At 35.2% G+C, this 57,671-nt stretch carries 44 protein-coding genes, 4 tRNA genes and 1 pseudogene (1 of these 49 running past the window's edge); 25 read left to right on the forward strand and 24 right to left on the reverse strand.

The window, feature by feature from the left end; all coding sequences use genetic code 11:
• The first annotated feature begins 175 nt into the window (after nt 1–175).
• The 3 genes from WCP78_RS04515 (at nt 176) to WCP78_RS04525 (ending at nt 1,861) form a co-directional block, all read left to right on the forward strand.
• Nucleotides 176–251: transfer RNA gene (locus WCP78_RS04515), tRNA-Val, on the forward strand.
• A gap of 898 nt (nt 252–1,149) precedes the next feature.
• Nucleotides 1,150–1,239, forward strand: a tRNA-Ser gene (locus tag WCP78_RS04520).
• 430 nt (nt 1,240–1,669) lie between these two features.
• Complete coding sequence (locus tag WCP78_RS04525; RefSeq protein WP_336279318.1) at nt 1,670–1,861, forward strand: hypothetical protein; 192 nt, start codon at nt 1,670–1,672, stop codon at nt 1,859–1,861.
• Nucleotides 1,862–2,442: 581 nt separating this feature from the next.
• Here the strand turns inward: WCP78_RS04525 and WCP78_RS04530 are convergent.
• The 4 genes from WCP78_RS04530 to WCP78_RS04545 all read right to left on the reverse strand — a co-directional run bounded on the left by WCP78_RS04530 (nt 2,443) and on the right by WCP78_RS04545 (nt 5,194).
• Nucleotides 2,443–3,237 (reverse strand): Eco47II family restriction endonuclease, encoded by a 795-nt coding sequence (locus tag WCP78_RS04530; protein WP_336279319.1) that lies wholly within the window; start codon nt 3,235–3,237, stop codon nt 2,443–2,445.
• Nucleotides 3,238–3,242: 5 nt separating this feature from the next.
• Entirely contained in the window at nt 3,243–4,331 is a 1,089-nt protein-coding gene (locus WCP78_RS04535) for a DNA cytosine methyltransferase (RefSeq protein ID WP_336279320.1), read from the reverse strand.
• A 430-nt stretch (nt 4,332–4,761) separates the two neighbouring features.
• Nucleotides 4,762–5,025 carry a hypothetical protein gene (locus WCP78_RS04540; protein WP_336279321.1) on the reverse strand — a complete coding sequence of 88 codons (264 nt, stop codon included), beginning with the start codon at nt 5,023–5,025 and terminating at the stop codon, nt 4,762–4,764.
• A gap of 40 nt (nt 5,026–5,065) precedes the next feature.
• Nucleotides 5,066–5,194 (reverse strand): hypothetical protein, encoded by a 129-nt coding sequence (locus tag WCP78_RS04545; protein ID WP_336279322.1) that lies wholly within the window; start codon nt 5,192–5,194, stop codon nt 5,066–5,068.
• Nucleotides 5,195–7,429: 2,235 nt separating this feature from the next.
• Between WCP78_RS04545 and WCP78_RS04550 the strand changes: the two genes are divergently transcribed.
• The gene (locus WCP78_RS04550; RefSeq protein ID WP_336279323.1) at nt 7,430–7,798 is read left to right on the forward strand and encodes an ERF family protein; all 369 of its coding nucleotides are present in this window, start codon (nt 7,430–7,432) and stop codon (nt 7,796–7,798) included.
• Between the two features lie 247 nt (nt 7,799–8,045).
• A pseudogene (locus WCP78_RS04555) lies at nt 8,046–8,111 on the forward strand (lambda exonuclease family protein); the annotation flags it as partial.
• 202 nt (nt 8,112–8,313) lie between these two features.
• On the opposite strand, the gene WCP78_RS04560 reads toward WCP78_RS04555, so the two are convergent.
• The 5 genes from WCP78_RS04560 to WCP78_RS04580 form a co-directional block, all read right to left on the reverse strand.
• Nucleotides 8,314–8,390, reverse strand: a tRNA-Arg gene (locus WCP78_RS04560).
• A 38-nt stretch (nt 8,391–8,428) separates the two neighbouring features.
• Nucleotides 8,429–8,734 carry an ETC complex I subunit gene (locus tag WCP78_RS04565; RefSeq protein WP_336279324.1) on the reverse strand — a complete coding sequence of 102 codons (306 nt, stop codon included), beginning with the start codon at nt 8,732–8,734 and terminating at the stop codon, nt 8,429–8,431.
• A 102-nt stretch (nt 8,735–8,836) separates the two neighbouring features.
• Nucleotides 8,837–8,913 (reverse strand) — tRNA-Pro (locus WCP78_RS04570).
• Between the two features lie 774 nt (nt 8,914–9,687).
• Nucleotides 9,688–10,368: a DnaA regulatory inactivator HdaA gene (gene hdaA / locus WCP78_RS04575; RefSeq protein WP_336279325.1), complete on the reverse strand. Its 681-nt coding sequence runs from the start codon at nt 10,366–10,368 to the stop codon at nt 9,688–9,690.
• Nucleotides 10,365–11,567, reverse strand: a complete 1,203-nt coding sequence (locus WCP78_RS04580) for an AI-2E family transporter (protein WP_336279326.1) — start codon at nt 11,565–11,567, stop codon at nt 10,365–10,367. Before WCP78_RS04580 ends, hdaA begins: the two co-directional genes overlap by 4 nt.
• A 151-nt stretch (nt 11,568–11,718) precedes the next feature.
• Between WCP78_RS04580 and purM the strand changes: the two genes are divergently transcribed.
• Nucleotides 11,719–12,804 (forward strand): phosphoribosylformylglycinamidine cyclo-ligase, encoded by a 1,086-nt coding sequence (purM, locus tag WCP78_RS04585; RefSeq protein WP_336279327.1) that lies wholly within the window; start codon nt 11,719–11,721, stop codon nt 12,802–12,804.
• Nucleotides 12,801–13,412 (forward strand): phosphoribosylglycinamide formyltransferase, encoded by a 612-nt coding sequence (gene purN / locus WCP78_RS04590; protein ID WP_336279328.1) that lies wholly within the window; start codon nt 12,801–12,803, stop codon nt 13,410–13,412. The genes purM and purN overlap by 4 nt, the downstream gene beginning before the upstream one ends.
• 249 nt (nt 13,413–13,661) lie before the next feature.
• On the opposite strand, the gene WCP78_RS04595 is transcribed toward purN, so the two are convergent.
• Nucleotides 13,662–16,208: an ATP-binding protein gene (locus WCP78_RS04595; RefSeq protein ID WP_336279329.1), complete on the reverse strand. Its 2,547-nt coding sequence runs from the start codon at nt 16,206–16,208 to the stop codon at nt 13,662–13,664.
• A 210-nt stretch (nt 16,209–16,418) separates the two neighbouring features.
• Between WCP78_RS04595 and WCP78_RS04600 the strand changes: the two genes are divergently transcribed.
• A complete protein-coding gene (locus WCP78_RS04600; protein WP_336279330.1) occupies nt 16,419–16,958 on the forward strand; it encodes a hypothetical protein in 540 nt (179 codons plus the stop codon).
• Nucleotides 16,959–17,008: 50 nt separating this feature from the next.
• Here WCP78_RS04600 and dksA read toward each other — a convergent pair whose 3' ends face one another.
• Together dksA and WCP78_RS04610 are read right to left on the reverse strand one after the other, a co-directional pair.
• A complete protein-coding gene (gene dksA, locus WCP78_RS04605) occupies nt 17,009–17,425 on the reverse strand; it encodes an RNA polymerase-binding protein DksA (RefSeq protein ID WP_336279331.1) in 417 nt (138 codons plus the stop codon).
• Nucleotides 17,426–17,737: 312 nt separating this feature from the next.
• On the reverse strand, nt 17,738–18,271 hold the full coding sequence (locus tag WCP78_RS04610; RefSeq protein WP_336279332.1) for a flavin reductase: 534 nt from the start codon (nt 18,269–18,271) through the stop codon (nt 17,738–17,740).
• 156 nt (nt 18,272–18,427) lie between these two features.
• Here WCP78_RS04610 and rpe point away from each other — a divergent pair, with 156 nt between their 5' ends.
• The 10 genes from rpe (at nt 18,428) to WCP78_RS04660 (ending at nt 27,544) form a co-directional block, all read left to right on the forward strand.
• Nucleotides 18,428–19,105 (forward strand): ribulose-phosphate 3-epimerase, encoded by a 678-nt coding sequence (rpe, locus tag WCP78_RS04615; RefSeq protein ID WP_336279333.1) that lies wholly within the window; start codon nt 18,428–18,430, stop codon nt 19,103–19,105.
• A gap of 10 nt (nt 19,106–19,115) precedes the next feature.
• A complete protein-coding gene (gene purB, locus WCP78_RS04620; RefSeq protein WP_336279334.1) occupies nt 19,116–20,420 on the forward strand; it encodes an adenylosuccinate lyase in 1,305 nt (434 codons plus the stop codon).
• A gap of 70 nt (nt 20,421–20,490) precedes the next feature.
• Nucleotides 20,491–21,039 (forward strand): RBBP9/YdeN family alpha/beta hydrolase, encoded by a 549-nt coding sequence (locus WCP78_RS04625; RefSeq protein ID WP_336279335.1) that lies wholly within the window; start codon nt 20,491–20,493, stop codon nt 21,037–21,039.
• Nucleotides 21,040–21,211: 172 nt separating this feature from the next.
• Nucleotides 21,212–21,976: a phosphoribosylaminoimidazolesuccinocarboxamide synthase gene (purC, locus tag WCP78_RS04630; protein ID WP_336279336.1), complete on the forward strand. Its 765-nt coding sequence runs from the start codon at nt 21,212–21,214 to the stop codon at nt 21,974–21,976.
• Between the two features lie 88 nt (nt 21,977–22,064).
• Entirely contained in the window at nt 22,065–22,304 is a 240-nt protein-coding gene (purS, locus tag WCP78_RS04635; RefSeq protein WP_336279337.1) for a phosphoribosylformylglycinamidine synthase subunit PurS, read from the forward strand.
• Between the two features lie 13 nt (nt 22,305–22,317).
• Complete coding sequence (purQ, locus tag WCP78_RS04640) at nt 22,318–22,989, forward strand: phosphoribosylformylglycinamidine synthase subunit PurQ (RefSeq protein WP_336279338.1); 672 nt, start codon at nt 22,318–22,320, stop codon at nt 22,987–22,989.
• A 295-nt stretch (nt 22,990–23,284) separates the two neighbouring features.
• Complete coding sequence (purL, locus tag WCP78_RS04645) at nt 23,285–25,498, forward strand: phosphoribosylformylglycinamidine synthase subunit PurL (RefSeq protein ID WP_336279339.1); 2,214 nt, start codon at nt 23,285–23,287, stop codon at nt 25,496–25,498.
• Nucleotides 25,499–25,562: 64 nt separating this feature from the next.
• Entirely contained in the window at nt 25,563–25,802 is a 240-nt protein-coding gene (locus WCP78_RS04650) for a BolA/IbaG family iron-sulfur metabolism protein (RefSeq protein WP_336279340.1), read from the forward strand.
• 90 nt (nt 25,803–25,892) lie between these two features.
• Nucleotides 25,893–26,225, forward strand: coding sequence for a Grx4 family monothiol glutaredoxin (gene grxD / locus WCP78_RS04655; protein WP_336279341.1), 333 nt, complete (start codon nt 25,893–25,895; stop codon nt 26,223–26,225).
• A gap of 71 nt (nt 26,226–26,296) precedes the next feature.
• Nucleotides 26,297–27,544, forward strand: a complete 1,248-nt coding sequence (locus WCP78_RS04660) for a multidrug effflux MFS transporter (protein ID WP_336279342.1) — start codon at nt 26,297–26,299, stop codon at nt 27,542–27,544.
• An 85-nt stretch (nt 27,545–27,629) separates the two neighbouring features.
• Here the strand turns inward: WCP78_RS04660 and parC are convergent, their stop codons facing one another.
• Both parC and aspS read right to left on the reverse strand, forming a co-directional pair.
• Nucleotides 27,630–29,879 carry a DNA topoisomerase IV subunit A gene (gene parC / locus WCP78_RS04665; protein WP_336279343.1) on the reverse strand — a complete coding sequence of 750 codons (2,250 nt, stop codon included), beginning with the start codon at nt 29,877–29,879 and terminating at the stop codon, nt 27,630–27,632.
• Between the two features lie 608 nt (nt 29,880–30,487).
• Nucleotides 30,488–32,278, reverse strand: a complete 1,791-nt coding sequence (aspS, locus tag WCP78_RS04670) for an aspartate--tRNA ligase (RefSeq protein ID WP_336279344.1) — start codon at nt 32,276–32,278, stop codon at nt 30,488–30,490.
• Between the two features lie 217 nt (nt 32,279–32,495).
• Here aspS and rnd point away from each other — a divergent pair, with 217 nt between their 5' ends.
• Nucleotides 32,496–33,650, forward strand: a complete 1,155-nt coding sequence (gene rnd / locus WCP78_RS04675) for a ribonuclease D (RefSeq protein ID WP_336279345.1) — start codon at nt 32,496–32,498, stop codon at nt 33,648–33,650.
• Nucleotides 33,651–33,958: 308 nt separating this feature from the next.
• Here rnd and ppx read toward each other — a convergent pair whose 3' ends face one another.
• Nucleotides 33,959–35,470, reverse strand: a complete 1,512-nt coding sequence (gene ppx, locus WCP78_RS04680) for an exopolyphosphatase (RefSeq protein ID WP_336279346.1) — start codon at nt 35,468–35,470, stop codon at nt 33,959–33,961.
• Nucleotides 35,471–35,483: 13 nt separating this feature from the next.
• Nucleotides 35,484–37,661, reverse strand: coding sequence for an RNA degradosome polyphosphate kinase (locus WCP78_RS04685; RefSeq protein ID WP_336279347.1), 2,178 nt, complete (start codon nt 37,659–37,661; stop codon nt 35,484–35,486).
• Nucleotides 37,662–37,929: 268 nt separating this feature from the next.
• Between WCP78_RS04685 and WCP78_RS04690 the strand changes: the two genes are divergently transcribed.
• The gene (locus WCP78_RS04690; RefSeq protein WP_336279348.1) at nt 37,930–38,178 is read left to right on the forward strand and encodes a zinc-finger domain-containing protein; all 249 of its coding nucleotides are present in this window, start codon (nt 37,930–37,932) and stop codon (nt 38,176–38,178) included.
• Between the two features lie 33 nt (nt 38,179–38,211).
• Complete coding sequence (locus WCP78_RS04695; protein ID WP_336279416.1) at nt 38,212–39,435, forward strand: FAD-binding protein; 1,224 nt, start codon at nt 38,212–38,214, stop codon at nt 39,433–39,435.
• A gap of 269 nt (nt 39,436–39,704) precedes the next feature.
• On the opposite strand, the gene dnaE is transcribed toward WCP78_RS04695, so the two are convergent.
• Nucleotides 39,705–43,193, reverse strand: a complete 3,489-nt coding sequence (gene dnaE, locus WCP78_RS04700; protein ID WP_336279349.1) for a DNA polymerase III subunit alpha — start codon at nt 43,191–43,193, stop codon at nt 39,705–39,707.
• A 208-nt stretch (nt 43,194–43,401) separates the two neighbouring features.
• Between dnaE and recG the strand changes: the two genes are divergently transcribed.
• Nucleotides 43,402–45,510, forward strand: coding sequence for an ATP-dependent DNA helicase RecG (gene recG, locus WCP78_RS04705; RefSeq protein WP_336279350.1), 2,109 nt, complete (start codon nt 43,402–43,404; stop codon nt 45,508–45,510).
• A 389-nt stretch (nt 45,511–45,899) separates the two neighbouring features.
• Here recG and WCP78_RS04710 read toward each other — a convergent pair whose 3' ends face one another.
• The 7 genes from WCP78_RS04710 to WCP78_RS04740 form a co-directional block, all read right to left on the reverse strand.
• Nucleotides 45,900–46,490 carry a nitroreductase family protein gene (locus WCP78_RS04710; RefSeq protein WP_336279351.1) on the reverse strand — a complete coding sequence of 197 codons (591 nt, stop codon included), beginning with the start codon at nt 46,488–46,490 and terminating at the stop codon, nt 45,900–45,902.
• Nucleotides 46,491–46,547: 57 nt separating this feature from the next.
• Nucleotides 46,548–46,961: a DoxX family protein gene (locus WCP78_RS04715; RefSeq protein ID WP_336279352.1), complete on the reverse strand. Its 414-nt coding sequence runs from the start codon at nt 46,959–46,961 to the stop codon at nt 46,548–46,550.
• A gap of 938 nt (nt 46,962–47,899) precedes the next feature.
• The gene (gene glmS / locus WCP78_RS04720) at nt 47,900–49,723 is read right to left on the reverse strand and encodes a glutamine--fructose-6-phosphate transaminase (isomerizing) (RefSeq protein WP_336279353.1); all 1,824 of its coding nucleotides are present in this window, start codon (nt 49,721–49,723) and stop codon (nt 47,900–47,902) included.
• 156 nt (nt 49,724–49,879) lie between these two features.
• Complete coding sequence (gene glmU, locus WCP78_RS04725) at nt 49,880–51,229, reverse strand: bifunctional UDP-N-acetylglucosamine diphosphorylase/glucosamine-1-phosphate N-acetyltransferase GlmU (protein WP_336279354.1); 1,350 nt, start codon at nt 51,227–51,229, stop codon at nt 49,880–49,882.
• Between the two features lie 15 nt (nt 51,230–51,244).
• Entirely contained in the window at nt 51,245–52,033 is a 789-nt protein-coding gene (locus WCP78_RS04730; protein WP_336279355.1) for a cytochrome c biogenesis CcdA family protein, read from the reverse strand.
• Between the two features lie 43 nt (nt 52,034–52,076).
• Nucleotides 52,077–53,048 carry an RgsD C-terminal domain-containing protein gene (locus WCP78_RS04735; RefSeq protein ID WP_336279417.1) on the reverse strand — a complete coding sequence of 324 codons (972 nt, stop codon included), beginning with the start codon at nt 53,046–53,048 and terminating at the stop codon, nt 52,077–52,079.
• 60 nt (nt 53,049–53,108) lie between these two features.
• The gene (locus tag WCP78_RS04740) at nt 53,109–53,432 is read right to left on the reverse strand and encodes a HesB/IscA family protein (protein WP_336279356.1); all 324 of its coding nucleotides are present in this window, start codon (nt 53,430–53,432) and stop codon (nt 53,109–53,111) included.
• Nucleotides 53,433–53,521: 89 nt separating this feature from the next.
• Between WCP78_RS04740 and WCP78_RS04745 the strand changes: the two genes are divergently transcribed.
• The 3 genes from WCP78_RS04745 to WCP78_RS04755 all read left to right on the forward strand — a co-directional run.
• A complete protein-coding gene (locus WCP78_RS04745) occupies nt 53,522–54,724 on the forward strand; it encodes a deoxyguanosinetriphosphate triphosphohydrolase (protein ID WP_336279357.1) in 1,203 nt (400 codons plus the stop codon).
• A 29-nt stretch (nt 54,725–54,753) separates the two neighbouring features.
• A complete protein-coding gene (gene argS / locus WCP78_RS04750; RefSeq protein WP_336279358.1) occupies nt 54,754–56,511 on the forward strand; it encodes an arginine--tRNA ligase in 1,758 nt (585 codons plus the stop codon).
• A gap of 125 nt (nt 56,512–56,636) precedes the next feature.
• Nucleotides 56,637–57,671: the start of an SPOR domain-containing protein gene (locus WCP78_RS04755; RefSeq protein WP_336279359.1), read on the forward strand. It continues 1,431 nt past the right edge of the window; 1,035 of the gene's 2,466 nt are visible here — the first part of the coding sequence; its start codon is at nt 56,637–56,639; its stop codon lies off the right edge, out of view.

Here is a 57,671-nt window from a genome sequence, read left to right on the forward strand (position 1 = left end):
GCATAGGTGGTCGTGTAAGGGGTTCATGCATTTCTGTCAAGCATGATTATGTGTTTTTTTAAAAAATTAGGTAAATAATAAAAAAATAATTTTTTACTCTAAAAAAATACCTTTACCCTTGCTTTTTTTTTAAAAGTCCTTAAACAAGAGCCTACTTGATGCGTGTTATTGCATTGGGCGATTAGCTCAGCTGGTAGAGCGCCTCGTTTACACCGAGGATGTCGGGAGTTCGAGTCTCTCATCGCCCACCATTCATTTTTATCACGTATAGCTGACTTGTTTAATTTATTTCAAAATATGAATGATGCTAAAAATGAAGGTGAAGAAATGGGACTTTTAGATTTTTCTCTGTAAAATGTGTCCTGATTTACCGAATTTTTTATTAGTGCCTTAATTTTTTCTAAATTCTGCCGTAGAATCACCAAATCTCTAAGAATATATCGTTAGTTCATACTAGACGAATCAAAGATTTTTTTAAAAAATATTTGGGGTAACGTTTGTTTTCTTATAAATATTACAATCGTTTCTTGAGATCAGGTTTAATTCAACAACTTTTTTCACGCACTAATGCAAACTCTTTTCTAATCCCTACAGAATAAAATACGATCGATAATCTTTTTAGGCATAAGAATCATTTCTGATATGCAGACGTTTTTGTAACTTATCCTATGACTATTTGTGTGAAATACTTCGTTTCTTTCTCAATACACCCCTTAATTCATAAACACCCACATAGTGAGATGTATTTATCTTAAATCACATATGATATCTAATTTCTTAAAACAGCATTTTTATGATGCTACGCTCCAAAACTAATGCTGTCATTATTATAGATAGAGAAATATCCCTACGAAACTAATCGCGTAAATTAAAACGGAATATCTTAAGAAGGCTTTTAATAATTATAAAGCCTCTTGTATAATCCCCCATATAAAATCAAATCGTGGCAAATAAAGAAAGAACTAATAGGAAGGAAATGACTTTTCTCAAACAACATCACCACTTAAAAATTAAGACATTTTTTAAAAATAGTTCCAAAATCAGAGGTTATTTTAAATAATAATTTAAACAATTTAATTAAAAACGTTTAAAAGAATATTTAAATGATTGACCTTTTCCAAAAACTTTGCAAAAAAGCATATTCAGTTTGGAGGGGTGGTCGAGCGGTTTAAGGCACCGGTCTTGAAAACCGGCGTGCAGGAGACTGTACCGTGGGTTCGAATCCCACCCCCTCCGCCACTTGGTTTTTGCTTATATCTAACATATTTGTATTGTAGCTTATCTGCGTAGCTGTAGCTTGCCACCTTGTTTTGCACTATCATCACTTTCTCTGCCAATATGAGCAATTGGGACAATCTAAAGAGGCACCTTTGTTTGTTTAAGCAATTCGATCAACTTAATAGAATTACTCTTTTTGGGTTTTATATTAATTATTACCATACCATCCCAGCTTGATCTCTCCGTACTTTTCTATAATTCTCAGTAAATTTGAACAAACAGTGCACGATCTATCACCAATAATTCTAGAAACCATAACAGCTGGAAAAGTCGAGCTGAAGCGTTAAAAAACACAACTGAAGCTTTTAGGCTTAAGAAGCCATTCTATGCTCTGTTTACATTGACCTACACCACAGCAATATCAAGTCCTCATAGCGGTAACGGTAGATGCTTGGAATGCCTTGAAGATAGGGATATAGAGACTTTTAGCGAATCCTGCATTACAAAAACAGAATCAGCTCTAACCGCAACAGAAGCAAGACGCATTCTTAATCCAAGCTATCCGACTAAACTTCAAACATTAGAACAAAAACTAACAATTTTTGGAAAACAGGTAGTTATTATAATGAAGGATATCGCTTAAACTTCCTCTTTACCTTTTGAAAAGACAAGAATGTCTTTAAGGTTAAAAGAGGGTATAAAGATGAAAGACTGTAGTCATGATGATGCAATGGCTGAAGTATTCCAGGACAACACTAGAATGGCTGCAGCCACTATGGTGTCATTTTAGCTGATAAAGATCAAAGTGAGTTACTTATAACACTTCGAAAAATCACAAAAAACTTAATAAATTAACAGCTGAAACAATAGAAAAAAATCATAAAGAAAAATGTATATATGTTGCAAAAAATATAAATGATCTATTTCGTGATTTGAAGATTTAATTAGAATAATCCTTTTAAATTAATTTGAATATGATATTAAAACAACTGCAAATGTGATAAAGATTTCTTTTATTGTAAAAACACTGATTTCCTAGCTTCTTCCAATAGTATTTGATACCTTTATTAATCTCATCTATGGGCAGTTCATGATTGATAATAGTTTTAATCTTAGCTGAAAGTGATCCGCACACCTTCCTAATGTCTTATTTATGACCGTACACGGAAATAGCTCTTTTAAAAATATTAGCTCTTAACTGTATTTTAAACTATCTTGATTATTTTAAAGGTTTAAATTTATATTTAAATTATCAAAACCATTATATCCTTTAAATGATTTTAAATATATAGCTTTAAGAAGGTCATTATCGCTAAGAAAAGCATCACCGTTTGATTTTTTAAACCCACTTAAAACCATATTTTTTATAGTTTTAAAACCAATGTCGTTTAGCACATCATCTATAACCATAGGCAACGTTTCAACAAGCTGCTTGAAGGCATATTCTTCTCCAGTCACTATTTCATAAAATTTATCTATAGACACTCTCCTTATATTTTCATTGGATGATGTTACTCCATTTAATGAAACAACCCATTTAACATTTTGACTTTTTTTTGCTATAATCTCAACTAAGAAACACTTGTTATTACTATCTTTTAAAACCTTATCTTGCATTTTTATGTATGTTTTTTGAGAAGAAGAAGAATTCATAGTGTTATGTTTATTTTTAATCTCTACGTAAATTTTATCCTCTTCATTAATTACATCAAACCCTTTTTTAGGAACAATCCACTTAATATTTTTATCGTTTTTATTATAAAGATATTTAAAGATATTCTGTTGAAAGTAGCCTATATAATTATTATTCGTCTTATCAATTTGACGCATTGACTCAGCTTCTATTATTTCATCAATGTTTTTTTTATACACTTTTGCATCAAATGTAAGTTTTATCGGGTCAACAATATTCTTATTAAATCGATCGCTATCAACCTCAAATCTATATCCTTCAATAGTTTTTTTAACATGCTGAAAGAGATCATCACTTTTTATAAAATTTAAATTATAGTTTCGCATTGAATTCAAAATAACACTTTGTATAAACTACTCTCTTTGTCCGAATTATCCGATACGCACATGATTTTTTTAAAATATTTATCGAGATATTTCTTAATACATTCTCCTACTTCTTTTGCCATATTAACGGGCACCGCATTCCCTATTTGTTTGTACTGTTGAGAAATCGTTCCCATAAACTCCCAATCATCAGGAAATGATTGTATTCTTGCATTTTCACGTACACTGAACGGTCTTATATCATCAGGATGGCATCTATCAGTTTGATTTTGCATAGGATTACATAAAACAGTTAAAGCAGGTTCATCCCATTTCATCCTTCTTGCAATTCCGGTTTTACCACCTCCAAGATAATAAGATCCTTTCATATATTCTCTTGCTAAATGATCAGGCAAATCTCTCCAACATCCACCAGGTTTAACACGTTTAAAAATCTCTTTCTTTCTAGAAGGATACGACATACAAGGAGAGGCAGGTACATTATGCAATACATCCTTTAGTACGAGTCTATGCTTGTAAGGAGCTGGATATTCAAAATCCTCATCGACAACAGATTTAACATCAGTTCTAACACCTACGATAATAATTCTTTCTCTTTTCTGAGCAACTCCGTAATCTAACGCATTCATCATTTTATATGAGACATCATACCCAATATCCTCAAACACATTAAGCATAATAGATAATGTGCGTCCTTTATCGTGTGATACTAATCCTCTAACATTTTCTGCCAAAAACATTTTAGGCTTTATTTCATCCAGTATCTTTGCAAAGTCAAAAAATAAAGTTCCTCGAACATCATTAATTCCTAATCTATTACCAGCATAACTGAAAGATTGGCACGGATACCCTCCTGACAGCAAATCAATTTCTACATTATTTTTCAAAATCTTCTTAATGCCAATATTCGATATATTCCTAATATCATCTTTTATGACATTCCATTTTGGTCTATTGTGTTTAAGGGTTTTTACAGCCCATTCATCTATTTCAACTAAACATTTTGTAGAAAAACCAGCAAGCTCAAGACCTAATGCAAGGCCACCAGCGCCAGCAAATAACTCTATCACGCTGTAATTAGCACCTCGAAACATTTACTTAATCTCACAATTTTTATAGAATAAATCCTGAGCATTTTAAAATACTTCATAAAACTTTTCCATTCTCAAAGTCTATGTTTACACATAAAAAAACTCAGTAAAATGCAATAAAAGAAGAAACAAATTAAAGCTTCTCTTGCTTGAATGGCTCAAGATTCTCTCTCGCTATTTTTTCTTTCGTGTTTTTTCACTTGCATTCAAAACAGCTTTGCAAACAACACTTTCTTTTATCAAAAGACTATTTTTAGATCATGACACAGCCTCATAAGCTGACGAGTGCTTCAAAAGTACGCATCGTATAAATCATCTATTTCATCACACAAAATCTGTTTAACCACTTTCATCAAGGATTATGCTGAAACAGTTTCTAGAAACATTCCATACATAAGCGCCATCCCCTCATGATCAGAATTTTGCGGCATTTTTAACCATATGAAAACATGCGGATAGCTTTTACAATACCCTCTTTTTCGGCTTTTATAGCACAAAGCTCTTGAAACTGATCGTACAACGATAAAGCAATCATTTCTTGCTGTTGCATTAACTTATTTCCATTCTTCAAAACTAGAGAAAATCCAGGGGTTATCATTTCGCGAATATGCTTCAAAGTAACCTCTAATTTCGATATCAAGGATACTATCTGCGATGCGCTCACCAACGCTTTTTTGTCTCTGAGGAAAACTTCCATAATTAACACCTATTTTGCTATTTTTATAACTTTTAAGTGCCTAATCCAAGCTACGCCACGTTGCTTGCCAATCGAGCTTGATAGCATTTTTACCTATTTTAGCGTTCAAATAATCTCGAAATTTTTCTGCCTCAATTTTGGCAACCTCTCTAGTAAACCTCTCCTTCATTGCAAAGCTGTAATCAGGCTAAAAATCATATGGTAGCCGACAGCTTCGATCCGCTTTAACCCACTTATCTTTCAGAGAAGCAATGCCTTCTCATGAATGGGGAGTAGTTCATAATGTCAATGATTTCTGAAAAACTGCTTACATTGAAGACTTCATTTTTATCTGAAAGCGTATTGATGCATCACTGCCATTTAGCTCATGAATGGAAAAAGTTTTTTTGACACCTCAAAATCAATTTCTTTTTTGCTAAAATGATAATTTTAGTTTTTGTATTTATATTTCCTTTTGTTCCTTCCCGCATTCAAAATTTGCTTCAGAAAAATTATTAACAGATTGTTTTGTCTTATTTTTTAGCGCTCTTGCTTGTACACTCTTTTTGCCAACTGCACTACACACCTGAGATATGCGAATCCTTTCAAATTCTATTTCAACATCTAAATTCCACAAGCAACCATCTTCTAAACAAACTACATAACCAGTACTCAGCAAAATATCTCATGCTTTCACAAAAGTTTTTACTGGCATACCCGGGCGTAATGAGCCAAAAATTTAAGAATGTTTAAAAAGGCTCTCCTACTCCTATACGCAGCATTTGTAACCGCAAACGCATAATAGATGTTACCTTCAGCAGAAGATAAATAGGCAAGATCAAGAATCCACTATTATGCAAATATTACGGAAACAGCTTTGTCCAAGGAAATCTTGTTGACATGCCTTTCCCCTTTTTCAATTCTAATTTATATTTTCCTGTGGATGAATTCGTATAATTTGACCTTCAAACTGGAACTATCAACGCAAGAAGGTACAGAATCAGAATAGCCTTTCCATTGAGGAATCTTTTATTGCAGCTCTTGCTGTAAATTTAAATAATTGATCAGAGACATAGAGCCTCTTCTTTTTCTTCACTTGCAGACAGCCGCTTGAGTTACACCAAGCATTTTGCTGTTTTTGTCGAAACTGTTTTATGAAAAAAAACAGTATCGATTTTATTAACACCGTTGATAATGCTGCACAAATTTTCCGCATCAAACCAATAAATAATCATTGTACAAATATCCTAGAAGAAGATATGGCTGAATTCTATATTAAAGCATGTAAAAGTTTATGTTCTGAATCCAGCGTATATAACGGCTTCACTCTAAATAGCATGACATATGACTGTTTTTTAGACGAAAAAGCAAAGCAACAATACGAAAATGCAATGGATGATACTTACGAACAGCAACATCATTTGTACATTTATGACGCACTCTAATTCCCTAAAGGCGTTTTCATTTTAAACGGTACAGCACACGGCTATTTTTTAAATAGAGTAAAACAACAATATAAGAATGTAATGTACGGTAACTATGAGCAAAAACATCGCTTGCACCTTTGTGATACACTTTAGTTTCTCAAATCTGTCTTAAAGAACACCTCTGCAATCCATAAATAACCTATTTAAACAATCAATACATCTACACTAAATGGAATGGCGCTCTTTCTCAAAAATTATAAAAGTAAAACATATATTAAATTAATTAAGCAGAAAAGTCATGAAAAAATCAAAATTAATGGATTCAATTTTCATCAATTAAAACTGTTAGAGATTTTAAAAATATAAAGCAGGTATCTTAGGGAGTTGAATCGAGCATGAATGGATCTGCCACATGATGGAGACTGCTGGATTGATGGTCATGCTAAAGTACGTGACAACACTATCATTCATGATCAAGAAAAATATACCATGATACAATTATTGATTGTAGTATGAGAATTTCAGAGAATGTAGAATTTTTTAGCTTGGTGACTCCACCAGGTGCGGAAATGTCAAAATTGATGCTACTGTAAAAATCTCTAGAAATGAAACCGTCTCAAGATAAAAACACTAAACTATGAGGCAAAACGATCTTACCCATAAGATCATACAACCTCAAAAGATAAAATCTTAACAACTCAAACAATCTTTAAACAAACGCGTGATTTACGCCACAGGTGAACTGCGCGTAAATGAAAGGAAATATATGAGTTATGGTATAGCACTTATTGCAACCATCAATATGCCTGACACCAAGATAATAGAGGCTAAAATCGCTGTACGACATCTTAAACAAAAACCACATCTCTAAATAAAATTTTAGATAAAGCGTTAACTAAATGACATGGATATTAATCGTTTAGAGCATCTTCTTAGCCTGAGAGATCGGAAAATAGAAAGACAAAACTATAAAAACTTTGTTCTCTGATCTTTCAAGCATGCAAAAAGAAAATCAAAAAATGCCAAAACCCCTCACACCAATAGTTCATTATGCTACATTTAATCCGTATATTGATAAGGTGAAGTATACTTTTAAAACATCGCTTTTCCCTGTTTTCTCATTAAATAACAAACCCAAGACAGAATCTTATAGAAATAACCTTAAACACCCAACAGGAAGCAAACTATTAACAGAAGGCAGATTTCCTATTGATTTTAAGAGAAAAAAATCAAACATACAGTCTATTGGCTCAACAATTACCTATGCACGAAGATATTTTTTGAACATATTGTTAAATGTAGTCAGCACAGAAGATGATACAAATGAAAATGCTCCTGAAATTTATAACACTGATCCAATAAAATAATCAAAGAAATTTAACATCCCATCATAAAAACAAACTCTATCAAAGAAAAACTGCTTTCTTTTGTAAGGCAAAAGCCTGGCAGACCTGTCTTACTGGCAAGCACAAATAGCTTTAGATTGTTTAAAACAAAAGCTAAAAAAATCAGAAATCTTCACCATTACAAACATAACAGAACAACCCTGAAAAAGAGGAGCAAACAGATGCAGAAAGCAGCGATGTAAGATAAAACATAAGAACAGCAGAATGATTTCAAACCCGCTTAGGGAAAGTCACTGCCTCAAATATTTACAGTGTCATCAATATAACAGCTCAATGAAAGCCTACAAGAAAATATGACAAATACAACTGAACTGAAAATAGAACAACATCGCTTTATACAAAAAGTGCTGACCGAAAAAAGCTTGCCTTCAAAGCAATCAAAAAGCTTTAAAAAATTCGTGATAGGTAACAAAGTTAGTTAAAAGAATCACCCTTCCCCCCTAACTTTTATATAATCTATTGTTTTTATTCAAAACTGGCGATCCCGACAGGATTCGAACCTGTGACCCACGGCTTAGAAGGCCGTTGCTCTATCCAGCTGAGCTACGGGACCGACGAATTACTCTCTAACCCCAAATAATACCCTTGTTGTTAATGTGTCCAAGATTGCTGCCTATCACTGCGAAAATTATCAGAATAAGAAACAACCCTCCGAATCGGTTTATTCGTTTTTTCTACACGATAAGGGATAGCATTTTTGAGTGCAAAGGTTATTGCCTCTTCCTTGCTATTAAACCGGATTTTGATCTGATTATTCATATCAGACGTTGCTGTATACCCCATAAGAGGTTCAAGCATCTTTGCCTGCGTTGGTTCATACTGCAAAAACCAAAACCCAACATTCGCTCTACCTGACTGCATGGCAGTTTTTGCAGGACTATAAATACGTGCAATCATGGTTATCTCCCTTTAGAACCGCGCAAAGCCTAAACAGATGACTTTCTTATCACAAACCCACTTGCGCACCCAATTGAACCATGCTCCTATGTCCGAAAGACATGGTCGGAGCGATAGGATTCGAACCTACGACCCCCTGATCCCAAATCAGGTGCGCTACCAGACTGCGCTACGCTCCGCCATCTATACTATTTAGTGCATATTCCCTAAAATTTTAACAACAGAAGTGCAAGAAAAAAACACGTTTTTTAAAAATTTTATTCCATTTTTTATTAATATACTCTTTTTATAATCTTTTTCCTAAATGACAACCTGATAGAATGATATTAATAAAAATTAACACACGCAAATAAATAATTAAGTTTTGCACAAAACCCTATAGCTTCTTACATTGCTTTAAAAACATTTCAACACCCCAAAACATCTAATAAGTATAATTTTAACAATTAAAACGGTCTAAACACTACCAAAAACAATACGAAGCTCCAACCTGATTAATATGATAATATAGACATAGTGCTCATCATAAAAACTGATTAAAAATTTTTGCTTTTCCAGCTGTTTACTTTTTAAAAAGGTTTAGATTCCCTTAATAATACCAATACCAAAACTAAAAAATAAACACTTTCTCACCTAAACTATAAAAAGCAAAAAAATATTTTGTCCGTGCTAAAATAAATTTTTTAATACACGCATATCCGTGCAATAAAAAATAATACAACGTTATAAATTGAAAATCACAACACCATTCAAACAGTAATTGGATACATCTCAAAAAATGAAAAAATACTGTCAGGCAGAGCAAAAAAAAGAAAGAATCACTTTTGATTTAACAAATGTAGAAAAGTAATGAATCATATGACTCCGTAATCATTTGTTATATTTGGAGCATAATAGAACATCAGTACCTTCAAATAAAAATTTTTGCATATTACAAGCAAAATTTACTGAATTTACATGTTGAGAACTTCACTTATAACAGCACGCGTTATTTTACTTTTTCTTTGCAATGCCAACCGATCAACAGAATCAATAATACGTTTCAACGAAAATAAAGAGCGCTCACAACGACTTACAAGGTAGTGAACAGTATCTGGATGAACAATAATCTGTTTATCTGCAAAAAGCTTAAAAGCAATAGCTGTTAACAATGTTTCATCAGGCTGATCAATAGCCACTAACATAACAGAATTAAGGCGGCTTTTAAGATCATTTAATTTTAAATCCCACATAGAAGGTATTGTACGTGAAGTTATCAATAAGGTAGCGTGACGCATATTCAGATTGGCTTGTTTAACACTATTAAATAAATGGAAAAGTCCTATTTCACTGATTTCACCCGCATCAATATCCTCAATTAAAAATGGCCTTCCTGAAGCAGCCATAGTAGCAGCTTGATCAATCTCATCGCAATGAATGGTTAAAGCGTTGGCTTTTTGCGCCCATATATTAGAAAAATGTGTTTTTCCAGATCCTTCTTTTCCAACCAAAACTGCAATAGGTAAAATCCAATGTGGCCAATGATTAATAAGCTGAAAAGCCATACGATTACTGTCTGTTACCACTAAATCATCAAATTGAAAAATCGATGTATAAGGAAAGTTTAATGGCAATTGTGTTTCACGCTCATTCATTTTATCGGCTCCGAATCGCCACTTGGCGAATACATCTGAGAACTCAGATAAGTATGAAGAGCAAAACGGACTAAAACACCAACAGCAGCAGCAGCAGGAACAGCAACAAGCATACCAGTGAAACCAAATAATGAGGAAAAAGCAAAAAGTGCAAACATCAACCATACTGGATGAAGCCCCACTGATGAACCAACAAGTTTTGGTTGAAGAACGTATCCTTCAACAAATTGGCCAATAACAAAAATAACTATAATAACAACGATCCAACCCCAATTATTTGGGTAAAACTGAACCCATGCCACACCAACAGATAATACAAAACCACTCATTGTCCCAATATAAGGGATAAAGCTAATAAGACCAATAAACATACCAATCAAAAGACCAAAATTGAGGCCTGCAGCAGTCAAACCAATAGCATAATACCCTCCCAATATTAAACAAACTGTCCCCTGTCCACGAACAAATCCGGCTATAGCTCTATCCATCTCATGAAAAATACTGCGAACAGTCTCAAGATGATCACGTGGTATCCAAGAATCAACCGCTGAAACCATACGTGGCCAATCTAATAACATATAAAATGCCACTACAGGTGTTACTATAAACAAACTGACAACATTAACTATAGACTTTCCTGACTGCAAAAGTGAATTCAAAAGAGAAGTAATAAAGTCAGATCCTTGTCCCAAAATTCCTCTAATATTATTTTGTAATTCACTTTGATCACCGCCAAAATAACGCTTAACCCAATCAAAATCATGCTCAACAAAAAAAGTTTGAATACGACTAATATAAACTGGTAATCCATCACGCATGAATTGCTGTATTTGCCAATTGATAATAGGAATTAAAATTATTAAAGCAGCAACAAAAATAACAACAATAAATAAGGTAATAAGAATCGTACCAAAGGCACGATTAATACCAACTTTTTCAAGGAGTTGAATAACAGGGTTAAGAAAATAGGCTAAAACGATTCCTGCCACAAAAGGAAGTAAAATCGATCCAAAAATAAACATAAAGAGAACGAAAAAAGATAATGTGCCAAGCCAGAAAAAAATTTGTTTTTTATTCGGTAATGGTACTTGAGTATAAGCAGGCACAGAAGCCATATAATGGCGAAACGCCTTATTTTCACTTATTTTTTTTTTCATTAGCTGCGAAGCAGAATCATTATTACCTGGTATTTTACACATAATATCCCAAAAAACTCACAAATAAATTTCCCGTATGGTTCACACAAAGTCACTTATTTCTTAAATACTAAATATCAATATCTCTTGCAGAAACAATTCTATCATGGCATTGCATAACATCCAAACCTGATTTTTCATAAGGAAGGCTCCAATGAGCAATCAAGATCTCATAAATGATAAATCTAATAATAGTTTTACCTACGCAAAAGCTGGTGTAAACATCAATATGGGTAATGCTATGGTAGAAAAAATTAAACCTTACATACGCTCAACAAAACGAACAGGTACAGATGCAGAAATCGGAGGATTTGGAGGAATATTTGATTTAAAAGCCGTAGGCTTTATAGATCCTATCCTCGTAGCAGCTAATGATGGTGTAGGTACAAAATTAAAGATTGCCATTGAAACAGGTATTCACGATACTGTCGGTATTGATCTTGTGGCCATGTGCGTTAATGATTTGCTCGTACAAGGTGCTGAACCTCTCTTTTTTCTCGATTATTTTGCAACTCAAAAGCTTGATCCTGAACAGGGTGCCGCAATAGTTTCTGGAATTGCGGCAGGATGTCAACAAGCAGGTGCAGCTCTTATTGGAGGAGAAACTGCAGAAATGCCTGATATGTATGCTAAAGGGGATTATGATTTAGCAGGCTTTGCTGTAGGAGCTGTAGAACGAAACGCATTATTACCTTCAAAAAATCTTACAGAAGGTGACATTATTTTAGGTCTTAGTTCGTCTGGAATTCATTCCAACGGACTTTCTCTTGTCAGACGAATCATTCAGAAAAATAATATAAAATGGGATGATCCTACCCCTTTTAATCCACAAATTAATTTTGGTACAGAATTTCTTACACCGACACGCATTTATGTAAAATCTCTCCTATCAACTATAAGAAATTATGAAGGAGTTAAAGCTCTCGCTCATATCACAGGTGGAGGTTTTCTTGAAAATATTCCGCGTGTACTTCCATCCTCACTTTGTGCTGAAATTAATCTTTCAAGTATAAATGTTCCACCAGTCTTTTCATGGATTGCCAAGCAAGGTAGAATAGAAACAACAGAGATGTTACGGACATTCAATTGTGGTATTGGTATGATCGTCATAGTAGAGCAAAACGCAGTTAAAACAATTACACAAGCACTTGAGATGCAAGGAGAAACTGTTACCTCGCTTGGCATTTTAACAAAACGCCAAGATACAGGAACTGTCTATAAAGGTGTACTCAATTTATGAAGAAACAAGTTGTTGTTTTTATTTCCGGTAATGGATCAAATATGGTTGCTCTTGCCAAAGCCAGCAAACAACCAGAATATCCTGCTGAAATCATCGCTATCATTTGTGATAACCCTCACGCTATCGGCCTTGAAAGAGCGCATAATAACAATTTGTCTGTGCATGTTGTTGATCATAAAAATTATACGACTAGAAAAGCCCACGAAGAAGCTATCTTGAAAACTTTGGAAAAATATAAACCAGATATCATTTGCTTTGCTGGCTATATGCGCCTCGTTTCATCGTATTTTATAAAACCTTATGAAGGGCGAATCTTAAACATTCACCCTTCCCTTTTACCTTCATTTAAAGGCTTAAATCCCCATAAAAGAGTTTTACAAGCGGGCGTCAAAATTACTGGTTGTACCGTTCATCTTGTTACAGAAGATATGGATTCAGGACAGATCATTGCCCAAGCAGCCGTTCCAGTATGCCCTAACGATACCGTTGATAGCTTAAACCAGAGAGTTCTTAAAGCTGAACATAGACTTTATCCAGAAGCTTTAAAAACATTTATTGAAGGCAATGACAAAGTGGCAGATGCTGAACAACAGCTCTTATCGTTTTGAGTATGCTGTCCGCATATGCCAATATCATATCCTAATTAATTTGCGACTCTTATATTTTTAACTATCTAAAAACTTTGATACAGTTAAATCTATTCTCTCTGCAAATATGTTGTACAAGAATGTACAATATAGTTTTTCGAGTTTTCACTATAATTCTCTAACTTAATCGCACTTATTCAATTTATTTTCTTTATAACTATCTTTTAAAAAGACTTTAATAAGAACCTTTAAATAAATAATTTTTTTATTTTATTGTGAAAGAGTTTGTTTTACGGCTAGAGCTAACTGTTTAAGTGTAAATGGCTTAGACAAAAAAACAAAAACAGCATCTTGTGGAAGATTTTTAGTAAAAGCATCTTTTGCGTATCCAGAAACAAAAATAAATTTGATATCAGGATATTTTTTACGGGCTTCTTTAAACAAAGTCGGCCCGTCCATTTCTGGCATGACTACATCAGAAACAACGACATCAACAGCACCCTCATTTTTTTCAAGAACAGCGAGTGCTTCAACCCCACTTGCTGCTTCCAAAACAGTATATCCTCTCATTTGAAGCGCCTTTACCTCACCCATTCTAACAGAATCTTCATCTTCAACCAATAAAACAGTTGAAGATCCTGTTAAATCTGTATTTTTTTCCTGCTCTTCTACTTTTTCTATCTGCTGAGAAATTTCACCGTCAGTATCAGGAATATAACGAGGAAGAAAGATATGAAATGTTGTTCCTTCACCTTCTCTACTATCACAATAAATATAACCACCCGTCTGTTTAATAATTCCATAAACCATTGATAAACCAAGACCAGTCCCTTTCCCAACTTCTTTTGTTGTAAAAAATGGTTCAAATATTTTTTCTTGTATAGAAGCTGAGATACCGGTTCCTGTATCTGAAATACTCAATTGCACATACTCACCAATTGAAAAACCAACATGATCAAATTCAGTACTCTGTTGTTTGGTAATATTGTTTGTTGCAATTGTAACCACGCCTCCATCAGACATAGCATCGCGCGCATTAATAACCAAATTCATAATAACACGCTGGAAGGATGCTTGATCAACCTCAACACTCCACAAGTCCCTCCCATGAATAATTTTCAATTGAATATTACTGCCCAAAAGAGGTAATATCAGATTACGAATATCTGATAACAATTCTGTAAAATCAATTTTTTCAGGTCGGAGCGTTTGTTTTCTAGAAAAAGCCAACAACTGTTGCACAAGCGCAGCCGCACGATTAGCATTATTTTTAATATTAATCAAATCAGCATGCGCTGGATCAGAGCTACGATGCGTGTTTAAAAGAAGATCGCACGACATTAAAATTGCTGTTAAAACATTATTAAAGTCATGAGCAATACCACCAGCTAATTGCCCAACAGCTTGCATTTTTTGACTTTGTATCATTTTATCTTCAAGTGTTTTTTGTTCTGTGGTTTCTATAGCAGATATAACAGCAAAATTTTGTAATGAACCACTATGATGTGACCTTACAGGCATAACATGGATACGCAAATGGCATTCTTCATTGCTCTCTAAAACTGTTTCTATCGAAACTGGATAATTTTTATTTTTTGTAATTTTTTTAAATACACGCTTCAATTGTTCACTATCGCGGTGAGATATAATATCACAAAGGTTAACAATAGCTCCATTTGCGCATCCCATTAATGATGAAAAAGCTCCGTTTATACGAACTAATTGTCCTTTTGAATCTGCGATCGCTATCGCAAAAGGGCTTACATCGAAGTACTCCACTAATGAGCCCAATAATTTTGATTGATCATCATCTTCTTTTATTTGTATTGGCATTGGTATTATCACAATGCGATAAATGGCCTCATCCTCTAAGAATGAAGAAGCACACATAAAGCAATTTAATACTCTCTTACTGCTGATATCTGAATTTACACATAGAGAAAATGTATAAGGCATAGCATAATCTGAATTTTGATATTTACTGTTTTGCAAACAAATATCGTTCCATGTACTATTAGCTTCAACACTACCAAACAGTTGATCAAAATTATATTGGCCAACAGCAAATTTTGCTAAATCGATTGAAAACCATTCAGCAAAAACTGCATTTGCGTAAAGAATCATTCCCTGTCTATTAACAGAGAAAAAACCAACAGGAGCTTGATCTAAATGATTAATTGCTTCTTGAAGATTCGAAAAAAAATCTTCACGACATTTCTGTAAATGTGAAATATCAGCGATATGCCAAAATAAAAGCTTTTTTTTCCGCGTTATTATAGGCTGAACAGAAATACTGTACTGGGTGGGATTTTTTTGTGTAGAATGGAGAAAAATTGACTTTTCTACCTTTAACTCTTCCCGCGCTGTAAGATTATTACATGCGGCCACTTTTAAACGGTACGAGAGCGCACCAGCTCCTGGAAGGTCAGCAATAACAGCAAAACAAGAGGATTCTGGCTTATAAGTAAAAATTTTTTTATAATTTTGATTAGAATAATAAACAAAGCCTGATATGTCAGATATTATAATCGTATCATCTATATTATTAAAGATATTAAGGTCAAAATCTTGGAACAACTGTACAGAATTATATCTCAAAACTCCCAAACTTATCAAAACGAGTGCAGCAACGCCTATAACTGCTAAAGCCAAAAAAGACACCAACATAACTCTTTGAAAATAGCTTGGCTGATCAAAAAAACCTAAAATACCAACAATGAACAGAAAAACCATAATAAAAACAACACAAAAAAACATGGCTTTCCAATGTATAAAAGCAGACGATGATCTCTCAATACGTTTAAAAACTTTATTCATCTCCATTATTTGCCTCGATTATAATCATTTTTTATGCCACAAATCGCCTTCATAACCGTTGTTATAAAGTATACATCGTGATAATATGGACTTAACGTAAATCACTCAATATAAAAAAAATCACGTTTTCATATTATTAAGTGAACTTTTAAAGGTATTTTATAAACATACATCAATAAAGAATTTTCCATTATAAATGGGAGGAATGACATGCGTGTCTGGTTATCAAGCCAAATGGGCGCATCTGCTGCGAACATAGCTATAAGTTTTGTGTTTTTAATAATGATAATCGCAGTTATTTCTGCAATTATCATGTTTTTATACCGTTTAAATACAGGAAGTTCCAACATTAGAAAAAAGAAACGCCAACTTCGATTAACGATATGCGAGACAATCGCTATCGACCGGACGCGCCGTCTTATTTTAGTACGTCGTGATAGTACGGAGCATTTGATCTTGATTGGCGGACAAACAGATGTTGTTGTAGAATCTAATATTGGTACAGATACAAATACCACAAATAAAAGTGATTCAAAATCACAAAAGGCTACACGACCAGCATTAACAGTACACAACAAAAATCCTATCCAGGAAGAAAAAATACCTGTTCTAGCAAATGAAGCAACACATACACAATGCGATGTAACTACACCTTTAGTAATAAATAATCCTCTAGAAGATTCGGCCATCACCGCTGAAATTGAAGGACGACAAGAACCATCATTATTTATTCCTTCCCAGAAAAAATAAAATATTCAATTTAGTACCTAATTTTATTCATTTATCACTGTCAATCGACCTCAATCATCACGATAAACTTTTTCTCGTCGTTCGTGACGTTCCTGTGCTTCCAACGACAAAACTGCAATCGGTCTAGCTTCAAGACGCTTTATGCTAATAGGTTCGCCGGTTTCCTCACAAAATCCATAAGTTCCATTATCAATACGCTCCAAAGCTGCATCTATCTTTGAAATAAGCTTTCTTTGACGATCACGAGCTCGTAACTCAATTGTACGATTAGTTTCGCAAGATGCCCTATCAGTCAAATCCGGTTGACCAGCATTATCTTCTTGTAAATTTTCCAAGGTTTCACGTGCCTCTTTCAAAATATCATTTTTCCAAGAAATCAACTTAGCACGGAAATATGCCTTTTGCCGTTCATTCATAAAAGGCTCATCTTCACTAGGACGATATTGGCCATCAACCTGCTTGCTCATGCCATAAACCTCCATATATGATATGCGCGGTTTATATATTGTGCAACATCGATCAACGCAAGGGAAAAATACATTCCCTAAAATAGTATACAAATGTACTTGACTATTTAAGTCTCAAATAACTTTTTATTAATATGTTGTTCTATTTATGATAAAACTTATCATAGACTTCCATAGATATTTTCCTGCCACACACAATATAAATTCCATAAAAGGATAAAAACACCAACATGAAGAGTCAGACGGAACAATTTCCCCAATTATTGAAATAATAAAAGGACTGGAAGCAATAGCCACATAATAAAACAAAAATTATAAAGGCAAAGTGTGATATCCTCGATTTAAATATATTAAAGCATCTTTTTCTTGATGACGATTCACTGCAACAACTTCACCAATTAAAACGTAGTGAGTTGCATGTTCATGACAACAAATTAAACGACAATCAAGTGACGCTAAAGCATCTAAAAGACTAGGTGCACCAGTCTGTAAAGTACCCCATTGAGCTGCATCAAAACCTTCATCTCGCGCCAAATTACAGCGATTAGAAAAAATATCCGCTAATGAACGGTGTTTTCCTGCTAAGCTATTAACACAAAAATTTTCGTTTTCCATAAACAGCTTATTTTTAGGATTATGACGCATTAGGCAAACAAGAAGTGTTGGAGGATCATCTGACAAGGAACAACAAGCTGAAACTGTCACGCCACGCTTGCCTTTAACGCCATTTGTTGTGACAATATGTACCGCTCCTGCAAAATGACTCATAGAATCTCGGTATTCTTGTGGGGAAACAGTAACAATATTTTGAAGTTCAGGAATAAAATGTGTTGTATGATTTGACATATCTTTCACTTATAAATAGCTTTTCTTTCACTTAACAGTAACTTTCTAAATTTCAATAATAAAGTTTATTGCATATTCGTATTCTTTTGCAACATAGCATAAATGATCTTTAAATACACAAAACGACATGTTAAAAATCCAATTAAGGAGATCTTAATGCCTCGCCCTCACCTCATTGCACCCTCGCTCTTAGCATCTGACTTTTCTAAACTTGGTCAAGAAGTCTTGGATGTTGTTGATGCCGGCGCAGATTGGATTCATCTTGACATTATGGATGGCCACTTCGTTCCTAATATTACTTTTGGTCCTGATATCGTCAAAGCACTACGCCCATTAACTAAAGCAACATTTGACGTCCATTTAATGATCTCACCGGCAGATCCTTATCTTGAAGCGTTTGCAAAAGCTGGTGCAGATATTATAACCATTCATGCTGAAGCAAGCTCCCATACGCATCGCTCATTACAAACAATCAAAGCAATGGGAAAAAAAGCGGGAATTTCAATCAATCCCAGCACCTCAGAACATGTACTTGACTATTTACTTGATCAATTAGATCTCATTTTAATTATGACAGTTAATCCAGGTTTTGGTGGACAAAGTTTTATTCCAGCAATGGAAGATAAAATTAAACGAGTTAAAAATATGATTGCTAATCGACCTATTGATCTGGAAGTTGATGGTGGTATCACTGTTGATACAATCGGAATAGCTGCAAACGCTGGTGCAAATGTATTTGTCGCAGGTTCTGCGATTTATAATAAAAATGGAAATAAAGAGCTTTATAGAACACATATTAATGCATTGCGCCAAGCTGCAACCCTCTCACAATAAGGAAAAAATCATGATACCACGTTATTCCCGTCCTGAAATGGTAAAAATTTGGTCACCAGAAACGAAATATCGTATTTGGTTTGAAATTGAAGCGCACGCCTGTGACGCATTAGCTCAACTGGGGACTATTCCTAAAGAAGCAGCAAAAATCATTTGGGAAAAAGGAACAGCAGCCGAATTTGATGTCAAGCGCATTAATGAAATTGAAGCAATCACCAAGCACGATGTTATAGCATTTTTAACCCACTTATCTGAACTTATTGGGTCAGAAGCTCGTTTTATTCACCAGGGAATGACATCTTCAGATATCCTAGATACAACCTTTAATATACAATTAATGCGTGCCAGCGACATTTTGCTAAACGATCTAGAGCAGCTTCTTGAAGCATTGAAAAAGCGCGCTTTGGAACATAAAGAAACAATTACTATTGGGCGTAGCCATGGTATTCACGCCGAACCAACAACATTTGGGATTAAATTTGCTCTTGCATATGCTGAATTTTTTCGTTGTCATGAACGTCTTCTTGCAGCACGTGAAGAAGTTTCTACTTGTGCCATCTCAGGAGCAGTAGGCACTTTTGCTAATATTGATCCACGCGTTGAAGAACACGTAGCAAAAGCATTGGGAATGCACATTGAACCCATTTCTACCCAAATTATACCGCGCGATCGTCATGCTATGTTTTTTGCAACGCTTGGTGTTATCGCTTCATCCATTGAAAGACTTGCTATAGAAATACGCCATCTGCAACGAACAGAAGTTCTTGAAGCAGAAGAATATTTTTCGCCTGGTCAAAAAGGCTCATCCGCTATGCCTCATAAACGTAATCCAGTTTTAACAGAAAATTTAACTGGGCTAGCACGTATGGTGCGTGCATTTGCACTACCCGCCATGGAAAATGTAGCACTTTGGCACGAACGTGACATTTCTCATTCATCTGTTGAACGTTATATCGGTCCTGACGCCACCATTACGCTTGATTTTGCTCTTACTCGATTAACATCCGTCATTGAAAATTTAATTGTCTATCCAGAAAATATGCAAAAAAACCTTAATAAATTTCGTGGCCTTATTCATTCACAACGAGTTCTTTTGGCTCTTACGCAAGCAGGAGTTAGTCGTGAAGATTCTTATCGAATTGTACAACGAAATGCGATGAAGGTATGGGAACAAGGAAAAGATTTTTTAGAAGAATTGCTCAATGATAGAGATGTTATAAAAGCCTTAAGTGAATCAGAGCTTCGCGAAAAGTTTGATCTTCGTTACCATACAAAACATATCGACACCATTTTTAACCGCGTATTTGGGCAGTAATAAAATTTCATACAAACAAAATATGTTATCGTCCGCTTATTAAAGCTCATTATAATGAAGGAAACAATTCATGAAAGCAAATGAACTCGATATTCTCATTGTACCGGGCTATCAAGAATCTGATCCTGATCATTGGCAAACACGCTGGGAACAAAAATTGTCTACAGCTCGTCGCATTCAACAAGCTCATTGGTCAAAACCTATTCGTGAAGAATGGGTCAATGAAGTTAAAACCGCTATTGCAGAAGCTCAAAAACCTGTTGCTATTATTGCCCATTCCTTAGGAGTTCCCACAGCTATTCATGCAGTTGTACAGAATTCAGAAAAAGTTTGTGGTGCTTTTTTTGTTGCCCCCCCGGATGTTACCAATGAAAAAATACATCCACAACACTTAAAGACATTTGGCCCATATCACAATGCAAAATTGCCTTTCCCTTCCGTAGTCATAGCTAGTCGCAATGATGAATTTTGCCAATTTTCAGTAGCAGAAAAGCTTGCCAATGATTGGGGCGCACTTTTTATTGATGCTGGGCAGTCCGGTCATATTAATGTAAAGTCTGGGCATGGCCCCTGGCCTGAAGGACTTATAGTTCTCTCACATTTTCTCGCAAAGCTTTGATCAAACAAATACACTTTTCTTCAACATTCCTATATAATCTTATTTCTCCTCGAAAAAGACAAATAACAAAAATTGTAAGAAGTCCCGTAGCAATCATTGAGAATTTTTACCAATTAGGATAGTATTAATTCATCAAAACTATTTAAATTTCTCAAATTAAAAGAGAATCATAATGAATCGTCGCCACCGTATTTATGAAGGCAAGGCTAAAATTTTATATGAGGGACCTGAACCAGGAACTTATATTCAATTCTTTAAAGATGACGCAACCGCCTTTAATGCAAAAAAACATGAAATTATCGATGGAAAAGGAGTTTTAAACAACCGTATCTCAGAACATATTTTTAGCCATCTTGGTCGCTTAGGCATCCCAACGCATTTTATCAAGCGTATAAATATGCGTGAACAACTCATTAAAGCTGTTGAAATTATTCCTTTGGAGGTTGTTGTTCGTAACGTTGCCGCTGGCTCTCTTTCCAAACGTTTAGGATTGGAAGAAGGAACTCCTCTTTCTCAATCTATCATTGAATTTTATTACAAAAATGATTCTCTTGATGACCCGATGGTTACTGAAGAACACATCACTGCTTTTGGGTGGGCTGTTCCGCAAGAACTAGAAGACATTATGCAGCTGTCAATTCGCATTAATGATTTTCTTTCTGGACTTTTTGCGGGTATCAATATTCAGTTAATTGACTTTAAAATGGAATTTGGTCGCCTATGGGAAGACGAAACGATGCGCGTTGTTCTTGCTGATGAAATTTCACCTGATTCGGCTCGATTATGGGATATGCAAACACGAGAAAAAATGGATAAAGATCGTTTTCGTCGTGATATGGGAGGACTCATAAATGCTTACCAAGAAGTCGCAAAACGCCTTGGTATTATCAATGAAAACGAGCCTCCACGACCGAGCGGCCCAGTTTTAGTGAAATAAAAACAAGATAACATATGTAAATTTACCTTCTTTTATATATAAGTATTGGCTTTTCAAAAGAAAATACTTTTAACAACAGGACATTAAAATGAAAGCGCGTATTACCGTTACTTTAAAAAGCAGCGTCCTTGATCCACAAGGAGAAGCAATTGTCGGTGCTTTTAAAAGTTTAAATTTCAAAGGTATTCACTCTATCCGCCAAGGGAAAGTTTTTGATATTGAACTTGATGATATGCCTGTTGAAACTGCAAAGCAAAAACTTGAACAGATGTGTGAAGAATTACTCGCAAATACCGTCATTGAAAATTACACGACAGAACTCCTTTAAGTAAGGCCAATCCATGAAAACTGCTATCATTCAATTACCTGGCTTAAATCGTGATCGGGATATGATTGCAGCATTATCCCATATAACAGGAGTTGAGCCATTAAAAATTTGGCAAACAGAGACAACAATCCCAGACGTAGATATCATTGTTATTCCTGGTGGTTTTTCTTATGGTGACTACTTAAGATGTGGAGCTATTGCCGCACGAACACCAGTTTTGCAAGCTGTGCGCGAAAAAGCACAAAAAGGTATTACAGTGATAGGTATATGTAATGGATTTCAAATTTTATTAGAAGCTGGATTATTGCCTGGTACTTTAATGCGTAATGCTTCATTAAAATTTGTTTGCCGTGAAATAAAACTTGAAGTAATTAATGCCAATACGAAATTTTCTCGGTACTATTCTAAAGGACAAATCATTCGTTGTCCCGTTGCTCATCACGACGGAAATTATTTTATTGATAACGAAACACTAAAACAAATGGAAGATAATGAACAAATTGTTTTCCGTTATGCAGAAAATACAAACCCAAACGGTTCTATTAATGATATTGCCGGTATTATTAATAAAACTGGCAATGTTCTTGGTATGATGCCTCATCCTGAAAACTTCATTGAACCCGCACATGGTGGTAGCGATGGGCGTTTACTTTTTCAAAGTGCCCTAGAGTTAGCAAACGGATGATATAAAAGGAATTATTCTACCTAATGATTTTAAAAATCTATATTATCTTTCTATTGTACGAGTAAACATATTAACCCAATTCTTTATAGACAACAATGGATATTAATTGCTTTAAATATGAAAATTTATCTTAAGATTGTTTTGTTTTTTGAGTTATCAAGCACATGACAAAAATCTTAATTAGTGAATTATGAGCGATTTCATCATTAAACAACACAATCGCTGTACTCTAAACTGCTAGATTAAATACAATAAAATACTAAATATTAGATTAATTTTATGGAATAAAATACTCATGAATCTCCGCAATAACATTGCCATCACACCAGAATTAATTGCACAACACGGCCTAAAAAATGATGAATATCAACATATTTTAACCTTAATTGGTAGAGAGCCAACATTTACTGAACTCGGCATTTTTTCTGCGATGTGGAACGAACATTGCTCTTATAAATCATCTAAAAAATGGCTCAAAACTTTACCAACAAAGGGAAAATGCGTTATTCAAGGGCCGGGTGAAAATGCTGGTGTTGTTGATATTGGTAAAGGGCAATGCGTGGTTTTCAAGATGGAAAGCCATAACCACCCTTCTTACATTGAACCTTATCAAGGTGCAGCAACAGGTGTTGGTGGTATTTTACGTGATGTCTTTACTATGGGAGCCCGTCCCATCGCAGCTATGAACTCATTGCGATTTGGAGATCCTAGTCACCCCAAAACACGCCACCTTGTCTCTGGTGTTGTTTCTGGAATTGGTGGTTATAGCAATGCCTTTGGTGTTCCAACGGTTGGTGGAGAAGTAAATTTTGATAAACGTTATAATGGAAATATCCTTGTTAACGCTTTTGTAGCCGGTATAGCAAAAACGGATTCTATTTTTTATTCCAAAGCAAAAGGAGTAGGACTTCCGGTTGTTTATCTTGGAGCTAAAACAGGACGTGATGGCGTTGGTGGAGCAACGATGGCTTCCGCCGAGTTTGACGATTCAATCAGTGAAAAACGCCCAACTGTTCAAGTAGGAGATCCTTTTACTGAGAAATGCCTTCTTGAAGCTTGTTTAGAATTAATGGAATTGGGAGCTGTCGTTGCTATTCAGGATATGGGTGCTGCAGGATTAACATCCTCTGCAGTTGAAATGGGTGCAAAAGGAAATCTAGGAATAAAGCTTAATCTTGATAAAGTACCTGTTCGTGAAGAGAACATGACAGCTTATGAAATGATGCTTTCTGAAAGCCAAGAACGCATGCTCATGGTTCTTAAACCAGAATTAGAAAAACAAGCTGCTGCAATTTTTCATAAGTGGGGTCTTCATTTTTCTGTTATCGGAAAAACAACAGATGATTTACGTTTCCGTGTATTTCATAGAGAAGAAGAAGTCGTCAATCTCCCAATTAAAGAACTCGGTGATGAAGCACCTATTTACGATCGTCCTTGGATAGAGCCTGCTAAAAAACCTTTTATTAAAGTAGAAAATATTGAAAAAGTCGACAATTTTTCCGATGTACTCCTTACATTATTAAATTCTGCTGATCAGAGTTCACGAAGATGGGTTTATGAACAATATGATACACTGATACAAGGAAATAGTCTTGTCCCCCCTGGAGGTGATGCAGGGATTATCCGTGTCAGCAATAACGATAAACGTGCCCTCGCCTTTTCTTCTGATGTAACACCTCGTTATTGTGAAGCTGATCCTTATGAAGGAGGGAAACAAGCTGTTGCAGAATGCTGGCGCAACATCAGTATTACAGGTGCAAAACCGCTGGCAGCTACCGATAACCTTAATTTTGGCAATCCTGAAAAACCTGAAATTATGGGACAATTGGTTTTTGCCATTAAAGGTATAGGTGAAGCTTGTAGAATTCTCGACTTCCCTATCGTTTCGGGTAATGTTTCTCTTTACAATGAGACTAACGGAGAAGCAATCCTACCTACACCTACAATAGCTGGTGTAGGACTTCTTGATGATTGGTCTAAAATGGTAACAATCAGCGGTATGCAAAATAAAGATAGTGTTATTTTGATTGGGGCTTGCGGATCACACTTAGGACAATCAATTTATGCGCGAAACATTTTAAATATTGAAGAAGGCGCACCACCTCATGTAGATCTACAGCTTGAAAAGAAACATGGACAATTTGTTCGAGATATTATTAATCGTGATTTTGTTCATGCTGCTCATGACCTCTCTGATGGAGGACTCGCAATTGCTCTTGCAGAAATGGTAATTAAAGCAGGTAAAGGAGTTAAAGCACAGTTAAGTAACACATTCCCGCATCATGCTGAGCTTTTTGGCGAAGATCAAGGGCGCTACCTTTTAGCTATTAACCCCCATGCACTCAATGATTTTAAGAATTTAGCACGGATAAATGAAATTCCTTTTACAGAACTTGGTACAGTTGAAGGTGATGCACTTGATATAAAAGGGATACTAAAACTTTCAGTATCAGAACTCACAGAAGCTTATGAAAGCTGGTTTCCAAAGTTTATGAGTGAAAATAAATAATTATCCTTTTTTATCAGCTATATGCTATTTTACAGGAATAATAAAAATATGTAGGAGAATAAATATGGCAATGAGTGCTCATGCAATTGAAGCCTTAATTCGTGAAAGTATTCCTGATGCAAAAGTTATAATTCGTGACCTTGCTGGCGATGGTGAACATTATGCTGCAGAAGTTATTTCAAACAGTTTTCGAGGAAAAAGCCGTATTCAGCAACACAGAATGGTTTATGATGCCCTTCAAGGAAATATGGGAGACGCACTACATGCTTTAGCACTTCAAACCAGTATCCCAAATGATTTTTAAATTTCTTCTTGCATTCATTCTATAAATACGATTTAAAGGTGGTTTGAATGTAAGTGCGTGCTTCAAAATCCACGATATTGGGGAATGATAATGACTGTTACTCATGATTTTATTGACAAAGAAATTAAGACGAATGATGTCGTTTTATTCATGAAAGGAACACCTAGTTCTCCGCAATGTGGGTTTTCCGGACAAGTCGTTCAAATTTTAGAATATTTAGGATTAGATTATAAGGGAATTGATATCCTAGTTTCAAATGAATTACGTCAGGGAATAAAAGATTACTCGAATTGGCCGACAATTCCACAGCTCTATATTAAAGGTGAGTTTATTGGTGGTTGCGATATTATTAAAGAAATGTTTCAAAGTAATGAATTGCAAAAACTTCTAAAAGAAAATGGTATTTCCTTTAATAGCCTATAAATTATTTCTGATCTATTTTAGACTTTTATAAAGAATTTTTCAGCCTAATCTTTTACTTGTAAAGGGTAAATATGCTACGTTCAATCGATGAGCAAAAACACATAGATGCGATCAAAAAAAAGATTGGATATAAAGAGTTTGTTATTGTCCTTGCATCGCTTATGATAATTAACTCTATAGCTATTGATATTATCCTACCAGCTATGCCTTCTATTTTAGAAACTTTACATATCACTAATGGAAATTATCAGAACTACATTATTTCTTGTTACCTTATTAGTTATGGTTTCACACAAATATTTTTTGGCCCTATAAGCGATCGTTATGGACGACGCAAACTTATTCTCATTGGTCTTGCTTGTTACTCATTTGCGTCTATTGGCTGTGCATTTGTATCAAATTTGCCTATATTACTTGTTCTACGCGTTTTACAAGGTATAGGGGGGGCAGCGATGCGTGTCATAACGGTTTCTATTATACGCGACCTCTATAGCGGTAGAAAAATGGCAGAAGTTATATCTATAGTCATGATGGTTTTTCTGATTGCACCAATGATTGGACCCGCAACAGGGCAAATGATCTTATTATTAGGGCATTGGCAACTTATTTTTATATTCATGGCCGTTATTGGCTTTGGACTCATGATTTGGATTTATTTACGTTTACCTGAAACCCTTCATGTACAGCGATCTCTTTCTTTTTCATCTATAAAAGAGAATCTTACGTTAGTTATAACTACTCGTTCTAGTCTTGGTTATACCCTTGCGGCTTCAATTATCTTAGGCTGTATTTTTATTACCATTAATACATCGCAACAAATTTATGGCGGCATTTATAATTTAGGATTCTGGTTTCCCATTGCTTTTGCAATTAGTGCTGCATGTGAAGTTATAGCATGTCTTTTAAACTCTCTATTCGTTGGACGTTTTGGGATGCGACGTATCTCCCACAGTATGCTCCTCTTATTTTGTGTTGTTTCATGTGTGTGGTTTGTTGGTTCAATTTTTTCAGATGGCGTTATTGCTTTTCCTTTTTACATGCTATTATACTGCATATTAATGTTCGCATGCGGAGGCATGTTGGCAAACTTTAATACACTTTCTCTTGAACCTTTAGGAGACATTGCTGGAACTGCATCTTCCGTATCTGGGTTTCTTCAAAGCTCCATTGGTGCAAGTCTTTCCTTTTTTGTTGCACAACAATTCGATGAAACAACAATCCCCAATTCAGCAGGTTTTTTCTTCCTAAGTCTTATTGCAATACTGCTTGTTTTATGGGCAGAGCGCGGGCACATCTTCATACAGCGTAATGCAAAATAAACATGGTCACGAAAAATTACGAAGAACTTTACTCAATAAAATAAAATCGAAGTATGTTACTATTTATGCTTTGCATTTTAACATATTAATTGGTGAATTTTCCTGATTTTGGGAATCCTTTAGGAACTAACCGCCCTATTCCAGCACGCATACCTATCCATTCAGTAAGCTCATCAGCTTGACGGTTAAAATTACGTTCAGCTGCATCTTGCCAATCCAACCCTTCTGATAAATTAAAAGTCTTAGCATCGCAAATACCACCGTCTCTATATCTTTGTAAACGCACTCCCTTACCACGATTCATTTCTGGTATTGCTTGAATAGAAAAAATCAGCATCTTGCGATTTTCTCCAACGACTGCAATATGATCACCTTCTACTAAAACGCAAAGCTTAACCTTATCAGGAAGCTTTACATTCATCACTTGCTTTCCCTTTCGCGTATTAGAAATCACTTCCGCTTCAGGAACAATAAAACCGTTTCCATAAGATGAAACTAAAAGCCGTTTTTCCTGAGCATTATGCACGAAAGCTGTAAGGATATCATCTCCATCATCCATATCAATCAAAATACGAATTGGCTCACCATGCCCCCTACCTCCAGGTAAAATATTTGCGTTAATTGTATAAAACCTCCCACTTGTACTTATCATAACAATCTTATCTGTAGTAAATGCTGGAAATGCTAACTTCAAATAATCCCCTGCTTTAAAAGAGAGTGTTTTGTAGTCGCTTAAATGACCTTTTAAAGCACGCATCCAACCTTTTTCAGAAATAACAATAGTCACAGGCTCTTTTTCAATCATAGCTTGATGAATTTCATTAACATCATATCTCGGTGCATTTTCAAATGTTGTACGTCTTTTTCCTAAAAAGGTTTCTGGATCAAAAATTTTACGGGCTTTTATTATTTCTTCTGAAATCGCCTTCCATTGCTCCGTATTGGAATCTAATAAATTTTGTAATTTTACTTTTTCAGTCTCAAGAGTTTCAAATTCCTTTCGAATTTCAAATTCTTCAAGCTTCCGTAAAGAACGTAACCGCATATTGAGAATAGCTTCAGCTTGATTGTCCGTTAACTTAAAAGATACAATCAGTTTTTTTTTGGGCTCATTTTCTTCACGAATAATTTTGATTACTTCATCAAGATTTAAATATGTGATAAGATAACCCTGTAAAATCTCTAACCGACAATCAATTTCGTCAAGACGATAAGTAGAACGTCGAAGAAGTACTTCTTGACGATGTTCAAGCCATTGTCGCAAACTTTCACGCAAAGAGAGAACATTCGGTACTTTTCCCAAAGATAACACATTAAGATTCAGAGGAAACCTTATTTCAAAATCGGTTAATTTAAAAAGGGATTCCATGAGAAGATCAGGATCAACAGTACGATTTTTAGGAACAAGCACAATACGAATATCTTCCGCAGATTCATCACGGATATCCTCAAGCATTGGAAATTTTCGTGCAAGAAGTAACTCTGCAGTTTTTTCAATGAGACGTGATTTTTGAATCTGATATGGAATTTCAGTCACAATGATAACGTAAGAACCACGATTACCAGTTTCCTGATGCCAGCGTGAACGCAATCGAAAAAAACCACGCCCTGTACGATAAGATTCTTCAATGCTCTTTTTAGGTTCGACTAAAATACCACCTGTTGGGAAATCAGGTCCAAGCACAAACTGATTTAACTCTTCATCACTTGCATTAGGATAAGCAATTAAATGCAGCGCCGCATCACATAATTCAGCAGCATTATGTGGAGGAATAGACGTTGCCATACCAACTGCAATCCCTGATGAACCATTGGCTAAAAGATTAGGAAAAGCACTAGGTAAAACAACAGGCTCCTCATCTTCTTCATTGTAAGTTAAACGAAAATCAACAACATTTTCATTAATACCTTCAAGAAGCAAAGCAGCCACTTCAGTCATACGTGCTTCTGTATAACGCATAGCAGCAGCATTATCACCATCAATATTACCAAAATTACCTTGTCCATCAATCAATGGATAACGTACCGCAAAACTTTGAGATAAACGCACAAGTGCATCATAAATAGACGCATCACCATGAGGATGAAACTTTCCCATTACATCCCCAACAATCCGCGCACACTTAGCATAAGACTGTCCAGGATGAAGTTTAAGTAAACGCATCGCATGAATGATACGCCGATGCACAGGTTTTAACCCATCCCGTACATCAGGTAATGCACGGTGAGTGATAGTAGAAAGCGCATAAGATAAATATCGCTCTTGTAATGCAGAGCGTAACTCTATTTGCTTAATCTGTTCTTTATCAAAAGGTAAACTCATTTTATCAGACATAGTATTAAGGCAAAAATTTTCAAAATAATAATCAGCTATTTCATAAAATTTCTCATGCGCGATATTTTATTAATTGACTACTTTTGTTAAAAATCAAATATATAAAAATAAACATTGTGATTTAAACACGAACAAACAATTATATCAATTTGAAAATTTATACGCTCACATGAGTATTAATTTTAATAGTACAAATAAACTCTTAATGTACTATAGTAAAAATAGTTTTTAAAATATATATTAAAACAAATTTTAATATATTATATTTTTAATAAATAAATAAATAGTATAATATATTAAAAAATAATTATAAACCAAATATACATGTATATATATTTTAATAATATTTATGACATAAATTTTTATATGAAAAACTTATAAAAAACATAAATTATATAAACATAAAAACTATAAAAATAAGTTATTGTCATAAATAATTCATGACAATACAAATATTAATAACAGTCAATATTTAATATATAAGAATATTTTAAATAAAAAATATATCTAAACTTATTATAATAAATATATACAATAATGTAATCTGAAAGCGCCAAAGATTTCTACATGTAAAAATAGCGTTCATACCCTATCATAGACTAACTTTATCAACAATTTTTTTTAGTAGGAGCAATTCTGATCCCTAAATCATGCAATTGTACAGTAGAAACATCAGATGGAGAACTCATTAAAAGATCAAGAGCTTGCTGATTCATAGGAAATAAAGCAACTTCACGTAAATTTTTTACTCCTAATAAAAGCATAATAATACGATCAACTCCAGCCGCCATACCACCATGTGGCGGAGCTCCATAATGAAATGCACGATAAAGAGCACCAAAACGGTTTTCGACTACTTCTTTAGAAAAGCCTGCGAGATCAAAAACCTTAAGCATCATTTCTGGGGAGTGATTACGAATTCCACCCGATGCAATTTCATAACCATTGCAAACAAGGTCAAATTGAAAAGCCTTAAGAGTAAGAGGATCTTGACAATCAAGAGCATTTTCTCCTCCCTGCGGCATAGAAAAAGGATTATGCGCAAAATCAAGCTTTTTTTCATCTTCATTCCATTCAAAAAATGGAAAATCAATAATCCACGCTAAAGAAAAACACTCCCGATCAATGAGATTTAATTCTTCCCCTATCCGTGTACGCGCTAATCCTGCAAAAGGTAAAAACTTCTTCGGATTTCCAGCAACAAAAAAACAAGCATCACCACTTTCAAGCCCAAGCTGTGCACGAATAGCTTCAGTTCTTTGCTCGCCAATATTTTTTGCAATAGGACCAGCCCCTTCAAATTTTCCTTCTTCTTCACGCCAAAAAATATAACCAAGCCCTGGCTGTCCCTCACTTTGCGCCCATACATTCATACGGTCACAAAAAGCACGACTTCCACCTGTCTGAGCTGGAATAGCCCATACTTTTGCATTCTCATCATTAGCTAAAATCTGTGCAAAAACTTTAAAACCAGAATCATAAAAATGCTGAGAAACATCCTCCATAATAATTGAATTACGCAAATCAGGTTTATCAGAACCATATTTCTGCATTGCGTCAGCATAAGAAATGCGAGGAAAGCTTTGTGTAACAGACTTGCCATTTGCAAATTCTCCAAAAATAGAACGCATAATAGGCTCCATCGTTGCAAAAATATCCTCTTGCTCAACAAAACTCATTTCAACATCTAATTGATAAAACTCACCTGGAAGACGATCTGCCCGTGGATCTTCATCTCTAAAACACGGAGCAATTTGAAAATAACGATCGAAACCAGACATCATCAACAATTGTTTGTATTGCTGAGGTGCCTGTGGCAATGCGTAAAACTTCCCCTGATGAATACGACTTGGAATCAAAAAATCGCGCGCCCCTTCCGGTGATGATGCAGTCAAAAGTGGTGTAGTAAATTCTGCAAAACCATTATCTTGCATATATCGTCTAATGGCAGTGATAATTTCAGTGCGACGCATTATATTCTTGTGCATAGTTTCCCGACGTAAATCAAGAAAACGGTATTTCAATCGAATATCTTCTGGGTAATCAGGTTCACCAAAAACGGGTAAGGGCAACTCATCGGACTTTGAAAGAATTTCCACTTCTTTCAAAAAGATTTCAATTTCACCTGTCGGGAGAGCCGTATTAATAACCTCATCAGCGCGCGCACGCACTTCTCCATCTATACGAATCACCCACTCAGAACGCACTTTCTCAATCACTTTAAAAGACGGTGAAGTCGGATTAACAACGACTTGTGTGATTCCAAAATGATCACGTAAATCTATAAAAAGAATTCCGCCATGATCGCGAACACGATGAACCCATCCAGAAAGACGAACCTGTGTTCCTACATCACATTTACGGAGAGCAGCGCAATTATGACTGCGGTAACGATGCATAATGTTTACCTTTTATAATATTTCACATGCGCTACAAACGCTTTTTAGAAGCTATTTGTCAAGATATGACAACAAAGACTCAAAAAAAATATAATATAATAAAAGGTAAATTTAATGTATCTAACTATAATAAAATAATGAAATCTATTAAATAAATATTGAATATGATAGCAAAAACTCAAAAAATATAAATTCAATTTATCTGGTTATGAATAAAGTGATGAAACTAATTACAAAAACAGCAGATCTTGAAAATGCTATCGCAATTTTACGTACCTCAGATTTTGTAGCGGTAGATACAGAATTCATCCGTGAAACAACTTTTTGGCCTCAATTATGTTTAATCCAAATTGCATCACCAAATATTACAACGCTGATTGATCCAATTTCAAAAGATATTGATTTACAACCATTTTTTAATTTAATGGTAGATGAAAAAGTTGTCAAAGTTTTTCACGCTGCACGCCAAGATATCGAAACCATTTATCATCTTGGGGGTGTCATTCCCTACCCTCTCTTTGACACACAAGTAGCAGGATCAATCTGCGGATTTGGCGATTCTATCTCCTATGATCAAATTGTACAGCGCTGTACGGGTCATCGCCTTGACAAATCATCACGTTTTACAGACTGGAGTTACCGCCCTCTTTCTGAAAAACAGCTGCTTTATGCACTTTCCGATGTTACATATCTAAGAGACGTTTACCTTTTATTGAAAAAACAGCTAGAAAAAAACAAACGTGCACACTGGATAGAGGACGAAATAACAACCCTTTCAGCACCCGCAACTTATGACTTACCAGAAGATGAAGCATGGAAAAAAGTGAAAGGAAAAGTCAAAAAACCCCGTGAACTTGCTATCTTGCAAAAAATAGCAGCCTGGCGTGAACGCGAAGCACGAAAATATAACATCCCACGTCGGCATATAATGAAAGATGAATGCCTTATAGAAATTGCGACACAACAACCAAAAGATGAATCTGCATTAAAACGTTTGCGTGGCCTTCATAAAAACTGGGATAAGCTATCAATATCGCAAACGTTAATCAAAGCTATCCACGAAGGCTTAGAAGTAGATGTGACTACTTTACCTATTCTTCCTAAGCACAATCCCATTAATGATACAACAACTGCAGCAATCGATCTTCTGAAAGTACTTCTAAAACTTGTAGCGAATGAAAACGGCATTGCACCTAAAATTATTGCAACATCCAATGATTTAGAAAAAATTGCAAATGGCAATACAAAACAAAATATTCCTGCTATGAATGGTTGGCGCTATGAAATATTTGGTCAAAAAGCTGAACAAATGTTAAAAGGACAGATAGGGTTTTATTTTAGCAATGGAAAAATAAATACTAAACAGCTTTAAATTTAAAAAAAATCTAATTATTGGTATTATGAAATTAATAAAACAAAAACATTGTAAATAAGGCTATTTACCGTGTTAGTATACAAATCGCTTAGAATAAAAAATATTAAAATTTTACAATATCTTATACTCTAAGAAACTCGCTATAATCTTTATTTTTTTGCAGCAACTACGCTATAGCTCATAGTTAACATATAATGATGATAAAAGAAGAAGTCTACAATATGAAATAATAACACATACAATTAAAACACATAACAACAATAATTAAACATACAAAATAATATTTTATAAATATAAGCAAAAAATCAAAAAATCTCAAAAGAAAGAGGGAGTTTTATTATTTCAGACAATTGTTTCAACCGCCCAAGAGGCCGTTCACCTATCAAGTCAGCATAACGTATAGGAATTTTCAATACGATATGATCTGACTTTTTATGCCAAGATAAATTTGGTAAAACTCCTTCAACTGAAGCGCTAAAAAGATTAGCAATACGCATAACTCCACCAAGAATACGCGCTTTCTCAACTGTATTTCTAGATGCTAATTGAAAAGTGGCTGGAACTTCTTCACCAATCAGCAGACCTGTATTGCGAAAAAAGACAGCCAGTGCAACATAGATACGCCCATCATGAGAAATTCCTGGATAAGATCCTAGCGCTATCTGATTAGCGGCTTCATTTCCTCGATAATCTGGATGTATACGCCAACCTATATCAGCAAGGAGACAAGCAGCTTTACGGTAACGACATTCATTTTCAGTTTCTAAAACCCCAAAAGACTTAAACGCATTGGTAGTAAAATCAATGAGTTCTTCTGCCTGCCTTGGTGAACGCGCCCGTAAAATAGCCATTTCCGTACATGCTGCAATTAAAGGATCAGATATACGAACCGCTTGCGGTAAAAGTGAATAGAGAAAGCCTTCACGTACTCCAGTACCAGAAAAAATTATTTTTTCAAAACCCATACATTGAATAAGTTCAATAAGAATAATCGCCCCATAAGATAAAAGCTGACGACGATTTTTTGAAATAGCTGAAATTCCTTTTATATCATCAATATTGCCACTTGCGACAAGACTCAAAAAACGTTTCATCTCAACTGCATCAACTTCATAGCCGTGCATAACAGGGAGAGGATAGTGTTTAGTTACCATATGCAGCTTTGCTAAATTACGCCAAGTCCCTCCTACTGCATAAAAATAACGTGCTGCTCCTTTACGCACGATAGGAGCTTTACTAAGCTTTTCATGAACAATCTTTGCTGCTACAGAAATATTATCATTTGACATATACTGTAACCATAAGCCACCTAATGGAAGAGTTATTCCCTCACCTACATCAGAATCATAAATGTCAATAAGTTCAAGGCTTCCACCACCAAGATCACCAGAAATACCTTTTGGTTTATAAAAGGCAGAGATAACCCCATACGCTGAATAAACAGCCTCTTCACTTCCCGAAAGAAGATATATTTTATTCTGAAGGATATTTTCAGCATCTTTAATAAAAGACGCTCCATTTTTTGCTTCTCGCGCTGCAGCTGTTGCTAAAGTATAAACTTTATCTGCTTCGATTTGTTGACAAAGCGCACGAAACCGTTTCAGTGTTCGCAACGCCATTTCGATTGATTTTTTTTCTAAAAGCCCAGTCTCTGCAACACCTTGGCCAAGACCGCAAAGAATTTTTTCATTAAACAAAACCGTTGGTGAACGGACAAGACCTTCATAAACAACAAGTCGAACAGAATTAGAACCAATATCTATAACAGCTACAGGTTTACGCCCTTTTAGCCGACCTTGAGCATTTATACATATCATTGGAGTTCAGTCTTTATACACTTCGTTTAACCCGCTGCCGATGCAATGCAACCAAATGCGAAATAGAAGATCCAAAAGATTTTTCCCACCCTGAAAGACCTGCATTAGTCATAAAATACTCCTGCGCACTAAACAGACTCCTATTTTTTTGTGGTGTTATGCGTTTTGATGTTCCATCGCTTAGTATAGCAAAGCTTTGTTGATTATCAATGATATTAGCCAACATAATTTGCAAAAGAATTTGCTGACGAACCGTTTTATTAAAAACTGGAACTAATATTTCAATACGATGGTCAAGATTACGAGGCATCATATCAGCAGATCCAAAATACACCAGTGCATTCTCATTCGGTAAATCTTCACCATTACCAAAACAAAAAATACGACTATGCTCAAGAAAACGTCCAACTATTGATTTTACACGAATATTATCTGAAATCCCTGAAATACCAGGACGCAAACAACATATACCACGCACAATCAGATCGATCTGTACACCTGCTTGACTGGCACGGTATAAAGCATCAATAATTTCAGGATCAACTAATGAATTAACTTTCATCCAAATAGCGGCAAATCGTCCTTGTTGAGCGTTAATAATCTCTTCTTCTATATGTTTTAAAATACGATCACGCAGTGTTAAAGGCGAAAATGCAATTTTCATTGTTTCATTTGGACGCTCATACTTAGCCATATAATTGAAAAGCAATGCAACATCATACCCAATATCATCATCAGTAGTAAAAAAAGAAAGATCGGTATAGGTTTTTGCATTAATTGGATGATAGTTACCGGTTCCAAGATGAACATAAGAACGGTAGTATTGTCCTTCTCGCCTTACGACAAGCGACATTTTAGCATGGGTTTTTAATGCAATAAATCCAAAAAAGACTTGAACGCCTGCACGTTCAAGATCACGCGCCCAACGAATATTAGCCTCCTCATCAAAGCGTGCTTTCAGCTCTACCAAAGCAACTACTGACTTACCTTGCTCGGCAGCATCAATCAAAGCGCTAACGATTGGACTATCATTCGATGTGCGATAAAGCGTTTGTTTAATTTCAACGACATCAGGATCTCCAGCAGCCTGACGTAAAAATTGTATAACAACATCAAATGATTCATAAGGATGATGTATTACAATATCTTTTTCACGAATAGCAGCAAAGCAATCACCATCATATTCACGAATACATTCAGGAAAACGAGGATTATAAGGGACAAACTTCAAGTCATCACGTGGAATAGCAGCAATTTCTGAGATCGCATTAAGAGCCAATAATCCATCTAGAATATTTACATGATCTTCAGGAACAGAAAATCCATCCATTATACACTGGCGTAAATTTTTAGGCATTTTCGCATCAAATTCAATTCGAATAACCTGCCCACGACGACGCCTTTTAAGAGCAGTCTCAAAAAAGCTAACAAGATCTTCAGCTTCTTCTTCCACCTCAATATCGCTATCACGGATAACTCTAAATATTCCCAACCCATTAACTTCATCAATAGGAAATAAGCGATGAATAAAAAGGCTAATAACATTTTCAAATGCTACAAAACGAAAATGATTGCCTTTTTGAGGGAGAAGAACAAAACGATTCAAAGTATTTGGTACACGCAATAACATCACTACAGGATGTTTAGCACCGCGTCGCAATAAATGAAGCGCTACAGAAAGACTTAAATTAGGAATAAACGGAAAAGGATGAACGGGATCAATAGACAAGAATGTTAAAGCAGGAAAAATTTTCTCAAAAAAATGCTCTTCAAGCCATAATTTTTCAATTTTAGACAGTTCATTAGAATCTACAATTTCAATATTATTCTGTTTTAGTTCATAACGTAAAGTACATAATTCTTGCTGTTGATTGGCCTGCAAATGCGAAATTTCAGCTAATACAAGATCCAACTGCTCTTGCGGTGTGTGTCCATCTGCACTGCATTTTGTAATTCCCGCACGAATTTGAGCCACAAGACCAGCAACACGCACCATCGAAAACTCGTCAAGGTTAGCTGCTGAAATTGAAAGAAACCTTACTCGCTCTAATAAAGGATACTTTGAGTTAGAAGCTTGCATCAACACGCGATTATTAAATTGTAACCATGAAAACTCTCGGTTAACAAACCGTGCTGGATTTTTCATCGTTATATCCTGCATAAAAACCTGATCTGTCACCTGCTGTGTCATATATTCTAGTTGGTCTTCCTTTATATGTTCATAAATTTTTATAGGTAAATATCCCACATCATGCTTTATAATATTTTATAGTGAACCAAATACCAATAACTAGTTTTTCTTTTATATCATTTATATTTTCTATCTTAAAACAATTAAAACATTCCCATTCTCAAATTATCTTAATAATCCACCTTGCATTGTAATAAGTTTTATTACAATGTATAGGCATAGAGTCTAATTATACCTTATCAAGTAATTTATTCAGAGCTTATATATCATGGCTGATTATGACATCCCCCATTTCCAAAATGATCATGGATATAAAATAATTGAAATTGGTGTAAAAGAATTTATGTGTGTAGGAGCCACACAACCGTTTGATCACCCCCATATTTTTATTGATATGGGATCAGCTAACGAAAAGATTTGTCCTTATTGTTCAACGCTTTATCGATACAATTCCTCATTATCACACAATCAAACGAAACCAGCAGGATGTCTATATCATCCCAATAGTTCGCTATAATGCAGTTTCTGCTTTTTCAATATGAAATGGCCAATAGATCAGTCACCAATCATCGTCGGAGCAGGTATTGCTGGCTTGAGTTCTGCTTTGGCACTTGCTCATAAAGGGATAGGCAGTACCGTTTTAGAAAAATGCAAACACCTAGATACTGTAGGAGCTGGTATACAACTCACTCCCAATGCAACGTGCATTCTTGCTCACTGGGGAATTCTCGACAAACTCATTAAAATAGGTATAACGCCGCATTTTCTTGAAATAAAAGATGGAATATCTTTAAAAACATGCTTGCACATTGATCTCCTCAAAATATCAGAAAAAAAATGGAAAGCTCCTTATATTACAATTCATCGAGCAGACTTACAAAAAGTTTTGTACAATGCTGTTATAGAAAATCCTCTTATTAAATATAAAACAGGTGAAACGGTTATATCGTCTGCTCAAACCACAATTAGCAGCATTAATATAAAAACAGTAAAAACAGATACATTAACTGAAACACCCCAATATCAATTTTATTCAACCCCTCTGCTTATTGGATGCGACGGAGTTTGGTCAACACTGCGCCAATTGGCTCCTTTTTATGAAAAGGCTGATTTTAGTGGCTTTATCGCTTGGCGTGCAACAGCAGAATTTGAAAATATTCCCAAGAATCTTCGTTCTTTGTTCAGCGATATGAAAACAATCACTGTTTGGATGGGGCCAAAAAATCATCTTGTTGTCTATCCCATTAAATCATCAGCAAAAATATTTAATTTTGTAGCTATCACTCATGGCAAAAATACAAAAAAAGAATGGAATCAAAAAGGAGAAAAAGAAAAACTCAAATCTCTTTTTAAAAACTGGAATTGCAAAATTTCACAAATTTTTGATTGTATTGATGAATGGAGCTATTGGCCACTTTTTCAGATGAAACATGATCGTTTTATAGGTTTAGAAAGACAAGTGTTTGTTGGTGATTGCTCACACGCAGCCTTACCTTTTGCAGCGCAAGGTGCAGCTATGGCAATAGAAGATGCGGCTACATTGGCAAAAACACTCTCTATTAAAGACTTTTCACTCATTGAATCTCTTTTGCTTTATAAAGAAACGCGCCATCCCCGTATTAAAGCGGTAAAAAAACGTGGCGATTTTAATAGGATAGTCTATCATGCGACTGGTTCCATAGCAATTGCACGTAATCTCATAATGAAAATCCGTTCACCAGAACGTATGATGTCTGATCTTAACTGGCTTTATATATATGATGCTATGAGCTAAATAATAAAAAATAAGATCGAGACGATATATGTAAAATTTAAATATTTAATCACCTTGAGTCTTCATATCTAGAATAGGATAATTTAAAAACTTTTCTACATTAAGAATCCATTATCATCATTTATTTCAAATAAAAGAAAAGTTTTCCAAATTCAAAAATTTACAATATTATATTCAAAACAAAATATTAAAGACTCTAATATTTAAGTCCTTTAATAAATGGAAGGTTTTATTTTAAAAATGCTTACTTCAACTGCATAAGTACAAATTTAAGTTAACTCCACATCGACAACACCATGAATCATTTTCATAGCATTTGCCACGTGTAAATTGATCTTGTATCTCTTGGAAAGCATAATTTCTACTTCTTGTAATCCACCTTCTTGAATTAAAATAATCTTGACCTTTCCATTACCATTAGGATTTAAATTTTTTTCAATTTGCGGAAGGATATCGGCTGTTTTTATAAAAAGACACATCATTTTATAAAACTGCGATGCCTCTTTTTCCAAGGATTGGACACTTTCAAGTTGCAAACGCAGTCCCTCAGAGCGATTTTCTGCACTCACCGTAACTATAAAAGATTTTCCAGGCTCTAACATATCTTCATAGAGCGAAAGCTCCTCAGAAAAAATAACCGTTTCATATTGCCCACTTGTATCAGATAACTGAATAATCCCCATTTTCTTACCAGATTTTGTTTTACGAATTTGCTTTGCTACAACAGTTCCAGCAAGCCGAACAGTAGTTGCTTCTACTTTTATGTCATTGGAAAAATTAACAAAAGTCTGGATACCTTTTTTTGCAAGAATATCTTGATATTCATCTAAAGGGTGAGCAGAAAAATAAAAACCTATTACTTGAAATTCTCGATAAAGCTTCTCAGATGGTAACCAAGGATCCGCTTCTAATAAAATCAAAGGTTCCTTTAGTCCACCCGTTACCCCAAATATATCAGTCTGTCCACTAAAATTGTTCTCTATAATACGAAGTGAACGCGCATGAAGAGTTCCAATATTTTGTAATAAAACTTCACGTGCAATGTTAAAACAATCAAGAGCGCCAGCACAAATCAAGCTTTCCATTGCACGCTTATTGACAATACGAGGATCAATCCGCTCACAAAAATCTTCTATATCCTTAAAAATCTTATCTCCACGGCAAGCGACGATATGATCAACAACTGATTCCCCTACACCCTTAATTGCAGAAAGAGAATAATAAATACAATGTTCACCAACCTCAAAAACGCGATGTGATGTTTGCACGCAAGGTGCAACAATTTTAATGCCTAACCTCAAAGCCTCCCGCCGAAAATCATTCAATTTATCCGTATTCGTCATATCATATGTCATCGAAGCAGCTAAAAATTCAACCGGATAATGTGCTTTCATATAAGCAGTTTGATAAGAAACAATTGCATAAGCAGCAGCATGAGACTTATTAAAACCATAATCTGCAAACTTCGCTAACAGATCAAAGATCATATTAGCCTGATCTTTATCAACACCACCAGAAACAGCTCCCTCCACAAAGCGCGTACGCTGCTGTTGCATTTCTTTATGAATTTTTTTCCCCATTGCTCGACGCAATAAATCCGCCTCTCCCAGTGAATAACCAGAAAGCACCTGAGCAATTTGCATAACCTGTTCTTGATACACAATTACACCTTGTGTCTCTCGAATTAGATGATCTATTTTAGGATGGATAGAAGCTATTTCTTCTTCCCCATGTTTGCGTGCATTGTACGTTGGAATATTCTCCATCGGACCTGGACGATAAAGTGCAAGAAGTGCAATAATATCCTCGATTCTGTCTGGTACCATCCCAATCAATGCTTTACGCATACCAGAACTTTCCACTTGAAATACGCCAACCGTTTCACCACGTGCCATCATGGTATAAGCAGCTTCATCATCCAGAGGGATATGCGACAAATTTATTTTGATACCCTTTCGTGCGACAAAATTTACCGCCATTTTTAAAACAGTAAGTGTTTTCAACCCAAGAAAATCAAACTTTACCAGACCAGCCTGTTCAACATATTTCATGTTAAATTGCGTAATAGGCATATCAGAATGAGTATCACGATACATCGGGACAAGCTCTGATAACGAACGATCACCGATAACAATTCCTGCAGCATGAGTTGATGCATGACGGTAAAGCCCTTCCAACTGAAGCGCTATATCTAATGTGCGTCCAATAACAGGATCCTTTTTCTTTTCTTCTTCAAATTTTGGTTCACCCTTGATGGCATCAGCCAATTCAACTTGTACCCCAGGCGTAGCAGGAACCAATTTTGTAAGATAATCCACTTGACGATAAGGTACCTCTAAAACACGCCCAACATCACGTAACACTGCACGTGCTTGTAATTTACCGAACGTAATAATTTGAGCTACTTGATCATAGCCATATTTTTTTTGAACATAATGAATAACTTCTTCTCGCCTCTCCTGACAAAAGTCGATATCAAAATCTGGCATAGAAACACGATCTGGATTGAGGAAGCGTTCAAATAGAAGAGAAAAGCGTAATGGATCAATATCAGTGATAGTCAATGCATAAGCAACAAGTGAACCAGCGCCCGATCCACGCCCTGGACCAACAGGAATATCATGGCTTTTTGCCCATTTTATAAAATCAGAAACAATAAGAAAATAACCAGAAAATTTCATACGTTTAATAATTGAAACTTCATAATCAAGCCGTTTCTCGTAATCTACAATCGTATATCCTTCTGCCAATCCAATTGTCTCAAGACGAACTTTTAAACCAGCTTTAGCTTGATGTAATAATTCGTTATCCTCTGCTTCTAAAGTAATGTCTAAATTATCAGATTGCTCTATAAAACGAGGCAAAATCGGTTTTCGAATTGGCGTTGCAGTATGACAACGTAATGCAATTTCAACGCTATTTTCTAGCGCTTCTGGCAAATCAGAAAATAATGAAACCATTTCATCTTGTGATTTTAAATAATGATCTGGTGTCACACGTTTACGATCCGGGTTAGAAGCAATTTGTCCTTCTGCAACCGCCATCAACACATCATGCGCTTCATATCCATCCTTATTCAGAAAAAAAGCTTCATTAGTAGCAACAAGGGGAATTTCATGTGCATAAGCCAAATCAATCAGCTCAGATTCTATTTTTCGATCATAAGAGCCATGTCGTTGTAATTCCACATAAAGCCGATCACCAAAAATTTTTTTTAAATAAATTAAGTTCTTAACAGCATGGTCTTTTTTACCTTCTGCCAAAAAAAAATTAATAGGCCCTCCTCTACCACCCGTCAACGCAATAATTCCTTCACTATGCGACGAAAGCAAATCTGCCCTAATATGAGGAAGATCAATATCACGTTTATCAAGATAAGCACGGCTGACAAGACGAACTAAATGAGCATAACCTATCTCACTCGCTGCCAATAAAACAATGGAGAAAAAATCAGAAGGATGGCGCTCATAAAGTAAATGTCTATTATTTTCTTTATCGCCGAAATCAATTGCAAGCTGGCAACCTATAATTGGTTGAATACCATGAGAAAAGCAATGCTGCGAAAACTCCAAAGCACCAAACAAATTATTTGTATCTGTAATAGCAACCGCTGGCATATGATCAGAAATTGTGTGTTGAATAATTTGTGGGATTTTTAAAGCTCCTTCAAGCAATGAATACGCTGAATGCACCCTCAAATGGATAAAACGAGGCAAAGAATTTTTGTCATTTTTTATTTTGCTTTTACTTTCTAACACTTTCACAATTTCCCACCAAACATAAATGCCAAATTACAGCTTTTATCCATCCTATAATATAATAGAGGGCATTTAAACTCATCATATTTAATTTACCAATTCAGCTTCCACATATACAGAAGGTTTTAGTTTCTATATTAGACTTCCATAAAAAAAGTCCCTATAATTACGGTAAATAAACTAACAAAAAAGTAGGCTAAACTTTCTTATGAACTCAAATCTTATTAGTCCTCTTTTTACCTCTATTCGCGCCTTATCAGGAATTAGCCCTAAAATATGTGCCCTACTAGCTAAAGTTCTAAACATTAATCTTACACAACGTGAACCAACTGTTATTGATCTTCTTCATTTAATGCCCCATTCTGTTATAGATCGCAGAATGTGTTCCGGTATTGCTTTCGCACAGGAAGGAAATACTGTTACGCTTGAGATTGTTATCGATTATCATCAGCCTCCACCAACTGGCCGTAATAGGCTGCCTTATAGCGTTATCGCTCATGATCAAACGGGAAAAATAAATTTAGTATTTTTTCATGCCCAACGTCCTTGGTTAAAAAAACAACTACCAGAGGGAAAAAAAGTCATCGTATCAGGTAAAGTTGAGCGATTTAACGGACAACTTTCAATGGTACATCCTGATCATATCGTACCAAGCGAAAAATCAAATCAAATGCCATTGATTGAACCCATTTATCCCTCTACTGCTGGACTATCAACAAAAACGCTAAGGCGTACAATACAAAATGCTCTTGAATATATTCCTCTCTTACCTGAATGGATAGAGGAAAGTGTTAAAAAGCAACACAATTTCTCTTCTTTTCCTGTTGCTTTACGCCGCATCCATGATCCCATAGATCCTGACGATATAGCTTTAGAGAGCGCAGCACGCAGACGTTTAGCCTATGATGAATTACTATCTTGTCAATTAGCTCTCGGTCTAATGCGTTTAAAAACCAAATCTCTTACAGGGATTTCTCGCCCATCAACAGGGACGTATACTCAAAAACTGCTGAAAGTTTTACCCTTTCAACTTACAAATGGACAAACAAAAGCAATACAAGATATTGCCAATGATCTTGCGGCACCAGAGCCTATGTTAAGACTTCTTCAAGGTGACGTAGGGGCAGGAAAAACTGTAGTAGCACTGATGGCAATAGCACAAATTGCTGAAAATTCAGGCCAGTCTGCTTTAATGGCACCAACGGAAGTTCTTGCCCGACAGCATTTTGCTACAATTGCCCCTCTTGCCGAAAAAATTGGATTACAAACAGCTATTTTAACTGGACGAGAAAAAGGGAAATTGCGCACAAATATTCTAAAGGATATCTTATCAGGCCAAACCTCTATTATCATTGGTACCCATGCACTAATACAAAATAATATTACCTACAATAACCTCGCATTAGCCATTATTGATGAACAACACCGTTTTGGTGTGCAGCAGCGCCTTGCCCTTACAGCAAAAGGGCATAAAGCTGATATGCTGGTGATGACTGCAACCCCTATCCCACGGACATTGGTCTTAACAGCTTTTGGTGATATGGATGTTTCCAAAATTACAGAAAAACCAATTGGACGACAACCGATCACAACAGCAACACTTTCTCTAAAACGTATTAATGAACTTATAGAACGCATTGCGGTTGCAGTTGAAAAAAAAGAAAAACTCTATTGGATTTGTCCTTTAGTAGAAGAATCTACAACTCTTGAACTTACTTCAATTGAAAATCGTTTTAATACTCTTCGTGAACGATTTGGTACACATGTTGGTATGATACATGGGAAAATGTCGACCGATGAGAAAGAAGCAGCAATGACATCTTTTAAATACGGAGAAATATGTATTTTAGTTGCAACCACAGTCATTGAAGTAGGAGTTGATATCCCAGATGCTTCGATCATTATCATCGAACATGCGGAACATTTTGGCCTTTCACAACTACATCAATTGCGTGGACGCGTCGGACGAGGAGAAAAAAAATCTTCCTGTGTTTTGTTGTACAAAGATCCACTAACAAAAATGGCTGCAGCACGCCTTGATATTATACGAAATACAGAAGATGGTTTTAAAATTGCTGAAGAAGACTGGCGGTTACGAGGAGAAGGAGAACTTTTAGGAGTCCGACAATCTGGCGTACCTGATTTTCGCATAGCAAACCTTGCAGTCCATAATGACCTTTTATTAATGGCAAGAAAAAATGCACGTTTATTTTTACAACGTGACGCTGATTTTTCGTCTAAACAAGGACAAGCTTTACGTTTGCTACTCGATCTTTTCAGGCGAGATGATGCCATACGGCTATTACGCGCAGGCTAAAAATAAACAGCACTTCTAATGAGCTTTTACATATCTTATCAACACGTTTTATATATTTCTTTAATTATTTTCATCAGATACTAGATATGTAAAAGGTACCTACAAACAAAAACGCCCCACAGAAAGCATTTAATATTATAAAAAATCACAACACTGATTTTGTAAAACCCTAGCGTAGTACTCAATTTTGGCTAACCACTAAGCCAGACAATCAAGGAGAGTTACACTACTTTTTCAAAAACACTTACGGGTAACCAACAAAACATCATCTTTCGACAATGATAATATAAGAGGACTTATATAAAACTGCTGATTCAATTAAAGACTAAAAAGGCTCTGAACGAGCCTTTTTAGTTTCATTAATATTTTTTTGCTAGCTAGAAATTTTGTTATCTAGCAATAATGAAACGCTCTTCATCAGGAATATACGACTTATCATTCGCAGGAGCCTCAATAGAACCAAAATTCATGTGAGCTCTTAATTTCCATGATGAAGGTATATTCCATATTTCACGCACATCAGAATCAATTACTGGATTATAATGCTGTAAATTAGCTCCCACTCCTTTTTCAGATAAAGCAACCCATACCGCATACTGTGCAATAGCAGAACTATGTTCTGACCAAATAGGAAAATTATCAGCATATGCAGCAAACTGCTCTTGAAGGGAATGAACAACATTCTGGTCTTCAAAGAAAAGAACTGATCCTGCTGCAGCTGCAAAGCCACTTACCTTTTCAGCTATAGACTGAAGTCTGTCTTCAGAAACAGTCTTCTTTAATTTTTCACCAGTCAGTTTCCAAAAATGATCGTGGTGCCCATCAAACAAAATAAGAACTCTTGAACTTTGAGAATTAAACGCAGAGGGAGCTTGTTTTACAGCTTCCTTAATAGTTTCAATAGCCTCATCTTGCGATATCGGTAAATTTTTACCTAATGAATATATAGTTCTACGCTTTTTTGCAATATCCTGAAACATTGACACATCACAATCCCGAATATTCTTAAAATAAAATAATAAAACGTAATCAAATAACTACTTATTATTTAAAGAATAATTTCCTGAACCAGTAATAAACAACAATACAAAACCGCACGCTATACTGATATTTTTATAAAACTGTAACAGTGCATCATGCGCTTCTAAGCCACTCATATGCCAATATGGATGTCCTAAAATACCAGTTCCAATAGTGAATAATGTGAAAATTAATGACACCGGCCTTATATAGTAACCCAAAATAACTGCAATGCTGAAACCTATTTCGACAATTATGGCTATAATAGCTGCAATCATGGGAAAAGGTGCTCCTACATGCGACATATAATTAACTGTACCCTGAAAAGCAGTTAATTTACCCCACCCTGATATTAAAAATAAAATTACAAATATAACTCTTATAATTAAAAGGACTAGATCTTCATATTTTCCAAAAGAAAGTTTTTTCATGTTACACTCACATTCCTATTCATTAAACGCCTCATTGTAAATTTATTTCACATGTATTCAACAAAAAATACTAATTATATGAATTAACGTCACATAACAAAACTATTTAAAGTAATAAATTTTAATAATACTACTATTATTATATTAATAAAATATATTACTAACTACATAATAATATTATATATCATAAAAATATTTAATTTTTATAAATTTACTATTATATTTCAACATATATAGTTGACAAAACTATAAATATATACTGTCAATGAAGATTTTCACTCATCCTAAAATAGTGAACCGATAAAATTGTATCCACTCTTAAAAATTTCAGCCCGAAAATGAAACTAATCCTCCAATCATCACAATCATACAAGGACTGTGCTCTGTATAACCCGCAAAGGTTAGAATAAATACATCACAAAAACCTGAGGATCCCCCCTCAAATTAAAACATTCCAAATTTACACTTATTTTCCAAAACCCATAATAGCAATGACTTTTCCCATAATGTGCCTAACATCAATCATGTACATAAAGCTCACTCATAAGTTTCAGTATTTTATCCAGCATAGTTTCAATAAGGGTAATATATCATAAAACTGAAACAGATTCTGAAATACAGCCAGAAAAACTTCAAACAGCAGTTATTATTCACGAAGAGATTCATTAAAATCAATATGAACTTCATAGGATGAGTATATTTAACATCCCACAACCTTCAAATCCATTTCAGAATATAGTCTAAAAATGTATACACCGGACTTCAAAAGAGAAAATATAGTGCAAATAATTTTTAATAAAGAAAACTCTTTAAATTCTAATGGTTAATAGTCTTTTCCTTAGCCTCAGAACCATACCCATTTTCAATTCGCTTAAACTTAAAAATGTCAATCCTTACTAATCCCATATCTTATAGAACTAAAGACATAAAATCATTTTTTACTCAACAGTAACTGATTTTGCTAAGTTACGAGGTTGATCAACGTCAGTTCCCAATAAAATAGCTGTATGATAAGCGATTAATTGAATAGGTAAAGCATAAATAATGGGTGCAATAAATTCCGGAACATCTGGCAAGATAATGGTTGACAATGTATCAAGATGAGCTACTTCTGCCCCCTTTTTATCAGTTATCAAAATAATACGCCCATTGCGAGCTGCGACTTCTTGCATGTTAGAAAAAGTCTTTTCAAACCACCTATCATAAGGTGCAACAACAATAACTGGTATTGTCTTATCCACTAGTGCAATTGGTCCATGTTTCAACTCGCCTGCCGCATAACCTTCAGCATGAATATAAGAGAGCTCTTTCAATTTAAGTGCTCCTTCTAAAGCAATAGGATAAGAAGTTCCCCGTCCAAGATAAAGAACACCCTTTACGTTCACTAAATCATGACAAATATGTCCAATTTTGTCATCTAGCTTTAAAACCTCATTTAAAATCCTCGGAGTTTCTGCCAATTGCTGAACAAATTTATTTTCCTCCTTCTCTGAAAGATATCCACGTTGCTTAGCAGCACTAAGCGCCATTACAGCAAGCGTTGCCAATTGACAGGTAAAGGCCTTTGTTGAAGCAACACCAATTTCTGGGCCTGCTAATGTTGGTAAAACAAAATTAGCCTCTCTTGCCATTGTTGATTGCTCAACATTCACAACTGCTGCTGTTTTTATACCATGCTTGTGACAATAACGTAACGACGCCAATGTATCCGCTGTTTCACCAGATTGAGAAACGAATACAGGTAATATACCAGGCGTTATAGGTGGCTCACGATACCGAAATTCTGAAGCTACATCGTTATCCACGCTTAAAGCAGCAAAACTTTCAAACCAATAGCGTGCAACTAAAGTTGAATAATAAGCAGTTCCACAGCTCGCGAACAATATTCTATTAATTTGTTTCCAATCAATAAAATTTTCAAATGAGCGAATTGTATAACCTCCAAAATCAAGATAATGCGCCAAATTATGAGAGATAACTTCAGGTTGTTCAAACATCTCTTTGTGCATAAAATGGCAATGATTACCCTTAGAAACCAGTAAAGTTTCCTCAAATAAGGGGACAATAGGACGCTTCACCACTTGATTTTCCGCATCATAAATTACTACCCCTTCTCGTGTGAGAACAGCCCAATCTCCATCTTCCATATAACTAATGCGATCTACAAATGGTGCCAAAGCAATTGCATCCGATCCAACAAAAAATTCATCTCTTCCATAACCAATAGCTAAAGGTGGACCAGAACAAGCAGCAATCATAAGATTATCTTCACCTTCAAAAATCAGAGCAACAGCAAAGGCTCCTTTCAACCTTTTCCAACTTGTACGTACTGCCTCCTGTGGAGAAAGACCACTTTTTAATGCGCGCGTAATTAAATGAGCAATAACTTCTGTATCGGTCTCTGTTTCAAAAATATAACCGTCCTCAATGAGCTCTCTTTGTAATTCTAAAAAGTTTTCAATAATACCATTATGAACAATGGCAAGTCGTTCAGTTACATGAGGATGAGCATTCCGTTCCACAGCAGTCCCGTGAGTAGCCCAACGTGTATGTCCAATCCCTAACCTTCCCTCTAAAGGCGCTTTTTTCAATTTGTTTTCTAAATGAACAAGCTTCCCTTCAGCTCGCATACGATAAAGACGCCCATTATGCAATGTTGCTACGCCAGCTGAATCATATCCTCTGTACTCAAGACGCTTCAAACCATCAACCAAAGAGGATGTAACACAACTATTTCCAAGAATTCCAATAATTCCACACATTTAAAAGCTCCACCTTACATCCCAAATTTTTTGCATTTATCCAAATTTCGAGTCATTACATAAATCAAACACGCAATACGCTGCAGTACAGCAATATTTATGAATAAGCCTTCTACACAATTGTTAAGTTATAAAGCAAAAAAATAGATTAAAATTTCAATTTTCCTGTTTATTTGCTGATAAACGCGCGCGCAATTTTATTACATAATCTTGTTTTATCACTTGTCTTGCACGCCCCAAAGCCATACCATTCACAGGAACATCTTCAGTAATAACACTTCCTGAAGCAATATAGGAACCGCTTCCTATAATTAATGGAGAGACAAGTGATGAATTGGATCCAATAAAAGCATTATCACCGATCATAATTTTATGTTTGTGAAAACCATCATAATTGCAAGTGATAGTACCAGCTCCAATATTAGTGTGTGCACCAATTTCTGCATCGCCAATATAACTTAAATGATTAATTTTAGAAGATTCTCCAATTTCAGCTTTTTTGACTTCACAAAAATTTCCAATCTTTACTGATCGCGCCAGCTTTGTTCCAGGGCGCAAACGCGCGTAAGGTCCGACCTGCGCATCCTCACCAATCACAGTTCCTTCTAAGTAACTAAACGCGTGAATAATTGCACCAGATTTTACTTTTACTCCCATCCCAAAATAAACATTTGGCTCGATTACTACCCCTGGCTCAATTTCTGTATCATAAGAAAAATAAACACTTTCTGGTTTAAGTATTGTAACGCCAGACAACATTAAATCACGCGCTTTACGCTTTTGCCAAATAGCATCAGCCTGGAAAAGCTCAAAACAATTATTAATTCCGATGATATTATCAAAAGGTACTTCAACAATTCGGATATCCAATCCTTCATGCAATGCAATAGCAACAACATCTGTTAGATAATATTCCTGCTTTAAATTATTATTATCAATCTTCTTTAACAAAGAAAGAGCATGTTTTCCGTTAATAGCAAGTATCCCACCATTACAAAAAGAAATCTTTTTTTCTTCATCATTTGCATCTTTTTCTTCTACAATTGCAATAAGCTTACCATTTTTCTCAATAAGGCGTCCATAACCCGTTGGATCTGGAGCGTGAAAACCGGCAACGACAATATCCGCTCCAACTGCAAGCTGTCCACGAATTTTTAGTAATGAATCTTTCTCAATCAAAGGAGTATCACCAAAAACAATGAGAATATCATCTATCTCTTTTTGAAAAGCTAGTTGAGCAGATAAAACAGCATGAGCAGTTCCTAAACGTTCTTTTTGTTCAAAAATCATCGCATTTTTTACAAATGACTGAACAACTTCAGAAACATCTTTAGAGCCAAACCCCACAACAACTGCTAATTGTGAAATATCCGCCAATTTTATTTGCTGTATAACGTGACATACAAGTGGCAACCCAGCAATTTTATGAATCACCTTAGGAAGAGGCGACTTCATACGCGTCCCTTCACCTGCTGCAAGAACAATAGAAAGACAGTTTCTAGACATAACAACACATAAAAATTAACGAGAAAATCCAAAAAAATTCACAATATCACGCCAATGAATGGTTTCCACACTACTCAACGAAGGATAATTCTCCAAAAGCCAAAACGATAAATCCTGCATAGAGCCCGTTAAAAATAAAATACCCGTAATCACTAAAAGAATACCAATAATTTTTTCAACTTTTCCTAAATGGATTCTAAAAACTTTCAAAAAACTCATAAAGCTGCTCGAAAATAAAGCTGCCAATACAAAAGGTACCCCAAGACCTAATGCATAAACTCCTAGAAGAACAGCTCCTTCTCCCACAGTTTCTTTTGTTCCAGCAAGTGTTATGATAGGTCCCAAAATCGGACCTATACACGGTGTCCAACCAAATGCAAAAGCTAGGCCAATAATATAGGCTCCTAAAGGTCCAGAAGGTGTTTTATGCGTTTGAAATCGCACATCACGAAATAAAAAAGAAATCTTGAAAAAACCCAAAAAGTTCAAACCAAAAATAATAATGATAATTCCAGCAACCACCGCAAACCAATCGCGGTAATAGCCTATAAATCTGCCTATTGTGCTCGCACTGGCACCCAAAGCAACAAAAATAGTTGTAAAACCAAGTACAAAAGCAATAACAGAAGATAAAAGCGCAAAGCGCGTAGACAGTTTTCCATTCTTTTTTTCTGAATGAAAATCATCAATACCAATCCCCGCCATATAGCACAAATAAGGAGGAACTAACGGCAAAACACACGGAGATAAAAAAGAGAGTGCACCAGCAAAAAACACACTGACTGTTGAAATTTCTATAATCAAAATTTTCTACCTATCTTTAATTACGGCTTATCTTCACAAACAGCTATTCATTTGTCGATTCACCAATTTTTTGCATATTTTGCATATTTGCTACCACACTTATATCTTCATCATGACCAGAACTCACCGAAAAAACCTTTTGGTAAATTTGATCTTGATTTTTAGCAATAGCAATATACTCACCTTCAACTAATATAAGCGAAACATAAGCACCGACAGTTTCATAAATGATATCACCAGACTCATTGGTAATAGACCAGCTTGTATCTGCTAGTGCTTCTCCTCCTTCCTGACGTACTAATTTCAAGATAATTTGAGCAGCTTGATGCTCAAGACTAACTTCAGTAACTTTCCCGGCATCTACTTGGATATCTGAACGAACAAGAGCGTTAATGGAACCATAATAAGAAACAACATGATAACGGCCAGCTTTTAAACGTACAATTGACTGAGGTTTAACGTTTGATAAAACTATACCAGTTTCATCATTTTCCTTGGCATCCTCATATATAGTAAAACGTAATTCCTTTTTATTAATGATGCCATTAAGAAGTGTAGCATCGAAGATAATACCACCGGCATTAAGATTAAAATTTTCAATAAGACTCTGCCCATTTTTTAAATTTATGCGCTGCACACCAGTTGCATGACCAAATGAAACATGAATAAGATAGCTCCCCGGTTCTAAATTAAAACGTACACTTCCCCCTTCAAAAGTTGCTACCAATGGTAATTTATTATCAATCCCTATAGTAGGTTCATAAACGCGCCACACCAATCCCTTCGTAATATTTTCACCATTGTTTGTTAATCGAGCGTTCAATATCACCTGAGCTTGAGGATATAAATTCTCTTTTTTAGAATCCTGGGATTTTAAAATAAAACTTGTTGGACGCTTTTGTTTATGATCTAGCCCCTTTCCTTGCTCAGAAAATGCATAATCGCTCTTTATCAATGAAAAAAATATCACGCATAGCCATAAAGATCGACACAATATTTTTAAGATAACAACCATTTTTGCATTATTGATTAAAATGATAATCTTTTCAATTAGCAATATCCAAAAACCCCTATTCTAAATCGAAAAACTCACACCACAGCCACATGAGGAGATAGCATTGGGATTCCGAATTTGAAAAGACTGCCCCATCAAATCATCAACAAAATCAATTTCAGCTCCTTTCATGAAAGGAAGAGATATTGAATCAATAAACACAATTGCTCCATCTTTTTTAAGAACGAAATCACCCTCTTCACTTTCAGAAACTAAATTATACTTATAAGAAAAACCAGAGCATCCCCCACCTTCAACAGAAATACGCAACCCTATCTTATCTGGTTCACTTAAAAGTATCTGGGCAATACGCTTGGCAGCAAAATCTGAAATATTCACGCTCATTTTGATATATCCTTGCATTAAACTGTCAAAAAAGGGTATCCCCAAAAGATAATAATAGGTTAATTTAGGGGAAAAGTGGATAACTTGCAATGGATATAAACAATATCAATTACCAATCGCGGGCAATATATAGTACTAACCCACAAACAAGTCGGGGTAGGTTATTCCATGAAGCTGAAAGTACCATCCGATCACCTTTTCAACGAGATAGAGATCGTATTATTCATTCTAACGCATTTCGACGTCTTAAACATAAAACTCAAGTATTTATTGCTAATGAAAGCGATCATTATCGCACTCGACTGACTCATTCGATAGAAGTTTCTCAAATTGCACGAACATTAGCTCGTGCATTATCTCTTGATGAAGATCTTACCGAAGCCATTGCTCTTGTTCATGACTTTGGACATACGCCTTTTGGCCATGCAGGCGAAGATGCGCTAAATGACGCAATGAAACATTATGGTAGATTTGATCATAACGCACAGGCATTACGCATTGTGACACAGCTAGAACAACGTTATGCAAATTTTGATGGACTTAACCTTACGTGGGAAACACTAGAAGGACTGGTAAAACATAATGGCCCCCTTTTAGGCTCTTATGCGAACAACAAAGATGTCCATATCGATATTCTACAATATAATGAAAAGCACGATCTTGAGCTTGATTGCTTTTCTAGCCTAGAAGCACAATGTGCTGCTATTTCTGATGATATTGCATATAATGCTCATGATATTGATGATGGTTTACGCTCACAATTTTTAACGATTGATCAATTTGAACAAGTTTTTTTGACCGCGTCGTTATTAAAAGATATCAAACAAGAATATCCACAACTTGATCAAATTCGATGCGGCTACGAATTGGTACGTAGACAAATAACAACTATGGTTGAAGATGTTATTCAACAATCAAAAAAAAATTTAGCGCACCTCAAACCAACCAGTGTAAATGATGTTCATCAAGCAGGACAGGTCATTGTTACATTTTCACCTAAAATGAAAGATTATGAAAAAGAATTAAAAAAATTTCTGTTTGAAAATCTGTATTATCATGCTCAAGTTCTCAAGCGTCGTGATGAAGCAAAATGCATTGTACAAAACTTATTTGATTGTTATTATAAAAATCCCGACGAAATGCCTGAAAACTGGCGTATCAAAACAACTCACCTCATAAATCAAGAACAAGAATTAGCACGCCTTATAGCTGACTTTCTTTCAGGGATGACCGACCATTATGCATTACGTGAGCATCACCGTTTATTTGACCATGCATATAATTTTGTTTAATTGATTTTTATAAATTATGGAAATTGGATATGAATGTCTTTAAAAATTTCGAAAAAAAAATTAAAAAATCACTTGAACTATCTGATATAAAAGAAAAAAATGGAAAAGATTTAGACTTATCAAAAATCACTGTTGACCCTCCACGTGATTCTTTACACGGAGATTTATCAACCAATGCTGCTATGGTACTTGCAAAATCCATTGGACTTAATCCCCGTATCCTTGCAGAAAAAATTATAGAATTTTTCAAAAATGATTCTTTCATTGAAAACATTGATGTCGCTGGTCCTGGATTTATCAATATCAAGCTCACAAAATCATTTTGGCAAAATACAGTAAAATCAATGCTTGAATCAGGCACATCCTATGGTCGAACTTCAATAGGACAGGGGAAACGCATCAATGTTGAATTTGTATCAGCAAATCCTACAGGTCCAATGCATGTTGGGCATTGTAGAGGTGCTGTTGTTGGGGATGTTCTTTCCAATTTGCTACAATTTGTCGGCTACAATGTTACAAAAGAATATTACATCAATGACGCAGGTGGACAAATCGAAGTACTTGCCCGTTCTGTGTTGTTGCGCTATCATGAGGCTCTAGGACAAAAAATTAACGAAATTCCAGAAGGGTTGTATCCTGGAGAATACTTAATACCATTAGGTCAATCGCTCGCTCAAGAATTTGGTGACAAATTACTTACTATGGATAAAGATGAAGCTTTATCTATAGTGAAAGAACGTGCAATTAATGCAATGATGTCTGTAATTCGCGAAGACTTGTCTGCTCTCAATATTTATCATGACATTTTTTTCTCTGAAAAAATACTGTATGCAGATAATGCACAAGCCATACGTGGAACTATTAATGATCTCACTCTAAATGGATATATTTATAAAGGTCAACTACCACCACCAAAAGGACAAAACATAGAGGACTGGGAACCGAGTGAACAAACTTTATTCCGCTCAACTAGTGTTGGAGATGATCAGGATCGTGTCTTGATTAAATCTGATGGTTCTTACACTTACTTTGCTGCTGATGTTGCTTATTTTCGTGATAAATTTAATCGTCGTTTTGATGAAATGATTTATATTTTAGGTTCAGACCATGCTGGCTATGTCAAACGACTAGAAGCAATGGCAAAAGCAATTGCTGGCGATAAAGCTAAGCTAAGCGTATTTTTATGTCAATTAGTCAAGCTCTTTCGCAACGGACAACCTGTGCGGATGTCGAAAAGAGCGGGTTCATTCATCACTTTACGTGATGTTGTAGAAGAAGTTGGTCGTGATCCAGTGCGTTTTATGATGCTATACCGTAAGTGTGAAGCACCTCTTGATTTTGATTTTTCAAAAGTGACAGAGCAGTCAAAAGATAATCCTATCTTTTATGTGCAATATGCAAATGCACGTTGTCATTCAGTTTTTCGTCAAGCGAAAGAAACTTTTCTTATTGAAAGTTTTTCTAATGATGTAATGATTGCACATCTTCATCGGTTAACAGATGATAGTGAGATATCGTTAATACGAAAACTTGCTGAATATCCACGCATCATTGAGCAAGCTGTCATCCATAAAGAACCACATAGGTTAGCATTTTATCTCTATGACCTTGCTTCAAACTTCCATGCACATTGGAATAAAGGAAGTGATAACCCCAACCTACGTTTTATCAAACCTAATGATAGGGAATTATCATTTGCCAGATTAGGATTAGTACAAGCTATAATGAATATTTTATCATCAGGACTTACAATTATTGGAGTAGAATCACCAATAGAAATGCGTTAAAAAAGCTTTACAAAGACATAAATGGAATAATTTATTTATAATTTTTTAGTGTATTCTTTCATATCAATATAAAGCATGATAACTAATATTATATTCAAATTGTTAATCGTCACGTGAGAAAAATTATGAGCGATAACGATCGCAAAGATCTACAAAACCCACAAACAAAAAAACAGGATAATGAACTATATAATCCTGTAGAAAAGCTTACGCGAATTTTTAATTCGAACAAACAAAGTGGGAACAACACTCAACAGCCTAACCCATCCACACCTCAACCCCATGAAATCCCATCTCAGGATGAAGGTTTTGATTTATCTTTTCTAGAAACGGAATTTGAAAACAATTTAGCTGATGATTTACCATTTGATAATCAACACAAACAGTGGGATCTACACTCATCAAGCGGTAAATCAACTCCTATTGATGATGCTTTCAATTCTCCAGCACAAAATAGTTTTCTTTCTGAAGAGGAGCATTATTCTTCACCTATAGATCACGATGAAGAGGAAATTTTAGACGCACTTTCTCCACTCCCTATTCAGAAAAATCAACCATCTCAGAATAGGGTAGCGCCACCTCACGTTAATCCATTTTTTGAAAAAAATGAGCCCCATACGCTGTCAGAAAATTTCTTTTTTGATGAATCTAACGTACAAAATAATGATACAACCACTCCCACAGCTCCTTATGAGCAGGTTACATCTTTTTCACAGCAAACTGTGCAACAATCAAATCCCCATACCAATATACATCAAAATTATGATGACAATCAAAACCTCTACAACACTCCTTCAAATCACCCATATGCAACAACTCCAGTTGATCAAAAAAACTGGGAAGAAGAATATTATACCAATACACAAAATACCTCCACGGATGCAAACACTGTTATTCACTCTTCAGAGAAGAGCGAAACTGCAGAAAATGAAGCAATTGATAACTTTTCGCATAATTTAAATTCAACACAAGTCAATCAATTGTCTGATGTAAAAGGATTTCCACACGCAGATCATACAACCGATTATAATCAATTTTACAAAGAAAATTTTTTAGAACCAGAAATTAATGTTGAAAAAATTCCTGAATATAAAGGTGATACCCAAAATCAATATGCCAATATTGAAGCAGAAGTTGCATATAATCAAGACAATTTAAAT

Source organism: Bartonella occidentalis (genome assembly GCF_037070875.1).
In the GTDB taxonomy this organism is placed as follows: Bacteria; Pseudomonadota; Alphaproteobacteria; order Rhizobiales; family Rhizobiaceae; genus Bartonella.

Excerpts from the sequence above, each read along its gene's own strand:
- WCP78_RS04530 (WP_336279319.1), bottom strand. The coding sequence starts at position 3,237 with ATGCGAAACTATAATTTAAATTTTATAAAAAGTGATGATCTCTTTCAG.
- WCP78_RS04535 (WP_336279320.1), bottom strand. The coding sequence starts at position 4,331 with ATGTTTCGAGGTGCTAATTACAGCGTGATAGAGTTATTTGCTGGCGCT.
- WCP78_RS04540 (WP_336279321.1), bottom strand. The coding sequence starts at position 5,025 with ATGGAAGTTTTCCTCAGAGACAAAAAAGCGTTGGTGAGCGCATCGCAG.
- WCP78_RS04545 (WP_336279322.1), bottom strand. The coding sequence starts at position 5,194 with ATGAAGGAGAGGTTTACTAGAGAGGTTGCCAAAATTGAGGCAGAAAAA.
- WCP78_RS04550 (WP_336279323.1), top strand. The coding sequence starts at position 7,430 with ATGCAAAAAGAAAATCAAAAAATGCCAAAACCCCTCACACCAATAGTT.
- WCP78_RS04565 (WP_336279324.1), bottom strand. The coding sequence starts at position 8,734 with ATGATTGCACGTATTTATAGTCCTGCAAAAACTGCCATGCAGTCAGGT.
- hdaA (WP_336279325.1), bottom strand. The coding sequence starts at position 10,368 with ATGAATGAGCGTGAAACACAATTGCCATTAAACTTTCCTTATACATCG.
- WCP78_RS04580 (WP_336279326.1), bottom strand. The coding sequence starts at position 11,567 with ATGTGTAAAATACCAGGTAATAATGATTCTGCTTCGCAGCTAATGAAA.
- purM (WP_336279327.1), top strand. The coding sequence starts at position 11,719 with ATGAGCAATCAAGATCTCATAAATGATAAATCTAATAATAGTTTTACC.
- purN (WP_336279328.1), top strand. The coding sequence starts at position 12,801 with ATGAAGAAACAAGTTGTTGTTTTTATTTCCGGTAATGGATCAAATATG.
- WCP78_RS04595 (WP_336279329.1), bottom strand. The coding sequence starts at position 16,208 with ATGAATAAAGTTTTTAAACGTATTGAGAGATCATCGTCTGCTTTTATA.
- WCP78_RS04600 (WP_336279330.1), top strand. The coding sequence starts at position 16,419 with ATGCGTGTCTGGTTATCAAGCCAAATGGGCGCATCTGCTGCGAACATA.
- dksA (WP_336279331.1), bottom strand. The coding sequence starts at position 17,425 with ATGAGCAAGCAGGTTGATGGCCAATATCGTCCTAGTGAAGATGAGCCT.
- WCP78_RS04610 (WP_336279332.1), bottom strand. The coding sequence starts at position 18,271 with ATGTCAAATCATACAACACATTTTATTCCTGAACTTCAAAATATTGTT.
- rpe (WP_336279333.1), top strand. The coding sequence starts at position 18,428 with ATGCCTCGCCCTCACCTCATTGCACCCTCGCTCTTAGCATCTGACTTT.
- purB (WP_336279334.1), top strand. The coding sequence starts at position 19,116 with ATGATACCACGTTATTCCCGTCCTGAAATGGTAAAAATTTGGTCACCA.
- WCP78_RS04625 (WP_336279335.1), top strand. The coding sequence starts at position 20,491 with ATGAAAGCAAATGAACTCGATATTCTCATTGTACCGGGCTATCAAGAA.
- purC (WP_336279336.1), top strand. The coding sequence starts at position 21,212 with ATGAATCGTCGCCACCGTATTTATGAAGGCAAGGCTAAAATTTTATAT.
- purS (WP_336279337.1), top strand. The coding sequence starts at position 22,065 with ATGAAAGCGCGTATTACCGTTACTTTAAAAAGCAGCGTCCTTGATCCA.
- purQ (WP_336279338.1), top strand. The coding sequence starts at position 22,318 with ATGAAAACTGCTATCATTCAATTACCTGGCTTAAATCGTGATCGGGAT.
- purL (WP_336279339.1), top strand. The coding sequence starts at position 23,285 with ATGAATCTCCGCAATAACATTGCCATCACACCAGAATTAATTGCACAA.
- WCP78_RS04650 (WP_336279340.1), top strand. The coding sequence starts at position 25,563 with ATGGCAATGAGTGCTCATGCAATTGAAGCCTTAATTCGTGAAAGTATT.
- grxD (WP_336279341.1), top strand. The coding sequence starts at position 25,893 with ATGACTGTTACTCATGATTTTATTGACAAAGAAATTAAGACGAATGAT.
- WCP78_RS04660 (WP_336279342.1), top strand. The coding sequence starts at position 26,297 with ATGCTACGTTCAATCGATGAGCAAAAACACATAGATGCGATCAAAAAA.
- parC (WP_336279343.1), bottom strand. The coding sequence starts at position 29,879 with ATGTCTGATAAAATGAGTTTACCTTTTGATAAAGAACAGATTAAGCAA.
- aspS (WP_336279344.1), bottom strand. The coding sequence starts at position 32,278 with ATGCATCGTTACCGCAGTCATAATTGCGCTGCTCTCCGTAAATGTGAT.
- ppx (WP_336279346.1), bottom strand. The coding sequence starts at position 35,470 with ATGATATGTATAAATGCTCAAGGTCGGCTAAAAGGGCGTAAACCTGTA.
- WCP78_RS04685 (WP_336279347.1), bottom strand. The coding sequence starts at position 37,661 with ATGACACAGCAGGTGACAGATCAGGTTTTTATGCAGGATATAACGATG.
- WCP78_RS04690 (WP_336279348.1), top strand. The coding sequence starts at position 37,930 with ATGGCTGATTATGACATCCCCCATTTCCAAAATGATCATGGATATAAA.
- recG (WP_336279350.1), top strand. The coding sequence starts at position 43,402 with ATGAACTCAAATCTTATTAGTCCTCTTTTTACCTCTATTCGCGCCTTA.
- WCP78_RS04710 (WP_336279351.1), bottom strand. The coding sequence starts at position 46,490 with ATGTTTCAGGATATTGCAAAAAAGCGTAGAACTATATATTCATTAGGT.
- WCP78_RS04715 (WP_336279352.1), bottom strand. The coding sequence starts at position 46,961 with ATGAAAAAACTTTCTTTTGGAAAATATGAAGATCTAGTCCTTTTAATT.
- glmS (WP_336279353.1), bottom strand. The coding sequence starts at position 49,723 with ATGTGTGGAATTATTGGAATTCTTGGAAATAGTTGTGTTACATCCTCT.
- glmU (WP_336279354.1), bottom strand. The coding sequence starts at position 51,229 with ATGTCTAGAAACTGTCTTTCTATTGTTCTTGCAGCAGGTGAAGGGACG.
- WCP78_RS04735 (WP_336279417.1), bottom strand. The coding sequence starts at position 53,048 with ATGGTTGTTATCTTAAAAATATTGTGTCGATCTTTATGGCTATGCGTG.
- WCP78_RS04740 (WP_336279356.1), bottom strand. The coding sequence starts at position 53,432 with ATGAGCGTGAATATTTCAGATTTTGCTGCCAAGCGTATTGCCCAGATA.
- WCP78_RS04745 (WP_336279357.1), top strand. The coding sequence starts at position 53,522 with ATGGATATAAACAATATCAATTACCAATCGCGGGCAATATATAGTACT.
- argS (WP_336279358.1), top strand. The coding sequence starts at position 54,754 with ATGAATGTCTTTAAAAATTTCGAAAAAAAAATTAAAAAATCACTTGAA.